Genomic DNA, 57,671 nt, shown 5'->3' on the forward strand with positions numbered 1-57,671 from the left:
CCCGTCAGGCTCTGGACCCATGGACGAGCAAGAACACGGCCCCCTCGCCGGCTTCACCGTCGGCGTCACCGCGGCCCGCCGAGCCGACGAGCTGATCGCGCTGCTGCGCCGGCGCGGCGCGGCCGTCGTCCACGGCCCCGCCCTGCGGATCGTCCCGCTCGCCGACGACACCGAACTCCTCGCCGCCACCAAGGAACTCATCGGCCACGCCCCGGACGTCGTCGTCGCCACCACGGCGATCGGCTTCCGGGGCTGGATCGAGGCCGCGGAGGGCTGGGGGTACGGGGAGGAGCTCCTCGCCGTCCTGCGGGAGGTCGAGCTCCTGGCCCGCGGGCCGAAGGTCAAGGGAGCCGTACGGGCCGCCGGACTCACCGAGTCCTGGTCGCCCTCCTCGGAGTCCATGGCCGAGGTCCTCGACCGGCTCCTCACGGAGGGCGTGGCGGGCCGCCGGATCGCGCTCCAGCTGCACGGGGAGCCGCTGCCGGGCTTCGTGGAGGCGCTCACCGCCGGCGGGGCCGAGGTCGTGGGCGTCCCCGTCTACCGCTGGATGCCGCCCGAGGACATCGGGCCCCTCGACCGGCTCCTCGACGCCACCCTCGCGGGCGGGCTCGACGCGGTGACCTTCACCAGCGCGCCGGCCGCCGCGTCGCTGTTCTCCCGGGCGGCGGAGCGGGGCGTACGGGACGAACTCGTCGCCGCGCTCCGGCACGACGTGCTCGCGGTGTGCGTCGGGCCCGTGACGGCGCTGCCGCTCCAGGCCGAGGGCATCGACACGTACCAGCCCGAGCGCTTCCGGCTCGGGCCGCTCGTCCAGCTCCTCTGCCGGGAGCTGCCCGGGCGCGCGCGGGTCCTGCCGGTCGCCGGCCACCGTGTCGAGGTCCGCGGGCACGCGGTCCTCGTCGACGGCGCCCTGCGGCCCGTCCCGCCCGCCGGGATGGCCCTCCTGGACCTCCTGGCCCGCCGGCCCGGCTGGGTCGTCTCCCGGGCCGACCTCCTCCGTGCCCTGCCGGGCGCGGGCCGCGACGAACACGCCGTGGAGACGGCGATGGCCCGCCTCCGCACGGCCCTCGGCACGCCGAAGCTGATCCAGACGGTGGTGAAGCGCGGCTACCGGCTGGCGCTCGACCCTTCGACGGAGGAGAAGTACGACGGGTAGCCCCCGCAGGCGCCCCGCGCCTGACACCGGGCCCCCCTGTGGCGTACGCTCGACGGCTGCCCAGTGCACGTGAGAAGGGGGCCTTAGGTGGCCGCGCAGGAAGCCGTGGACACGGTCAGAGACCGTGAGATCGGTGTCGAGCAGGAACATCTGGATCAGGTCTACCGCCGACTGGAGGAGAAGATCCACGAGGCGGAGTTCCTGATGAACGACGCCGCCCAGCGGGGTCAGGTCGGCACGCCCGGCGCCCTCGCCGAGCGGGACGCCCAGGTCTTCCGGGCCGGCATCCACCTCAACCGGCTCAACAACGAGTTCGAGGACTTCCTCTTCGGCCGGATCGACCTTCTGTACGGGAAGGACGGGAAGAAGGGCCCCGACGGCGCCTACACCTCCGTCGAGCCCGCCGAGGACGCCGTACGCCCCGACAACACCGCCGACATCGGCGAGACCCTGCACATCGGCCGGATCGGCGTCCTCGACTCCGACTACGCCCCGCTCGTCATCGACTGGCGGGCGCCCGCCGCCGCGCCCTTCTACCGGTCCACCCCCGTCGACCCCGGCCGCGTCGTGCGCCGTCGCGTCATCCGCTCCAAGGGCCGCCAGGTCCTCGGCGTCGAGGACGACCTGATGCGTCCCGAGCTGCGCGCCACCCTCGACGGCCGCGAGCTGCCCGTGATCGGCGACGGTGCCCTGATGGCCGCCCTCGGCCAGGCCCGCAGCCACACGATGCGGGACATCGTGTCCAGCATCCAGGCCGAGCAGGACCTCGTCATCCGCGCGCCCGCCGCCTCCGTGACGTACGTCGAGGGCGGGCCGGGCACCGGGAAGACGGCCGTCGCCCTGCACCGCGCCGCCTACCTGCTCTACCAGGACCGGCGGCGGTACGCGGGCGGCATCCTCATCGTCTCCCCGACCCCGCTCCTCGTCTCGTACACCGAGGGCGTCCTGCCCTCCCTCGGCGAGGAGGGGCAGGTGGCCATCCGGGCCGTCGGTTCGCTCGTCGACGGGGCCGAGGCCACCGCGTACGACGAGCCCGCCGTCGCCCGCGTCAAGGGCTCCTCCCGCATGGTGCACGTGCTGCGGAAGGCGGCCAGGGGCGCCCTGGAGAGCCCGGACGCCCCGCAGCTCCTGCGCGTCGTCGCCTTCGGGCGGCGGCTCGAACTCGAAGCCGACGAGCTCCGGCGCATCCGCCACAACGTCCTCGGCGGCACCGCCCCCGTGAACCTGCTCCGGCCCCGTGCCCGGCGGCTCCTCCTCGACGCGCTGTACGGCAAGTCCGGCGCCGCCGGCCGGCACAGCGACCCCGAGCTCGCCGCCGAGCTGCGTTCCTCCTTCGACGAGGACGTGTCGACGGAGGACTCGTTCCTCGGCTTCCTCGACGCCTGGTGGCCCGAGCTCACGCCCCGCCAGGTCCTCGACGCGATGGCCGACGAGCGGCGGCTCGGCCGCTGGGCCCGCCGGATCCTCAACCCGGGCGAGGTGCGGCGGCTGGCGCGTTCGCTGCGCCGCCGGGAGCTCTCCGTCCACGACGTCGCCCTCCTCGACGAGCTGAACACCCTGCTCGGCGCCCCGGCCCGGCCCCGCAAGAAGCGGGAGTACGACCCGCTGGACCAGCTCACGGGCCTGGAGGAGCTGATGCCCGTACGGGAGGAGACCCAGCGGGAGCGGGCCGAGCGGCTCGCCGCGGAGCGCACCGAGTACGCGCACGTGATCGTCGACGAGGCCCAGGACCTGACGCCCATGCAGTGGCGGATGGTCGGGCGGCGCGGCCGGCACGCCACCTGGACGGTCGTCGGCGACCCGGCGCAGTCCTCCTGGTCGGACCCGGACGAGGCCGCGGAGTCCCGGGACGAGGCCCTCGGCTCCCGGCCGCGGCGCCGCTTCGAGCTCACCGTGAACTACCGGAACCCGGCGGAGATCGCCGAGCTCGCCGCCAAGGTCCTCGCGCTCGCCATGCCGGGCATGGAGTCGCCGCGCGCGGTCCGCTCCACGGGCGTCGAGCCCCGCTTCGTATCGGTGCCGGAGAAGGGTGATCTGGCCGAAACCGTACGTTTGGAAGCGGAGCGGCTCCTCACAGAGGTGGAAGGAACCGTCGGTGTCGTCGTCGCCATGAACCGGCGGCAGGAGGCCGCGCGCTGGCTCGCCGGGCTGGGCGACCGGGTGGTCGCCCTGGGTTCCCTGGAGGCGAAGGGGCTCGAGTACGACGCGACGGTGGTCGTCTCGCCCGCCGAGATCGCGGACGAGTCCCCGGCCGGCCTGCGGGTGTTGTACGTGGCCCTCACCCGGTCCACGCAGGCGCTCACGGTGCTCGCGGGCGACCGGGACATGCCGGACGGGGCGGGGGTCCCGGACCTGCTGCGGGACTGACCGGAACAGGCCGCCGCGGCACCGGCCGTTCAGGGCCGCGGCGCCGATTTCAGGTCAACCTGTGGCGCTGGAATCGCCGGGCAGAGTGGTTTGTTAGCCTTGTCGTGGCACCGGCTCGATCCAAGCCCCCGGGCCCAACCTTCGTCCCTCAGAGGGACCACTTGCCGCGAGGCGAGCATGGCGGGTCGGTGCCACTTAGATGTATGTACAAAGTTGAGGCTCCTGTCACCTCCGGGTGACGGGAGCCTCTTCTGTTTCACTACGACTTCTCGTATGGTGGAAACTACTTTCCGAAAACAAAATGACCGTATTACCTGCTACCGGCAGGTAGGTGCGACCATCGGAGGGCGCCGCCAGGCAACCAGCCGGGGCGGCGTAGCAACGAAGCTCAGGGAAAGCAGAGGAACTCGGCCATGGCAACGGCGCCCAGCGTCTCGTACTCGATGACGGTCCGGCTGGAGGTTCCCGCGAGCGGAACCGCGGTCTCCCAGCTCACCACGGCGGTGGAGTCCCACGGCGGATCCGTCACCGGCCTCGACGTGACCGCCTCCGGCCACGAGAAGCTCCGCATCGACGTCACCATCGCGGCCACCTCGACCGCGCACGCCGACGAGATCGTCGAGCAGCTGCGCACCATCGAGGGCGTCGTGCTCGGCAAGGTCTCCGACCGTACGTTCCTGATGCACCTCGGCGGCAAGATCGAGATGGCGTCGAAGCACCCCATCCGCAACCGTGACGACCTCTCGATGATCTACACCCCGGGCGTCGCCCGCGTGTGCATGGCGATCGCCGAGAACCCCGAGGACGCCCGCCGCCTCACCATCAAGCGCAACACCGTCGCGGTCGTCACCGACGGCTCCGCCGTCCTCGGCCTCGGCAACATCGGCCCGATGGCCGCGATGCCGGTCATGGAGGGCAAGGCGGCCCTGTTCAAGCGCTTCGCCGACATCGACGCCTGGCCGATCTGCCTCGACACCCAGGACACCGACGAGATCGTCGCGATCGTCAAGGCGATCGCCCCCGGCTTCGCGGGCATCAACCTGGAGGACATCTCCGCGCCCCGCTGCTTCGAGATCGAGGCCCGGCTGCGCGAGGCCCTCGACATCCCCGTCTTCCACGACGACCAGCACGGCACCGCCATCGTCGTCCTCGCCGCCCTCACCAACGCGCTGCGCGTGGTCGGCAAGGGCATCGGCGACGTACGGGTCGTCATGTCCGGTGCCGGCGCCGCCGGTACGGCCATCCTCAAGCTGCTGATCGCGGCGGGCGTGAAGCACGCCGTCGTCGCCGACATCCACGGCGTCGTGCACGCGGGCCGCGAGGACCTCGTGGACGCCGCGCCCGGCACTCCGCTGCGCTGGATCGCCGACAACACCAACCCCGAGGGCGTCACCGGCACCCTCAAGCAGGCCGTCGTCGGCGCGGACGTGTTCATCGGCGTCTCGGCCCCGAACCTGCTGGGCGCGGAGGACGTCGCCGCCATGGCCGAGGGCGCCATCGTCTTCGCGCTCGCGAACCCCGACCCGGAGGTCGACCCGGCCGCCGCGCGGCAGACCGCCGCCGTCGTCGCCACCGGCCGTTCGGACTTCCCGAACCAGATCAACAACGTGCTCGTCTTCCCGGGCGTCTTCCGCGGTCTGCTGGACGCCCAGTCCCGTACCGTCAACACGGAGATGATGCTGGCGGCGGCCACCGCCCTCGCCGACGTGGTCACCGAGGACGAGCTCAACCCGAACTACATCATCCCGTCGGTCTTCAACGACAAGGTCGCCGGCGCGGTCGCCGGAGCCGTCCGGAACGCGGCGAAGGCCGCGGGCTCGGGCACGGCGCCCGGCGGGCGCTGACGGCGCGTCGCGATTCGCGGAGCCGTAAACCCGCCTTTAGGGTGGCGTTTCGGCTCCGCGCGGTTCGCGCGGTGTCGACAGAACGTCACCACCACGGGGCTCGGGCGCTTTTCGTGTGACCCGCGGGGGTGCCGGATTGGCGTTCCCGCCGCTGGTGGGGGCAGGATGCGTGTTTGGGCGCGAGGGTCTGTCGTTTGACCCGGGTCCGGGGACTGTCCGAGGGCCCTGGCAGCATCGGCTTCGCTGTACCCAATCGCGCGGCTTCCGCCGCGTGGCACGCCTCACAGGCAAGAAGAACACGGGAGTAACAACATGAACCGCAGTGAGCTGGTGGCCGCCCTGGCCGACCGCGCCGAGGTGACCCGCAAGGACGCCGACGCCGTGCTGGCCGCTCTCGCCGAGACCGTCGGTGAGGTCGTCGCCAAGGGTGACGAGAAGGTCACCATCCCCGGCTTCCTGACCTTCGAGCGCACCCACCGTGCCGCTCGCACCGCTCGTAACCCGCAGACCGGCGACCCGATCGACATCCCGGCCGGCTACAGCGTGAAGGTCTCCGCGGGCTCGAAGCTCAAGGAAGCCGCCAAGGGCAAGTAAGGCTGCCTAGAGGCGCCGGAAGGGCGGCCACCCTGTCAGGGGGTGGCCGCCCTTCCGTTCGCCCGGCAGAACGCGCTGTACGCGCGCGTGGGGCCCGTCGCATCCCGTGCGACGGGCCCCACGCGCGCGTACGGACGGGCTCAGACCAGCGCGCTGCCCGGCAGCTCGACCTTCGCGCCGAGCTCCACGAGCTTCTCCATGAAGTTCTCGTAGCCGCGGTTGATCAGGTCGATGCCGTGGACCCGGCTCGTGCCCTGGGCCGCGAGCGCCGCGATCAGGTACGAGAAGCCACCGCGCAGGTCGGGGATGACCAGGTCGGCGCCCTGCAGCCTGGTCGGGCCCGACACGACCGCCGAGTGCAGGAAGTTCCGCTGGCCGAAGCGGCAGTCGGAGCCGCCGAGGCACTCGCGGTACAGCTGGATGTGGGCGCCCATCTGGTTCAGCGCGGAGGTGAAGCCGAGCCGGGACTCGTACACCGTCTCGTGGACGATGGAGAGGCCGGAGGCCTGCGTCAGGGCCACGACCAGCGGCTGCTGCCAGTCCGTCTGGAAGCCGGGGTGCACGTCCGTCTCCAGGTGGATCGCGTTGAGCGAGCCGCCCGGGTGCCAGAAGCGGATGCCCTCGTCGTCGATCTCGAAGGCGCCGCCGACCTTCCGGTACGTGTTGAGGAAGGTCATCATCGAGCGCTGCTGGGCGCCGCGCACGTAGATGTTGCCCTCGGTCGCGAGCGCCGCCGACGCCCAGGAGGCCGCCTCCAGGCGGTCCGGGAGCGCCCGGTGGGTGTAGCCGTCGAGGCGGTCGACACCGGTGATCCGGATGGTCCGGTCGGTGTCCATGGAGATGATCGCGCCCATTTTCTGCAGGACGCAGATCAGGTCCTCGATCTCGGGCTCCACGGCCGCGTTCGACAGCTCGGTGACGCCCTCGGCGAGGACGGCCGTGAGCAGCACCTGCTCGGTCGAGCCGACCGAGGGGTACGGCAGGCGGATCTTGCAACCGCGAAGGCGCTGCGGGGCCTCCAGGTACTGTCCGTCGGCGCGCTTCTCGATGGTCGCGCCGAACTGGCGGAGCACGTCGAAGTGGAAGTCGATGGGCCGGCCGCCGATGTCGCAGCCGCCCAGGCCCGGGATGAAGGCGTGGCCGAGGCGGTGCAGCAGCGGGCCGCAGAAGAGGATCGGGATGCGCGACGAACCGGCGTGGGCATCGATGTCAGCGACGTTCGCGGACTCGACGTGCGTCGGGTCGAGGACGAGCTCGCCGGGCTCCTCGCCGGGGCGGACCGTCACTCCGTGCAGCTGGAGCAGCCCGCGGACGACGCGGACGTCACGGATGTCGGGAACGTTGCGCAGGCGGCTGGGGCCGCTGCCGAGCAGGGCGGCGACCATCGCCTTGGGCACGAGGTTCTTCGCGCCGCGGACGCGGATCTCGCCCTCCAGCGGGGTTCCGCCGTGGACAAGCAGGACATCGTCTGTGCCGGTCATGAATCTCGCGTTCCGAAAGTGGGGTCCGACGGGTGGCCAGAGAAAAGGGTAAGGGGCCATGAGACCTCGTTCGGGTGCCTCATGGGGCCTGTCAGATGTAATGAATTCGGCACAACACCCTCTGTTTCCATGATCTTGCGGAGCGTCACCGTCCGCTTGTCCCCGAGGGGCGGTCCGCCGCCGCGGTCCCGTCCGTCCTGAACTGCGGTGGTCCCCGCCTTCCCGCCATCCCGTCCGACAACCCCCCGCGAACGCCGAAGATGCGGGATCATGTGTCGCATGACCGAGGTGTCCTCGCTCACAGGACGGCTGCTCGTGGCCACCCCCGCGCTGGCGGACCCGAATTTCGACCGCGCGGTGGTCCTGCTGCTCGACCACGACGACGAGGGCTCGCTCGGCGTCGTCCTCAACCGGCCGACCCCCGTCACCGTCCTCGACATCCTCGCCCCCTGGGCCGCCCTCGCGGGCGAGCCCGGCGTCGTCTTCCAGGGCGGCCCCGTCTCCCTCGACGCGGCCCTCGGCGTCGCCGTCATCCCCGGCGACGAGGGTCCCCTCGGCTGGCGGCGGGTGTACGGCGCGATCGGCCTGGTCGACCTGGAGACCCCGCCCGAGCTGCTCGGACCGGCGCTCGGCTCGCTGCGGATCTTCGCCGGATACGCGGGCTGGGGCCCCGGCCAGCTGGAGTCCGAGCTCGGCGACGGAGCCTGGTACGTGGTCGAGTCGGAGCCCGGCGACGTCTCCTCGCCGCGCCCCGAGACGCTCTGGCGGCAGGTGCTGCGGCGGCAGCGCGGCGAGCTCGCGATGATCGCGACGTACCCGGACGACCCGTCCCTCAACTGAGGGCCACGGCTTTCAGTACCCTTGGCGGTTATGAGCACTCTCGAGCCCGAGCGCGGGGCAGGTACGGGAACCCTCGTCGAGCCGACGCCGCAGGTGTCCCACGGTGACGGCGACCACGAGCGCTACGCCCATTACGTCCAGAAGGACAAGATCATGGCGAGCGCCCTCGACGGCACGCCCGTCGTGGCGCTGTGCGGAAAGGTCTGGGTGCCGGGGCGCGACCCCAAGAAGTACCCGGTCTGTCCGATGTGCAAGGAGATCTACGACTCCATGGGCGCCGGCGGTGGCGACAAGGACAAGGGCGGCAAGGACAAGTAGTCGTGCTGTCCTGACGTCGGGGCAAGCCCTTCGCGGCCCCCGTCGCGCGTACTTCGGTACGTGCGACGGGGGCCGCTTCGCGTTGCACGGGCTGCTTTCGCCGGTCACGAAGTGGTCGAGGTGGTCGAGACCTCTTGTCTGCCCGCCCGGGGCGCGCCTAACCTCACGCGTGTTGTGCAGAGCGAAACGCTCATTGCGCATGTTGCAACGCACGCATTCGGAGGGGACCCGTCATGAAGTTGCCCGCCATCCCCCGAGTTCTCGGCTTCGCTCGAGCAGGGGGGACCCCCGTCACCGCCACCGCCGCCGCGCTCCTCCTCGCCGGCCTCACCGCCACCGCCTGCGCTCCCCAGACGTCCGGCGGTACGGCCACGGCCGACGAGAAGAGCGGAACCCTGCGCGTCTGGCTCTTCCAGGAGGTGAGCAACAAGCCCAAGGAGCAGGTCGTCCGGCAGGCCGTCGCCGCCTTCGAGAAGAGCCACGCGGGCGCCAAGGTCGAGGTCGAGTACATCCCCGTCGAGACCCGCGCCCAGCGCGTCAAGGCCGCCTTCAACGACCCCGCGTCGGCGCCCGACCTCATCGAGTACGGCAACACCGACACCGCGGGATACGTCAAGGACGGCGGACTCGCCGACATCAGCGCCGAGTTCGCCGCCTGGAACGAGGCCAAGGACACCGACCCCACCGCCAGACAGTCCGTCACCGTCGGCGGCAGGATCTACGGCGCCCCCCTCTTCGTCGGCGTCCGCGCCCTCTACTACCGCACCGACGTGTTCCGGGAGCTCGGCCTCGCCGCCCCCAAGACCCAGGCCGAACTCGTCTCCACCGCCCGGAAGATCCGCAAGGCCAGGCCCGAGCTGTACGGCATCGCCGTCGGCGGGGCCTACACCTACGGCGCCATGCCCTTCGTCTGGGCCGCGGGCGGCGAACTCGCCACCGCCCGGGGCGACTCGTACGAGGCCGCCGTCGACAGCGAGGCCGCCCGCAAGGGCATCAGCACGTACGCCTCGCTCTTCGGCGACGACAACTGCCCGACCGCCAAGTGCGCCCAGATGGGCGGCAACGCCACCGTCACCGCCTTCGCCTCCGGCAAGGCCGGCATGGCCATCGGCGGCGACTTCAGCCACGCCGCCGTCGAAGCCGGCACCGTCAAGGGCAAGTACGCCGTCGTGCCACTGCCCGGCACCACCCCCGGCTCCATCGCCCCCGCCTTCGCCGGCGGCAACAACATCGGCGTCCTGAGGAGCACCTCCCACCGCACCCTCGCCGTCGACCTCCTCAAGTCCCTCACCGGCAAGGACACCCAGGGCAAGCTGTTCGACGCGATGGGCTTCCTGCCCACCTACACCGACGTCCGCACCGCCGCCGCCCGGCGGCAGCCCTTCGTGAAGCCCTTCATCGACACCCTCGGCGCCGGCACCAGGTTCGTCCCCGCGTCCCCCGGCTGGGGGCAGATCGACGCCTCCCTCGTACTGCCCACGATGTTCCAGGAGGTCGTCAGCGGCCGTAAGGACGTCGCCACCGCCTCCGGCGACGCCGCGAAGAAGATGGACGCGGCCTTCGCGACGGCGGGCTGAGCCGCATGACGATCCAGCTCACCCCGGCCACCGAGCCGGTGAAGACCCACGCGCCGCCCGCCCGCACCCCCCGGCGCACCAGCCCCTGGACCCCCTGGCTCTACCTCGCGCCCGCCCTCGCCGTCATCGGCGGACTCCTCGTCTACCCCGTCTACCAGCTCGGCCTGATCTCCTTCCTGGAGTACACCCAGGCCCAGGTCAGCGGCGGCGAACCCACCTCCTTCCAGGGCTTCGGCAACTACACGGCCCTCTTCGCCGACCCCCAGTTCCGGCAGGTCCTCCTCACCACCGTCGTCTTCGCCGCCGTCTGCGTCGTCACCACCCTCGCCGTCGGCTGCTCCCTCGCCGTCCTCCTCACGCGCGTGCGTGCCCTGCCCCGGCTCATGCTGATGATGGCCGCGCTCGGGGCCTGGGCGACCCCCGCCGTCACCGGCTCCACCGTCTGGGTCTTCCTCTTCGACCCCGACTTCGGCCCCGTCAACAGGCTGCTCGGGCTCGGCGACTTCTCCTGGACGTACGGGCGGTACAGCGCCTTCGCCCTCGTCCTCCTCGAAGTGGTCTGGTGCTCGTTCCCCTTCGTGATGGTGACGGTGTACGCCGGCATCAAGGCCATCCCGTCCGAGGTCCTGGAGGCCGCCGCCCTCGACGGCGCCTCGCAGTGGCGGATCTGGCGCTCGGTCATGGCCCCGGTGCTCCGGCCGATCCTGGTCGTCGTCACGATCCAGTCGATCATCTGGGACTTCAAGCTCTTCACCCAGATCTACGTGATGACGAACGGCGGCGGCATCGCCGGCCAGAACCTCGTCCTCAACGTGTACGCCTACCAGAAGGCCTTCGCCTCGTCCCAGTACAGCCTGGGCTCGGCGATCGGCGTCGTCATGCTGCTGCTCCTGCTGGCCGTGACGCTGGTCTACCTGCGCCTGCTGCGACGCCAGGGAGAAGAACTGTGACGTCCCCACGGATACGGCGTCCCGGGCGCCTCGCGGCGGAGGCCGTCACCCTCCTCGTCGCGGCCGCCGTCGCCTTCCCGCTGTACTGGATGGTCCTCTCGGCCCTCAAGCCGGCGGGCGAGATCCAGTCCACGCACCCCCGCCCGTGGACGCTCTCCCCGTCCCTCGACTCCTTCCGGCGCGTCTTCGAGCAGCAGGAGTTCGCCCGGTACTTCGTCAACTCGCTCATCGTCGCGGGCACGGTCGTCCTCGCCTCGGCCCTCATCGCGTTCCTCGCGGCGACGGCCGTCACCAGATTCCGCTTCCGGTTCCGGACGACCCTCCTCGTCCTGTTCCTCGTCGCCCAGATGGTGCCGGTCGAGGCGCTGACCATCCCGCTGTTCTTCCTCATGCGGGACCTCGGCCAGCTCAACACCCTCGGCTCGCTGATCCTGCCGCACCTCGCCTTCTCCCTGCCGTTCGCGATCTGGATGCTGCGCGGCTTCGTGAAGGCCGTCCCCGAGGCACTGGAGGAACAGGCCCGGATCGACGGCGCGAGCCGCACCCGCTTCCTCTGGCAGATCCTCTTCCCGCTGGTCTTCCCCGGGCTCGTGGCGACGAGCGTCTTCTCGTTCATCTCGACCTGGAACGACTTCCTCTTCGCGAAGTCCTTCCTCATCAGCGACACCTCGCAGTCGACCCTCCCCATGGCGCTGCTCGTCTTCTTCAAGCCCGACGAGAACGACTGGGGAGGAATCATGGCCGGGTCGACCGTGATGACGATCCCGGTGCTCGTCTTCTTCGTACTCGTACAGCGCCGCCTGGTCTCGGGCCTCGGCGGCGCGGTGAAGGACTGACGCGATGACTCACCCCATGGACCTGATCCCGGCGCCGCTGTCGGTCGAGCACCGGGCTCCCGGGGCCGTGTCCCTCGACGAGCGGACCACGCTCGACGCCGGACCCGGCACCGGGTCCACCGCGCGCTGGCTGCGGTCCGCGCTCGGCGCCGCCACCGGCCTCGCGCTCCCCGACGGCACCGGCCCGTCCGCGATCCGGCTGCGGATCAGGGAGGACGCCGACCACCCCGAGGGCTACCGCCTGACCGTCGGCGGCCCGGACGCCGCCGTCGTCATCGAGGGCGGAGGCCCCGCCGGGGTCTTCTGGGGCGCCCAGACCGTCCGTCAGCTCCTCGGCCCGGAGGCGTACCGCAAGGCGCCCGTACGGAGCGACAGGGCCCGCGAGCTCCCGTACGTGACGATCGAGGACTCACCCCGCTTCGGCTGGCGCGGCCTCCTGCTCGACGTCTCCCGGCACTTCATGCCCAAGGACGACGTCCTGCGGTACCTCGACCTGCTCGCCGCCCACAAGCTGAACGTCTTCCACTTCCACCTCACCGACGACCAGGGCTGGCGCATCGAGATCGAGCGCCACCCCCGGCTCACCGAGGTCGGCGCCTGGCGTGCCCGCACCAAATGGGGACACCGGGCCTCGCCGCTCTGGAACGAGACCCCCCACGGCGGCTACTACACCCAGGACGACATCCGCGAGATCGTCGCCTACGCCGCCGAGCGGCACATCACCGTCGTCCCCGAGATCGACCTCCCCGGCCACGCGCAGGCCGCCATCGCCGCCCACCCCGAGCTCGGCAACACCGACGTCGTCGACACCGCCGCCCTCACCGTCTGGGACACCTGGGGCGTCAACCCCAACGTCCTCGCCCCGACCGAGGCCGTCCTCCGCTTCTACGAGGGCGTCTTCGAGGAGGTCCTCGACCTCTTCCCGTCCACCTTCGTCCACGTCGGCGGCGACGAGTGCCCCAAGGACCAGTGGAAGGCCTCCCCGGCGGCCCAGGCCCGCATCAAGGAACTCGGACTCGCCGACGAGGACGAGCTCCAGTCCTGGTTCATCCGCCACTTCGACCGCTGGCTCACCGCACGCGGCCGCCGCCTCATCGGCTGGGACGAGATCCTGGAGGGCGGCCTCGCCGAAGGGGCGGCCGTCTCCTCCTGGCGGGGCTACGCGGGCGGGATCGCCGCCGCGGAGGCCGGCCACGACGTCGTCATGTGCCCCGAACAGCACGTCTACCTGGACCACCGTCAGGCACCCGGCGACGCCGAACCCATGCCCATCGGATACGTCCGCACCCTGGCCGACGTCTACCGCTTCGAGCCCGTCCCGCCGGGCCTCACGCCCGAGGCCGCGGCCCACATCCTGGGAACCCAGGCCAACGTCTGGACCGAGGTCATGGAGAACCGCTCCCGCGTCGACTACCAGGTCTTCCCGCGCCTCGCCGCCTTCGCCGAGGTCGCCTGGTCCACGCTCCCCGCGCCGGAGGCGCGCGACCACGCCGGCTTCGAGCGCCGCATGCGCACCCACTACCGGCGCCTGGACGCCCTCGGCGTCGACTACCGCCCGCCCGCCGGACCCCACCCCTGGCAGCAGCGCCCCGGGGTGGCCGGCCGACCCCTGGAGGGCACGCCCCCGAACGTGTGAGAGACGCGACGTCACCCGGTCACCCAAGAGAGGCGAAACGGAAGTTACCGTCGCACCCGGGGCGTCCCGGACGGAACAGTCCTTCGCGGACCCTCGCGCCGGACTCCTCGGAAGATGTGCCAGAGTTGCCACGTCCGGCCTGTGAGCACGTACGGTACGCCCACACGCAGGCGCGTCGTACCGCCCGCTCGCAGGCGCGACGGCCGGGCACAGTCGGGGACCACCGGGACACCGGGAAGGGGCAGCGGGTTGACCACGCACGCACCACAGACGGCATCACGGGCGGCGCAGTCCGTGACGCTGCCCGCCTCGCTCGACGAGGCCGTGGCAGCGCTCACGGCCATGCCGGCCGCCGTTCCCGTGGCCGGTGGCACCGACCTCATGGCCGCCGTCAACAAAGGCCAGCTCCGCCCCGCCGGACTCGTCGGCCTGAGCCGCATCAACGAGATCCGCGGCTGGCAGTACCAGGACGGCCACGCCCTCCTCGGCGCGGGCCTCACCCACGCCCGGATGGGCCGCCCCGACTTCGCCGCCCTCATCCCGGCCCTCGCCGCCGCCTCCCGCGCGGCCGGGCCGCCCCAGATCCGCAACGCCGGCACCCTCGGCGGCAACATCGTCACCGCCGCCCCCACCGGCGACTCGCTGCCCGTCCTCGCCGCCCTGGAGGCCGACCTCGTCGTCCTCGGCCCGCTCGGCAGCCGCGAGATCCCCGTCTCCCACCTCCTCGCGGGCCGCGACCTGCTCGCCCCCGGCGAGCTCGTCGGCTTCGTCCGCGTCCCGCTGCTCCACGCCCCCCAGGTCTTCCTCAAGGCCACCGGCCGCACCGGCCCGGCCCGCGCCACCGCCTCCGTCGCCGTCGTCCTCGACCCGGCCCGGCGCGGCGTGCGCTGCGCGGTCGGCGCCGTCGCCCCCATGCCGCTGCGGCCCCTGGAGGCCGAGCGCTGGATCGCCTCGCTGGTGGACTGGGACAACGACCGGGGGCTCGCCCCGGAGGCGCTCGCGGCGTTCGGCGAGTACGTCGCCGCCGCCTGCATCCCGGATCCGCCGGGCGACGAACAGTTGCCCCCGGCCGTACTGCACCTGCGGCGCACGGTCGCCGCACTCGCCCGACGGGCACTGGGGAGGGCACTGGCATGAGCGACGAGCACACGGGTCAGACGGGCGGCTGGGAGCCGCTCCCGCAGAGCGAGGGCTACGACGGCGACGCGACCGCCTTCGTCCAGCTGCCGCCCGACTTCATGCTGGACGGCGTCCCCCTGGAGGCGCCCGGCCACGGCTACGTACCGCCGATGATCACCCCGCTCCAGCCGCTCGCCCCGGCCGCGGCGACGGACCCGTCCGCGACGGGCTCCTGGACGGTGCACGTCCCGACGGAGGCGCAGCAGCCGCAGTACTTCGAGGGCGTCGAGCACGACCCCTCGTACCAGGGCGTCGAGCACTTCCAGCCGCCGGCGTACGTCGAGCACGCCGTCGAGCACCTCGACTACGCCGAGCAGGACCCGCACGCGACGGCCGAGTGGCGCTTCGAGGAGGCGGTGGCTCCGGCCGCCGACCCGTCGGCGACGGGGCAGTGGCAGATCCCGGCCGAGGCCGTGGCGGTGGCCGTGGCCGAGTCGGAAGAGGCCGTCCCGGCGCCCGCCTCGTACACCGAGGCCCCGGCGACCCTGCCGGGCGGCGCGCCGGCGCCGTGGGCGCTGCCGGGGGAGCTGCCGGGGGAGCCGGTCGGGGAGGAGGCCTCGGAGGCCTCGGAGGCCTCGGAGGCCTCGCAGGGGGAGCCGGAGGTCGTACCGGAGGAGGCTCCCGAGCTGGTGGCGGAGGAGGCTCCCGAGGCACTCGCCCCGGTGCTGCCGCCCGTCGACCCGTCCACGACCACGACCGAGGCAACGTCCTCGTCGTCGTCCACGTCCTCGTCCACGTCCTCGTCGTCGTCCACGTCGTCGTCCACGTCCACGTCCACGTCCACGGACAGCGACGAGCACCCCCACACCTCGTACACCCTGCGGGTCAACGGGACCGACCGGCCCGTCACCGGCTCCTGGATCGGCGAGTCGCTGCTCTACGTCCTGCGGGAGCGCCTCGGCCTCGCGGGGGCCAAGGACGGCTGCTCGCAGGGCGAGTGCGGCGCGTGCAACGTGCAGGTCGACGGTCGTCTCGTCGCCTCCTGCCTGGTTCCCGCGGCGACCGCCGCCGGAAGCGAGGTGCGGACGGTCGAGGGCCTCGCGGTCGACGGCGAGCCCTCGGACGTGCAGCGGGCGATGGCCAGGTGCGGCACCGTCCAGTGCGGCTTCTGCATCCCCGGCATGTGCATGACCGTGCACGACCTCCTGGAGGGCAACCACGCCCCCACGGAGCTGGAGACCCGCCAGGCGCTCGCCGGCAACCTCTGCCGCTGCTCCGGCTACCGGGGCGTCCTCGACGCCGTCAGGGACGTCGTCGCCGAGCGCGAGGCGGCCGCCGCGGCCGCCGAGCCCGAGGCCGCCGACGAGGCCCGTGTCCCGCACCAGATTCCCCACCCGCACGACGGAGGCATGGCGTGAGCAGCGACGCGACCACCGCCGCTCCCACGGCTCTGGACACCCCCGGGGGCCTCGGCCAGGAGCCGGCCGCGCACGGCCTCGGCACCTCGCTCCCCCAGGCCGAGGCGCGCGCGAAGACCGAGGGCACCTTCCCGTACGCCTCCGACCTGTGGGCCGAGGGGCTGCTCTGGGCCGCGATCCTCCGCTCGCCGCATCCGCACGCCCGGATCGTGTCGATCGACACGACGGCGGCGGAGGCCATGCCGGGCGTACGGGCCGTGGTGACGGCCGCCGACGTGCCGGGCGCGGCGACGTACGGGCGCAGGGTCGCCGACCGGCCCGTCTTCGCCTCGGAACTGGTCCGGCACCACGGCGAGGCCCTCGCGGCGATCGCGGCGGACCACCCGGACACGGCACGCCTCGCGACCGCGGCGATCGCCGTCGAGTACGAGGTGCTCGAACCGGTGACGGACCCGGAGAAGGCGTTCGAGGCGGAGGCGCTGCACCCCGACGGGAACCTGATCAGGCACATCCCGCTGCGCTTCGGCGACGCCGAGGCGACGGGTGAGGTCGTCGTCGAGGGCCTGTACCGGATCGGCCGCCAGGACCCGGCGCCGATCGGCGCGGAGGCGGGTCTCGCGGTTCCGCGCCCCGACGGCGGCGTGGAGCTCTACACGGCGTCCACGGACCCGCACACCGACCGGGACCTGGCCGCCGCCTGCTTCGGGCTGCCGCCCGAGCAGGTCAAGCTGGTCGTGACGGGCGTGCCGGGCGCGACGGGCGACCGCGAGGACCCGGGCTTCCAGATCCCGCTGGGCCTGCTCGCCCTGCGGACCGGCTGCCCGGTCAAGCTCACCGCTACGCGCGAGGAGTCCTTCCTCGGCCATGCCCACCGCCACCCGACCCTGCTGCGCTACCGCCACCACGCGGACGCGGAGGGGCGGTTGGTGAAGGTGGAGGCGCAGATCCTGCTCGACGCGGGTGCGTACGCGGACTCGTCGTCGGAGTCGCTCGCGGCGGCGGTGGCCTTCGCGTGCGGCCCGTACGTCGTCCCGCACGCCTTCGTGGAAGGCTGGGCCGTCCGCACCAACAACCCCCCCTCCGGCCATGTGCGGGGCGAGGGCGCGATGCAGGTGTGCGCGGCGTACGAGGCGCAGATGGACAAGCTGGCGGCGAAGCTGGGCGTGGACCCGGCGGAGCTGCGCATGCGGAACGTCATGGCGACGGGCGACATCCTGCCGACGGGCCAGACGGTGACGTGCCCGGCGCCGGTGGCCGAACTCCTGGCCGCGGTCCGCGACTTCCCCCTCCCGCAGCTCCCCAAGGACACCCCGGAGGGCGACTGGCTGCTGCCCGGCGGCCCGGAGGGCGCGGGTGAACCCGGCGCGGTGCGGCGGGGGGTGGGCTACGCGCTGGGCATGGTGCACATGCTGGGCGCGGAGGGCACCGACGAGGTCTCGACGGCGACCGTCCGGGTCATGGACGGGGTGGCGACGGTCATCTGCTCGGCGGTGGACACGGGTTCGGGCTTCTCGACGCTCGCCCGCCAGATCGTCCAGGAGACCCTGGGCATCGACGAGGTACACATGGCCCCGGTCGACACGGACCAGCCGCCGGCCGGCCCGGCGGCGCACGGCCGGCACACCTGGGTGTCGGGCGGGGCGGTGGAACGCGCGGCGAAGATGGTCCGCACGCAGCTGCTCCAGCCGCTGGCCCACAAGTTCGGCATGTCGACGGAGCTGCTCCAGATCACGGACGGCAAGATCACCTCGTACGACGGTGTCCTGTCGACGACGGTCACGGAGGCGATGGACGGCAAGGAACTCTGGGCCACGGCCCAGTGCCGCCCCCACCCCACCGAGCCGCTGGACGAGTCGGGGCAGGGGGACGCGTTCGTGGGCCTCGCGTTCTGCGCGATCCGCGCGGTGGTGGACGTGGACATCGAACTCGGCTCGGTACGGGTGGTGGAGATGGCCGTCGCGCAGGACGTGGGCCGCATCCTGAACCCCGCGCAGCTCGCGGCGCGCATCGAGGCGGGCATCACGCAGGGCGTCGGCGCGGCCCTCACGGAGAACCTCCGCACGGCCCGCGGTCTGGTCCGGCACCCCGACTTCACGGGGTACGCACTCCCGACATCCCTGGATGCCCCGGACATTCGCATCGTGAAACTCGTCGAGGAACGCGATGTGGTGGCCCCCTTCGGCGCGAAGGCGGCGAGCGCGATCCCGGTCGTCACCTCACCGGCCGCAGTGGCCTCAGCGGTACGCGCGGCGACGGGCCGCCCGATCAACCGCCTCCCGATCCGCCCACAGGCGGCGGTCGCCGTGCCCAATTCGTAACCATGTGATGTCCGTTGCTTGTGCAACCGGGAGGTGCGGACTGTCGTCGTTCCTGACTACAGTGAACTTCTAGACTTGTGCCGTTGACGGCATGGTGGGTTCACGGGGGAGGAGCGGGCATGCGAGCCGAGATGGAGGGCATGACGTCCGGGATGCGGACGCAGGCCGTGAAGTACAGCGCCGACTCCATGCAGAAGTTCAAGCAGGGTGTGGACGACCTCATCACCCAGCTCAAGGGTTCTGACGCCGGTGCCGGAAAGCTGAAGAGCGACCCGGTCAGCCGCACTCAGTTCGGCGGGGGCGGTGGTGCTTGGGCGGAGGCTCAGGGCGCCTACGCGGCCTATGACGAGGTCCTCGGCAAGCTGGTGCAGCTCTCCGGCCTGCTCAACGACTGCCTGGAAGGCCTTGGTATCGCAGTCGTCGCCTCCAAGAACGGCTTCGAGGAGATGGACGACGACATCAAGCGCAAGATGATCGCGATCCACCAGCGCACGCAGGACGCCAAGGACAAGGCTGACAAGGACGCGGGCCGCGGCGCACCGGGGAGCGAAGGCAGTCGGGGTGCCGAGGGCGACGACTCCCTCAAGTAGGCGTGCGCGGACGGAATTTCGGGGACACGGGGAAGAGGCGAGACATGAGGCCTGCAGAGGGCGGCGGTGGCGGCGGAACCAACTTCGCCGGCATGACGCACGAGCAGATGCTGGTGTGGCTGGACGAGGCGAGCAGCTACTACGTGGGTGAAGCGGCGCGGCGGTTGAAGACCGCCTCGGATCAGCTGGCCACGATCGCCAGTGACCTGCGCGCCAGCATGAGGGACATGGACTGGGAAGGCGAGGCGGAGAAGGCCTTCGTCGAGTGGGCCACCAACGTGGCCAACTCGACCACGCATCTCTCGGACTACGCCGAGCGCGGGTCCGTCTGCATGGAGGACAACTCCTCCGCCATCGCTTCGGCGCAGAGTGCCATGCCCCGCTACACCTCCCAGGCGGACGCCAAGGAGAACCTGGACGCGGCGCTGAAGTACCACAACGACCCCGACTCGCAGACCATCGCCCGCAACGCGCGGGCCTCGATGGCGACCAGCGACGACGCCGCGGCCATCAAGGCCAAGGAAGAGGCGAACCGGCAGGCGGCGGCGGACGAGATGTACCGCCTCTCGTCCGCCTACGAGTGGTCGAGCTTCCGGATGAACAGCGAGGTCCCGCCGACGTTCCCGCCGCCGCCGGGTTCGTTCGTGCCGAAGGCGCCCGACGGCCGGGACAGCAGCTCCTACCTCGGCTCCACGCAGGAGACCGGCAATCGCTCCACGGGTACGGAAACGACCACGGGGACGCGGACCACGCACACCACCCAGCCCGACACCCGGACCACGCCCGACACGCCCACGGTCCCGCCGACGGGCGACCCGACGGGGCCGACGCACGTCATCAGGCCCGAGGTCCGGCCCGACGCGCCCGTGGACCTCGGCATCGACAGCGTGGAGACCCTGCCGAAGCCGGACACCACCGGCCCGACCACGCACACCCCGGGTGGTCCGCCGCCGCTGACCAGGCCGGACGGCGGTACGCCTCCGTTCGTGACGACCACCGGCATGCCTCCGCTCACCACGAAGGGCGGTCCGGGCCCCCTCGGCCCCACCTCGCCCATCACCGGCGGCACCGGCAACCCGCGCAACCCGGCGACCGGCGGTCTCCGTAACACGCCCGGCATGCCCCGCGAGGGCATCAGCGGCGGCCGTCAGGTCCCCAGCACCACGGGCCGGCCGCAGACCGGCATCCCGCGCAGCACCGTCATCGGCAACGAGCCCACCGGCCAGAACCGGACCGGCATGGGCCGCGGCATGGGCGGCGCCCACGGCATGGGCGGCTCCATGGGCGGCGGCGCCGGTCAGAGCGGCATCAGCGGCGGGCGGCGTCTCGCCGGCGAGAGCGGCGGAGTCGTCGGCGGCAAGGCGCAGCGCGCCGGCGCCGCCGGTGGCGGAAAGCCCTTCACGGCCGGCGGCTCGGGCCTCGTGCGCGGAAACGCCGCGAAGCCCGGCGAGCGCGAGGAGCAGAACGGAGAGCGTCCCGACTACCTCGTCGAGGACGAGGAGACCTGGCAGCAGGGCCGCCGCGTGGCGCCGCCCGTCATCGACTGATCAGCGCGAGGAAGCAGATGCGTACCAGCAGTATTCGTCGGAGCCGTGCCCGAGTCACCGCCTCGGCCGCCTTGGGGATGCTGCTGGTGGGCATCGCATCCGTTCCCGCCCACGCGGAGAACTTCCGGTCCCAGCAGTGGTACTTGGATGCCATGGGCGCCGAGGAGATCTGGCAGCTGAGCACCGGTAAGGGCGTCACCGTCGCGGTGATCGACTCCGGTGTGGAGAAGAGCAACCCGGACCTGCGCGGTCAGGTGCTGGAAGGCAAGGACTTCGCAGCCGACGAGTCTGGTGACCAGTTCACCGATTACACCGGGCACGGAACCGGCATGGCGGGTCTGATCGCGGGAACCGGCAACCGGGACGGAGGGAACGGAGCCTTCGGCCTGGCGCCGGGTGCCAAGATCCTTCCGGTGCGGGTCTCCGGGCTCGACGCGGGCGAGGGCAGCATGGCGGACGGCGACAAGAACTTCAACCGCGTCATTCCACCGGCGATCAAGTACGCCGCCGACGCCGGTGCCAAGGTCATCAACATCTCCCTGGGAGTGGGAACGGGCTCCGAGTCGCTCACCGACGCGGTGAAGTACGCCCTGGACAAGGGGGCGCTCGTCTTCGCGTCCGTCGGAAACAGCGGCGACAAGGGCAACAGGCCGGAATACCCGGGTGCCACGCCCGGAGTCGTCGGAGTCGGAGCCGTCGACCAGAAGCTGACGCACATCCCGACGTCTCAGCACGGCGATCAGGTCGACATCGTCGCTCCCGGCAAGGACACCGTGCACGCCTGTGGCGGCGGTACCGGCATGTGCAAGTCCACCGGTACCAGTGACGCCACCGCCCTCGCCTCCGCCGCCGCCGCGCTTCTCTGGTCGAAGCACCCCGACTGGACCAACAACCAGGTCCTGAAGGTCATGCTCAACACGGTCGCCAAGCCCAAGGGAGGTGAGAAGCGCAGTGACTTCATCGGCTACGGCGCGATCCGCCCCCTTCGTACGCTGAAGACGCCCGGCGACCCCGGCCCGGCCGACGTCCGGCCGATCGACGACCTGACCGAGGCGCCGACCGCGACTCCCACGCCCACCGACCTGCCGTCGGCCGACCCGGCCCCCGTGGAGTCCTCCGCCGCTCCCGCCCCGGCCCCCGTCGCCTCGGAGGACGCCGGCGGCAACACCGGCCTCTGGATCGGCCTCGGGATCGGTGCCGCCGTGCTGATCGCGGGAGCCGTCGCCGTACCCGTACTCCGGTCCCGGCGGGGCTGAGTCCCGCCCCTGCCGTCGGCCGTCCGTAACTCACTCATGGGGAAGTAGATGTCGTTCGACGAGGAGTGGAGCCAAGTCCGCAGCGAGACCGCGGCGATGAGGCTCAACAGCGTGCCCGCCGAAGGCGGCGGTGGTGGCGGTGGTGGCGGTGCCAGTGACTACAAGGTGACCTCCGCCGACCTCAAGGCCATCGGCAACGAGGCCCAGGAGCTCTTCCACTGGTTCGAGCGCGACGCCTTCCACGCGGGCGCCCAGACCGACACCGCCGCCAAGGGCCTCGACGGCGACGGGTTCCTGACCGGTTCGGCGATGTGGACGATGTGGGACACCTGGCGCGGCCAGGCCGAGGCGCTCCTCAGCGCCTGCGCGCACATCCACAACCACCTCGAGGACACGGTCATCAGCCACACCAACCATGAAGAAGTGCTCGTCACGAACTTCTCCATGTCCGAGATCGACAAGCACTTCAAATAAGCCGGAGCCGGTGACGGCGACGACGACCGCGCACGGCTGACGAGGGAAAAAGATGCTGAAGTTCGACCAGGTCCTCCACGCCCATCTCAGTGGCCTCAAAGAGGCTGCCACCGTCTGGTCGGAGACGGTGTCCAAGCTGGAGAAGACCAAGGAGAAGGCGGACGGCCTCCAGGGCAAGGCCGACAAGGCCGACTGGAAGGGCGAGAACGCCGGCGTGACGCAGGCGTTCGTCCGGAAGACCGCCAAGGAGTTCGGTGACGCCCTCACCGAGGCGAGCAGCATCCGCAACATCCTGCGGGACGCGGAGAGCGAGTTCCAGGCCGCCAAGACCGAGCTGGAGAAGCTCGTGGCGGAGGCCCCCGGCAAGGGCATCCGCATCGACCCCGACGGAGTCGTCAGCTATCTGATCCACCCCGACCGCCGCGCCAAGGACTACGACGGCCCCAAGCCCGAGCAGGCCGACTTCGAGGCGATGCGTTCGGCGATCAAGGCCGCGATCGACCGGGCCAACAACGCCGACGACGTCGCCTCCCGCGCCCTGCGCGGACTCGTCGGCAGCGACAAGATGAACTTCTCCGGCACGAACTACGACTCCCTCAAGGCCGCCTCGAAGGCGCAGGACGCCGAGGACGCGCACGCCGCCTACGAGCTGTACAAGAAGGGCGACGACGCCACCCCCGAGGAGATCGACAAGCTCAACGCCCTCTTCAAGGCCAACCAGAAGGACCCGTACTTCGCCGAGAAGTTCGCCCTGGAGGTCGGGCCGAAGGGCAGCATGGAGTACTGGGCCGACATGGGCGACCCGAGCGACGGCTCGCGGCTCGGCGTCGACCACCGCGACAAGCTCAAGGAGCTCCAGACGAACTGGAGTCTGACGCTCGCCACCGCGACCCATTCCACGAGCCCCGAGATGGAGCAGTGGAAGGCCGACGTCATCAAGGCCGGCAGCGAGCCGATCCAGACGCGCGGTACCAGCCCGTACGGCTTCCAGGTCATGAGCAACCTGATGCGCGTCGGCGAATACGACGACAAGTTCCTCAAGGACTACGGCAACGGGCTCGTCATCACCGAGCGCAAGATGACCCACGACGGCGCGCTGCCCGCCGACCGGGCCTGGCACCAGATCACCGGCGGGCCGAGCCACCTGAACTGGATGGGCGGCGACCTCGGCAACGACCCCATGATCGGTTTCATGGAGGGGCTCGGGCACAACCCGAAGGCGTCGACGGACTTCTTCAACGGCGACATCGACCTCACGCCCGAGAACACCAAGGACGACAAGAAGATCGACCCGTTCGACTACTTCACCAAGGACCGCGAGTGGCCCGAGGAGTTGAACGACAAGGGTGACCGGACCAAGGAGCCCGGTTACAACGCGCTCGGTCACGCCCTGGAGTCCGCGACCACCGGCCACCCGTACGACGCCGACCCCGAGGGCCTCAAGGACGTACGGACCAAGGAGAACGCCGAGGTCATGCAGAAGGTCGTCGAGCGGTACGGCGACGACCCGAAGTACATGCACAAGCAGCCGGGCATCGACGACAGCCTCGGCAAGATGGGCGCCGCCTACATCGACGAGCTGAACCGCTCCCTGGAGACGGACAGCGACACCACGATGGAGGAGAAGAAGAACTCGCCGTTCGGCTTCAACGGCGCCGACGGCAAGTCCCGTTTCGGCTCCGAGTTCGACACCGGCCTCCTCTGGAACCGCGGCGACGCCGTCAACTTCATGGGCATCGTGTCGCAGAGCGAGACCGGCCACTCCACGCTCTCGGCGGCCGAGTCCCTGTACACGACGAGCGTCCTCGACCAGGTCGGCCCCAAGCCCGGCTCCACCTTCGACGACCGGGACCTCACCGACGCGCGGACCACACTGCGGGTCGGGTCGGAGGCGCAGGGCATCCTGGACGAGTCCCGGATGGCGCAGATCGACAAGGACTACGAGAAGGACTCCGAGGAGCACAAGAAGGCCGTCGGCAGGACGACCGAATGGGTCAAGTTCGGCGTCGGCGCGGCGGCGGCGGGCGGCATCGCGGTCCTGACGGGCGGCGCCGGTGGCGTACTGGTACCGCTGGCCGCCGAGACGGTGGGCGGCGCGGTCACGACCGTCATCGGCATGGAAGCCGACGACATGGCGGAGAAGTACGAGAAGGACGAGCTGCTGAAGAAGAAGTCGGACGACCTGTCGGACGAGGCGCTGGCCATGGGCAAGGAGAACGCGCTCCGCCCCGGCATCGCCTACGCCAACGCCCCCGGCTGGAGCGAGAGGGACCGGAACTACCTCGACGAGGAGCTGGTCAAGTACGTCCGGGACTCGCGCATGCACGCCCGCGACAACTCGCTGCCCGACCCGTACGAGAAGGACTGACATGCGGTCTGCGATGGCACGACTGGGTGCGGCCGCCGCCGCGGCCGCCCTCCTCGCGGGCTGCTCCGGCGGCGGGGGATCCACGGAGGAACCGAAGGGCCTGACGGCGGCCGAGGCCTGCGGAGGCTTCGCCAAGGACGCGGCGACGACTGCGGCGCTCAAGGGCGTCCTGGGCGGCGACCGTTTCGAGGACAACCTGTCGAAGCCGGAGAAGGCGCTCGACCGGCTGCGGGAGGACGCGGCCGCGCCGTGGACCGACTCGTACCGGCCGCTGCCGGTGACGTACTGCGGCCTCCAGTCCGCCGAGGAGGCGTCGAGGACCCTCAAGATCGAGGTGAAGGCGGTGGGGAAGGGCCCGTACCTGGGGCCGGAACTCGCCAAGTCCGTGACCTCGTACTCCACAGGAGTCGAGGCCTTCTCCTCGTCCACCCTCGGCAAGCTCTACTTCTCGTGCCGCCTCGAGGCGCCCGCCCACCCGATCGTCGTCGAGACGGCCGTCTGGGGGCCCGCGGGCGTCGAGGAGACAGACCTGGAGCAGCGCACCCGCCTGATCACCCTCGCCAACGCGGCGGCCCGGGACGTCTCGGCGAAGCTGGGCTGCCAGGGGGAGGACGGGCTGGCGACCGGGGTGCCTGCGCGCGCTGCGGCGGCGTCCTGAGAGAGTCGTTCCATGCGCACCACCACAGTCCACAGGATCGTCCTTCCGGTCGCCGCGCTCGCGATGGCGGCGACCGGCTGCACGACGACGGGAACCGACGATGCCGCCGCGAAGGGGCAGGCCGCCACGGAGGTCTGCGGTGGATTCGCCGAGGAGCCTCGTGCGGCCTCGGCCCTCGACGCCATCGCGGGCAAGGGCGTCCGGCTGACGAGCGACCGGTCCGAGCCGGACAGGGTCGTCAGCGAGCTGCGTGAGGCGGCGCGGACGCCGCAGAGCGGCAAGCAGCGCATGGCGGGCATCCCGTTCTGCACGCTGGAGGCGGCGGAGGACGGGAAGAACGTCCTGACCGTCACCGTGCGCGAGGCTCTCGCCGTTCCGGGCGGCGACGCCTCGAAGGACCTGGTGACGGCCTACTCCACCGGGCGCCTCGCGACCTCGTCCGACCTCTTCGCCTCGATCTACTTCACCTGCCGGCTGCCGGCACCGGCCCACGAGATCGTCCTCGACGCCGAGCTGGAGCGGGCGGACGAGAACGAGGCCGACCATGCCGGCATCAGGGACGAGCAGATCATCCTTGCCAATGCGGCGGCTCGGCATGTGGCGGATGAGCTGGGGTGCACGGGGACGGGGCTGGCGGCGGGGGTGCCGGCGAAGGCGCGGCCCTGAGGCGACCTACACCCCGAACACCGGCATCGCCGCGATCCGGCCGCCCCGGGCGATGAAGACGCGGTTGGCGTCGCTCGCCAGCTGATAGGAGCCTGTGCGCAGCATCGTCGCGGTGAAGAGGCGTTCGCCCGAAACCTTGTGGAGGACCTGCACCGAATCGTTGTCGGGGGCGTGGACCCAGACCGTCGTGCCCTCCACGGCCGGAGGGTTGACGCTGCCGGGGCCGTAGCCGTCCAGCACCTCGGACCATTTCTGATCCGGGAGGTCGATCTCCGGAATGGTGCCGAGGCGGGAAACGGTGTACGTGTCGACCGCCACGACGAGATCGCCATCAGCGGTGGGCGTGCCGTAGCCGTGGTACGAGGACGTGCGGAGGGTTTCCTTCTCCCACAGGAAGTCGCGGGGGTCGAGTCGGCGGGCCGTGAGAGTGCGACCGCCGAGGTAGACGGTGTTGTTCTCTCCGATCGCCGGGGCCTGGCCGTCGGTGCCCTGCTTCGTGATCTCCCAGTCCTTCTCACCGTTCTCGGTGTGGAGCGCGGTGACACGGCCGTCCCTGCCGTGGACCACGAGCCGTTTCCTGCCCACGGCCGCCTTCGCCGGGCCGTTGTGAGAGCGCGGTGAGGTCATCGGGCGGGACCACGTCGTGGCCAGGGTCCAGGCGTTGACGGCGCGGAGTTCGTTGGCCTTCGTCACCAGGTAGACATGGGTGTCGTCGGCGGCGAGGAGATCGTCGACGTCGCTGCCCGTCTGCCAGACGGGAGCCCCGGTGGCGGCGACGAAAGCCTTCAGAGCGCCTTCCTTGTCGACGCCCACGACCATCCGGTCGGCGACCGAGACGAAGCCGGCGTCGGCGTCGATCTCCTCGGCTCGCCAGCGTTCCTTGCCGTTCGTGACGGAGAGGGCGAGCAGGCCGCCCATCCTCGCCTGGACGATCACCACGTCCCGTACGGGAAGGGGGAGTTCGCCCTCCGGTGCCGTCACGTCGAGAGGCCCCCACAGCGGCTTCGGGACGTCGCCCGGCTTGAGGTCGATGGCCGAGATGAACGCGGCCTCCGGGGTCGCCACGGCGGCCGGCACATCGGCGGTCGGTGACTTCGCTTCGCCCCGGCTCAGCCACCACGCCCCTGCGCCGCCGCCCGTCCCCAGGACCGCCACGGTCACGGCCGCGCCGGTGAGGAAGCGGCGCCGGGTCGGTGACGAGGAGGGTACGGCGGTGTCCTCGGGTGCCGCCAGGCGCTTGGTGGCCGCCTCGCGCCGCTTGATGTCCTCGGCCAGTGGCCCCTTGCGCCACGCCCGGTCGGCGCCCTTCGGTGGGGCGAAGGCCTCTGCGACCTGCGGGGGCGCCGGGCGGAACGCCGGGTCCTTCGCCAGGCACGGGCCGATCAGCGTCTGGAGCTCCGGCGGTACCAGGCTCAGGTCCGGTGTGCCGTGCACGACCTCGTACTGGACCGCCGCCACGTGCGCGCCGTCGAAGGCACGCCGGCCGCTCGCCGCGTACGCGAGGACCGCGCCCAGCGAGAACACGTCCGAGGCCGGGCCGACGCGCTGCCCGAGGACCTGTTCCGGCGCTCCGTAGCCCGGGGTGACCGGGACCTGCCCCGTCGTCGTGAGCGTGAGGCCGTGCTCGGGGCGCGCGATGCCGAAGTCGATGATCCGGGGGCCCGTCGAGGTGAGCACGATGTTCGCGGGCTTGAGGTCGCGGTGGACCAGACCCGCCACGTGGATGTCGTGCAGGGTCCGGGCGAGCTGGGCGGCGAGGGCCCGAACCGTCGGCACGTCCATCGGGCCGTACGTGCGGACGGCCTCGTCGAGCGTCGGGCCGGCGAGGTACTCGGCGGCGATCCACGGCCGCCCGCCCTCGGTCTGCGCGGCGAGGACCCGTGCCACGCCCTTGCCGGTGACGGCCCGCGCCATGTCGGCCTCGCGGACGAACCGCTGCGCGAGGTGCTGGTCGTGGGCGAGTTCGGGGCGCAGGACCTTGACTGCGGCGGGCGCTCCGGCGTCGTCCCGGCCCACGTACACCTTGCCCATGCCGCCCTCGCCGAGGACGCCGAGGAGCCGGTACGGGCCGAGCCGGAGCGGGTCGCCGGTGGCGAGGGGCTGTGTGGTCACGGGGTGCTCTCCGGGGCATGGGTGGAGGGGAGGGGGCGGGGCGGTGGGCCGGCCGGCGGCCGGGGACGGGGCGACCTGCCAGGTGGTCGTCCGTCAGGCATAGGGGATGGCCATGACGGACGTCGCTCCCGCCCCGATGATCCTGGTCCGTTCCTTGTCGACGACGTAGCGGCTGGCGTCGGTCGGGAACACCCACTCCGAGCGTTTCGACAACATCGCGACCGCGCTCAGCCCGCCGCGGACGGGGGCGTACACGTACTTGTCGCCGGGCACGGGGGAGGCGACGTAGTCGGGGGTCAGGGCGCGGCCCGAGGGGAACTCCGTCCAGAACGCCGTGCCCTGCTTGCCCAGGACGGCCACGAGCCCGGGAGACTCCCTCCGCTCCTGCGCGTAGATGATGTCGTTCCGCCCGACGGCCGGCAGACCGAAGTAGGTGGAACCGGAGCCGTACTCCCAGGCGGTCCCGCCGTCGGTGAGGCGCAGGGCGCGAAGGCGGTCGCCGCCGATGTACACGTGCCGCTCGTCGATTGCGAGCTGGCCCGGCTTGTAGAACTGGGAGTCCTTCAGGGCGATGCTGCGCTGCCAGAGCCGGCGGCCGTCGCGCAGGTCCCGCGCCTGGACGACGAAGGACTCCAGGTCGCCACTGTTCTTGCCGAGGATCAGCCGGTCGCCGACGACCTGGGAGAGCCAGGGGCGGACGCCGTCCCACTCGTACGCCTGGCGCCATGCCTCCTTGCCGGTGCGGAGGTTGACGGCGATCAGGTGCCAGCCCGTCTCGTTCGCGTCCGGGTCGCTCTCCTTCTTGCCCCGTCGCGAGGCCGCGAAGAGCATGCCGCCGGAGGCGGTGAGGAGTTCGGTGCCCGAGTTCGATCCGTCGAATCCCTTGACGACGATCTGCGGGGTCGTCTCCTTGCCGGTGCGGGGGTCGAGCGTGCGGATCTGCAGGGCACCCGGCCCCTCGTAGGGGCCGTCGGACGCGTAGAAGGACGTGCCGTCGGTGGTGATCTGCCGGGGATCCATGACCGCGTTGTCGGACCAGAGTACGCGGCCGTCCTTCGTGTCCAGTGCCCGGAACGAGACGGTCTCCGCGAAGCCGACGACATCGCCGGCGAGCAATTGCGTGGTCGCCTCCTCGCGGTCGAGTGACGAGCCCTTCCACAGGGCCACCGGCGACCCGTCGGCGGCCGTCGCGGCGGGGATCGCGGTGGGGCCCGCGGAGGCCGGGGTGCCGCCGTCGGACTCCGGGGTGTTCCGCGACCCCAGCCACGCCCACACCCCCGCGCCCGCTCCCGCTACGCCGAGCAGGGCGCCTCCGCCCGCCGAGAGCAGACGGCGGCGGGAGAGGGGGGTGTTCGGAACGGTCTCGGCAACGGCGGTGCCCGCCGGAGCCGGGAGGCGGTGTGGGGTGTGGAGCCAGACGTCCGTCGCCCTGCGGGCGATGTCGGCCAGGAGCAGTGGCGGGAGGTGGTCCGCGAACTCGCCGTGGCCGTCGTGGAGGTGGTCCATCAGGGTGCGTGTCGTGGGGCGGGACGACGGGTCCTTCGCCAGGCAGGCCGTCAGGAGGGGGAGGAGGGGGTCCGGTACGCCCGTCAGGTCGGGTTCGGCGTAGCGCACGCGGTAGAGGAGGTCGGCGGGGGAGCCCGTGCCGAAGGGGCCGTGGCCCGTGGCGGCGAAGACGAGGACGCCGGCCAGGGCGAACACGTCGCCCGCCGCGGTGTGTTCCTCGCCGCTCGCCTGTTCCGGCGACATGAACGCGGGAGTGCCGGCCGCCGCTCCCGTACGGGTGAGGTGGTCGTCGCCGGCCGCTCGGGCGATGCCGAAGTCGATGATCTTCGGGCCGTACGCGGTCACCAGGACGTTCGAGGGCTTCAGGTCGCGGTGGACGACGTCCGAGGAGTGCAGCTGGGCGAGGGCGCCGGCGAGCGCCGCGCCGAGGGCGCGGACCGTCGGTTCGGGGAGCGGGCCGCCGAGCGCGACGGCGTCGTCGAGCGGCGGGCCGAGGACGTACTCGGTGGCCAGCCACGGCGTCTCGGCCAGCGGGTCCGCGTCGACGACCGCCGCGCCGTGCCGCGCGCCGATGATCCGCGCCGCGTCCGTCTCCAGGCGGAAGCGGCTGCGGAAGGCCGGGTCCGTCGCGAGCCGGGCGTGCACCGTCTTCAGGGCGACCGTGCGGCCGCCGGGGGTCCGTGCCAGGTACACCGTGCCCATGCCGCCGGAGCCGAGGCGGGCGAGGAGGCGGTACGTGGCGACGGTGGCCGGGTCGTCGTGGGTCAGGGGCGACAGCATGAGGTCAGGTCCGGGGGGTGGTGTCGGTGGGGAGTTCGGCCGCCAGGAGTTCCGAGGACTGGCGGGCCAGCGCGGCCACCACCCTCCCCGGCAGCCAGCCGGGGGCGAGGAGCGCACCGGCCGAGTTCAGCACCGTCCGGTGCGGGGTCGGCGGTGCCAGGGCCGCCATCAGAGCGGCGGCGGTCGGGCGGTCCGCGGGGTCGCGGGCCAGGCAGGAGGAGATGACCGGCCGCAGGGCGGACGGGAGTTCGTCACGTTCGGGCACGGTGTGGCCCGTGGCGGCGTACGCGAGGACCGCGCCGAGGGCGTAGATGTCACCCGGCGGGCGCGGGCGGCCGCCGGAGGCCTGTTCGGGCGCGAGGGCGCCGGGGTCGAGGCCCGGCAGGCCGGTGCGCGGTTCGCAGTCGGCCGCGGCCGCCCGTACCGCGCCGAAGCAGCTCAGCCGGGGCCCGTCGGCGGTGAGAAGGACCGCGGCGGGGGAGACCCCGGCGTGTGTGAGGCCCTGTCCGTGCGCGGCGGCGAGTGCCTCGGCGAGGGCGGTGCCCACGGCCCGTACGGTCGTCTCGGGCAGCGGCCGGCCCTGGACGGCGAGCGCCACGGGGAGGGGGAGCAGGGGGAGGTAGGGCGTGGTGTACCAGGGGTGTTCGCCCGGGGGCGCCAGGTCCGTCACCGGGGCGATCCACGGGCCGAGGAGGCGGCGGGCCGCGTCGGCCTCCGTCGCGAAGCGGGCCGGGTCGGCGCCGGGCAGCGGGGCGCTCAGGAGGACCGTGCGCTCGCCGTCCTGCGTACGGGCGACGAAGCGGCGGGCCGGGACGGCCGGGCCCGGCGGGTCGAGGCGGGTGATCAGCCGGTACGGGCCGATCCGGCGCGCGGATTCCTCCCGCGTGCGCGACTGCTCCACGTGTACGTCCCCCCGTTGTTCCGGCGCCCCGTGACGACGGGGGCGGGAGGAGCCTATCGAGGCGGGGGCGCGGGGCCGGTCCCCGGGCGGTCCAGGAGCCGGTTCCGGGGGCGGTGTCGGCGCCGGTTCCGGGGGCGGTTCCGAGGGTGTTCCCCGGTCGGGAACGTCCCGGCTGTCCGAGTTGCGAAGGTGAAGCGCGCGCGTGGACGCCGTGACGATCTCGAACTTGCGGCATTTCCCGGCGGTGAGTGCTCGAACGGGCGCCCGAGGGCTACCATCGCGGTGCTTCCCCGGCTGTGGAACTTGCTGAGGCGAAGCCGGAACGATCACCATGGACGGTCGCCGTCACGGCCACGGCCACGGCCACGGCCACGGCCACGGCCACGGCCACGGCCACGGACACGGCCACGGACACGGACACGGCCACGGACACGGTCGCCGTCACGGCCACGGCCACGGCCACCGTCACGGCCACGGACACGGCCACCGTCACGGCCACCGTCACGGCCGCGGACACGGTCACGGGAGCAGCGGGGGAGAGCATGTCGTTCGAAACGGAGTGGGCGTCCGTACGGGCCACGTCGGCCGCCGACGTGAGCATGAGGCTCAATCAGGTCGCCCCGGAGCCCGGTGGTGGCGGTGGTGGCAGTGCCGACCTGAGCGTCGACCAGGACAAGCTCGGCGCCATCGGCAGCGCCGCGTACGCCCTGCACGGCCGGCTGGCCAAGGACGGCAACCACGCCCGTACGAGCACGACGGAGGCGGGGACGGGCCTGTCCAGCCACGGCTTCCTCACCGGGGCCGCGCTGACGACCGTCCAGGAGACGTGGAGCTCGCAGCTGAACACGCTGCTCGACGCCTGCGCGAACATCTCCAATCACCTCGACTACAGCGCGGCCTCGCACGCCAAGGAAGAGGCGGACATCGCGGCGGCCCTCTCGGCCTCCAAGATCAACGAGTACCTCAAGTAGGCGGGGGACCTGCTGTGCTGACTTTCGACAACGTGTACCAGGCGCCGCTCGACAGGATGAAGGCCGCGGCCGACGACTGGGCCGCGATGAAGGGCAAGCTCGACACGCTCGCCCAGGACGCGCAGTCGACGATGGCCGCGAAGGCCAGGGACGACTACTGGCGCGGCGTGAACGCCGAGGTCACCAAGCCCTTCGTGGACAGGACGGCGAAGGAGTTCGGAGACGCAGCCAAGGCGGCCGAGGGCATCCACAAGGTCCTGGAGGACGGCTACAACGCCTTCAAGAAGGCGAAGGACGACCTCAAGAAGATCGTCGAGACGGAGGCCCCCGCGAAGGGCTTCCGGGTGAGGTCGGACGGCACGGTCGAGGCCGTCGAGCCGCTGTCGCAGACCAAGGACCAGGGGATGCGCCACGACCCCGACTTCCAGGAGATGGTCCGCAAGGAGCGTGCCGACATCGAGGCGATGCAGCGGCGCGTCGACGCGATCGTCGAGACCTGCGACGACGCCGACGTGTCCTGCTCCAACGCGCTCAAGGCCGACATCACCGGCGACCAGCACAACTTCAGCGCCCCGAAGTACACCAGCCTCGACGCCGAGGAGGCGCAGCGCGCCGTCGACCTGGCCAAGAGGGGCCGGGACATCAGCCACGAGGAGCTGATGCGCCTCAACGAGCTGCTCAAGGACAACAGCGGCTCCAAGGAGTTCTCCCGGGCCTTCTACGACGGGCTCGGCCCGAAGGGGGCCCTGGAGTTCTTCGGGCAGCTGTCGACCGACACGTACGACTACTCGGAGGTCGACAAGCAGCGCCTCGCCGACGTCCAGGAGCTCCAGAAGAACCTGGGCTTCAACCTGGCGACGGCCACGCAGGGCGGCGACGCCTGGACCGACAAGTGGTCCACGGACATGCGCAAGCTCGGCACGGAGCGCATCGCGCTCGCCAAGTACGACAACAACCCCGCGTACGGCTACCAGTTGCTCGGCGGCATCCTGCGCTACGGCAACTACGACAAGAACTTCCTGGTCCCGATCGCGGAGCACGTCACCCAGCTCCACGCGAAGGACCCGTACATGTTCGGCGACAGCAAGCCGCTGGGCGGCGGCTGGCTCAAGAACCAGTACAACCCCTCGGGCGTCAACGGCTCCGGCTTCGACCCGATGAACTCGATGCTGGAGGCGCTCGGGCACAGCCCGGACGCGGCGAAGGAGTACTTCTCCAAGGAGCCCACGTCCTACAACGTGGACGGCAGCGTCGGCGGGACCGTGGACCTGGACCCGAAGAAGGACGGGGCCCAGAAGGGCTATCTCGACTACTTCCAGAACAAGGACTACGAGTTCTTCCCGGACGTCGAGGGCCACAACCCGGACGACTGGAAGAAGACCGCCGCGTACATGCCGGACGCCCTCGGCCACGCCCTGGAGGCGGCGACCACGGGCCACGGCTGGGACGACCCCAACCCCCAGCTGCACCGCGACGAGAAGTCCGCCGAGATCATGAAGCAGGTCATCGACTCGTACGGGACGAACACCGAGCTCCGCGAACAGCACAAGTCGCTGATGGACAGCCTGGGGCGGATGGGCGCGGCGTACATCGACGACCTGAACTACTCGACGTACAACTTCGGTGATTCCGGCGACGCCCTCGGCCGGGACAAGCTCTTCGGCGTGAGCAGCGACGGAAGCCCGCGCACGGACTTCGGCGAGGGCGCGAGCCTCCGGTTCATGAACGCCGTCGCGGGCGACGAGGACGGGTACAAGACGCTCTCCGCCGCACAGCAGGTCTTCGAGGCCGGCGGTCTGAAGGCGCTGGAGGGGGACAAGGACTCCCAGCTCACCTTCCTCCACAACTCGACCAAGCTGCACGGCATCCTCGACGAGTCGCGGATCGACGCCATCTCCCTGGAGTTCAAGGACCAGGAGGAGGCCAAGAACCTGGAGATGGAGAAGCAGGCCGAGTGGCGGAAGTCCGCCGTCAGCGGCGGCGTCGCCGCGGTGGTCGGCGTCGGCTCCGCCGTGGTGCTCGGGCCCGCCGCGGGACTCGTCGCGGCGACCGCCGTCCCGATCATCATGGAGAGCGTCGGTTCCGCGATCAGCACGGACTACGCCTCGGACACCCTGCAGTACCTCAAGGACAACGAGTACAAGAACGACGACGACGCGGACTCCGCCGTCGTGGACGCCCGCCAGGCGGGCCGCCGCGCCGTGGTCGTTCCGGCCCTCAACGTCGCCGAGACGCAGGGGCTGACGCAGACCGAGCGGCAGGAACTGATCCGCGAGATCGAGTACTCGTACAACACGGGCGCGAAGAGCGTCGACGACCTGACCGCGAACAAGTGAGGCGGCGGACAGTGAGCAAGACGCGGAAGCTGTCGGGGATCGGCGCCGGCGCCCTGGCGGCGGTCCTGGTCCTGAGCGGGTGCTCCGCCGGCGGGGACGGCGAGGAACACTCGGGGGGCGTGTCCCCGGTCGCCCTGAGGAACTGCGGGCAGGTGTTCGGGGAGCGGAACGTCGAGGCGCTCCGTTCCGACTTCGGGGAGGGTTTTCAGCCGCGCGACCGCTCGCTCACCGAGATGAAGCAACGGATGCTCGCCGAGGCGCAGGTCTGGAATCCCGACACGGACAAGCTCGCGCGGACGACCTACCGGCCCTGCCAGATCGAGGGCCGGGCCGACGGGAGGGCGGCCTGGGTCATCGCCACGGTCGGCTGGTCGACGTACGACGAGACCTTCGTGACCGAGGGGAAGCACGCGCGCGACTTCCGCGAGGTGGCGAAGGGGGTCTATATCGACCTCACCGACGGGGTCGACGACCACCCCCTCATCATGCCGTGCACGGTCCCCGGCACCCGGCCCGGACAGGGCGAGGAGCTGCCGCTCCAGGTCTCCGTGACCGATACGGAGCGCACGACCCGGTCCGTGTCCACGGATCAGCTGCTGAAGGCGCTCGCGGAGAGCACCCGGAAGCTGCTCGGGTGCGCCGAGAAGGTCACCCTGCCGGAGAAGCTGCGGCCCTGAGGTCGCGGGAGCGGTGGGAGGCGATCAGGCTCCGGCCGTCTCGGTGGAGGGGAGCGGTGAGAGGTCCGCTCAGTCCTCGGCCGTCTCGACGGCCGGGGACAGCTGGGACAGGAGCAGGACCGTCGCGCGGGTGATCAGGGCCGCGAGGAGGATCGTCGCGAGGCCCTCGACGTGGAGGTAGGCGATCTTCGGGCCCAGCCAGGAGAGCAGCCACCAGATCAGCGCGTCCTGGACGAAGCCGGCGAGGCCGAAGACCAGGAGGGCCGTGAGGGGGACGCGGCCCGAGGGGCCTATGAAGATCACCTGGGTGAGGACCGTCATGACGACGGCCGCCATCAGGACGGAGAGCGCGATGTCGACGGTCTCCGTGCCGCGCAGGGTGATGCCGGGCAGCAGGGCGCAGGCGAGGCCCACGCCGATGAGGGTGCCGAGTCTGCGTCCGCCTTGAACGTTCATGGGCGGACTGTCGCACACCCCGCGAGGTGTTGTGAAGATCCCGTAAGGAAGATCGCTTGGAGACCGTGGCGGGATTCGAACCCACGTAACTCGCTTTGCAGGCGAGCCCCTCAACCACTCGGGCACACGGTCGTGTTGTGCACGAGTACGACCGTAGGGCGGGGGTCGGGAGGGGCTCAAGGGTTTCCGGGGGCATGCCATGCGACTGCCACACGGCCGCAACACTGCGTTCGTGGTCGTACGTCCATGGGCCGAGGAAGGCCAGGACTTCTGACAGGAGCCAACCCGGCGATCACCTCTTACTCTGGGGGAATGAGCGCCCTCGAACCCCGCGACGCCGACGTCGCCCCCACCCCCGGACCCCCTGCCGCACCCGGCGACACCAAGGGGTCCGTCCTCGACCCGGACCACCGGGCGCTCAGCATCGGCATCGTCTCCGTCGTCCTGCTCATCGCCTTCGAGGCGACCGCCGTCGGCACCGCCATGCCCGTCGCCGCCCGCGAGCTCGACGGCATCCCCCTCTACGCCTTCGCCTTCTCCGCGTACTTCACCACCAGCCTCTTCGGCATGGTCCTCGCCGGCCAGTGGTCCGACCGGAGCGGCCCGCTCGCCCCCCTCACCACCGGCATCAGCGCCTTCGCCGCCGGACTGCTGCTCTCCGGGACCGCCGGCGCCATGTGGCAGTTCATCCTCGGCCGCGCCGTGCAGGGCCTCGGCGGGGGCCTCGTCATCGTGGCCCTGTACGTGATCGTCAGCCGCGCCTACTCCGAACACCTCAGGCCCGCGATCATGGCCGCCTTCGCCGCCTCCTGGGTCGTCCCCTCCGTCGTCGGACCGCTCGCCTCCGGGACGATCACCGAGCACCTCGGCTGGCGCTGGGTCTTCGTCGGCATCCCCGTCCTCGTCGTCTTCCCGCTGGCCCTCGCCCTCCCCGCGATACGCCGCACCGCCTCCGGGCCCGCCGACCCGGCCGCGCCCCTCGCGCCCTGGGACCGGCGCCGGATCCTGCTGGCCCTGTCCATCTCGGCGGGCGCCGCGCTCCTCCAGTACGCCGGGCAGGAACTGCGCTGGCTCTCCCTCCTGCCCGCCGCCACCGGCCTCGCGCTCCTCGTCCCCGCCGTCCGCGGTCTGCTGCCGCGCGGCACCTACCGGGCCGCCCGCGGGCTGCCCTCCGTCATCCTGCTCCGTGGCATCGCCGCCGGGTCCTTCATCGCCGCCGAGTCCTTCATCCCGCTGATGCTGGTCTCCCAGCGCGGCCTCAGCCCCACCCTGGCCGGCTTCTCCCTCGCCCTCGGCGGCCTCACCTGGGCCCTCGGCTCCTGGATCCAGGCCCGGCCGTGGACGGAGCCGTACCGCGAGCGGCTCACCGTCCTCGGCATGGTCCTCGTCGCCCTCGCGATCGCCGCCGCGCCCAGCGTGCTGATCGCGGCCGTGCCCGTCTGGGTCGTCGCGGTGGCCTGGGCCTTCGGCTGCCTCGGCATGGGCGCCGTGATCTCCTCGACGAGCGTCCTCCTGATGAAGCTCTCCGCCCCGGAGGAGGTCGGCGCGAACTCGGCCGCCCTCCAGATCTCCGACGGCCTCTCGAACGTCCTGCTGCTCGCCGCGGGCGGCGCGGCCTTCGGCGCCCTCGGCGGCGGCGCGGTGGGCCACGCGATGGACGCCGGCACCACCACCGGCTCCCACCCGGCCGCCTTCGCGGCGGTCTTCCTGCCGATGGCGGGAGTGGCGGCGGTGGGGGCGTGGGTGGCGACCCGGCTGGACGGGAGTCCGGTGGGGGGTGGGGCCTGACGGTGGACGCAGGGCCTGGCCTTGTTGGTACCACTCTGGCCCCAAGGAGTGGTACCGTTCTGGTATGGCCATGAACCTGCGTCTTCGCGACGACCAGACCGAGGCACTGAAGCTGCGGGCCGAGCAGGAGGGCACGAGCATGCACGCCATACTGCTCCAGGCCGTGGACGACTACCTCGCTCGTACCGCCCAGCAGGCGATCGTGCGGAAGACCGCCATGGAGCAGGCGGCCAAGTGGCGTGAGCTCATGGAGCGGCTCAAGTGAGCTGCGTCTATCTCTCGGCCGAGGACGTTCTGCTCGTTGCCGAGCACGCGGTGGACGACCAGAAGGTCGTCGTACGCGACGCGGGGCTGCTGGAATCAGCGGTGCACCGGCCGTCCGCCGCCATGTTCGGCGAGGAGGCCTACCCGGACCTCCTCGACAAGGCCGCCGCGCTGCTCCAGTCCCTCGCGATCAACCATCCCTTCATCGACGGGAACAAGCGCACGGCCTGGCTGTCCTGCGTCACCTTCCTGGCCATGAACGGGGTCCAGCTGCGCCCCGACATCGACGCGGCGGAACGCCTGGTCATCGCCGTCGCGACCGGCGAGACCGACGAGGTGAAGGCGATCGCGCAAGGGCTGCGCGAGCTGATCGACCACCACGCGAGCTGAGTCACAACCGCCTCGTCCCCACCCCGTTTCGTACGAGGTTCCGACCGGGCCACCGGTAAGGTGGCCCGGTTGTCATATCTGGACGAACGTCGAACCGGAGATCGTGACTACCACCGCCACCTCCTCCCATCACCTTTCTCCCGCCTTCCCAGGACGGGCCCCCTGGGGTACCGCCAACAAGCTGCGAGCCTGGCAGCAGGGCGCGATGGAGAAGTACATCCAGGAGCAGCCCCGTGACTTCCTCGCAGTCGCCACGCCCGGCGCCGGCAAGACCACCTTCGCCCTGACCCTCGCCTCATGGCTGCTGCACCACCACGTCGTGCAGCAGATCACCGTGGTCGCCCCCACCGAGCACCTCAAGAAGCAGTGGGCGGCCGCGGCGGCGCGGATAGGGATCAAGCTGGACCCCGACTACAGCGCAGGACCGCTCAGCAAGGAGTACGACGGGATCGCGATCACGTACGCCGGCGTCGGCGTGCGGCCCATGCTCCACCGCAACCGTTCCGAACAGCGCAAGACCCTCGTCATCCTCGACGAGATCCACCACGCAGGAGACTCCAAGTCCTGGGGCGAGGCCTGCCTGGAGGCCTTCGAGCCCGCCACCCGGCGCCTCGCCCTCACCGGTACGCCCTTCCGCTCCGACACCAACCCGATCCCCTTCGTCACGTACGAGGAGGGGAACGACGGGATCCGGCGGTCCTCCGCCGACTACACCTACGGCTACGGGAACGCCCTCGGCGACGGCGTCGTGCGCCCGGTCATCTTCCTCTCCTACAGCGGCAACATGCGCTGGCGCACCAAGGCCGGCGACGAGATCGCCGCCCGCCTCGGCGAGCCGATGACCAAGGACGCGATCTCGCAGGCCTGGCGCACCGCCCTGGACGCCAAGGGCGACTGGATGCCGAACGTCCTGCGCGCCGCCGACCAGCGGCTCACCGAGGTCCGCAAGTCCATCCCGGACGCCGGCGGCCTCGTCATCGCCTCCGACCAGGACTCGGCCCGCTCGTACGCCAAGCTGATCCGCGAGATCACCGGCACCAAGGCCACCGTCGTCCTCTCCGACGACACCGGCGCCTCGAACCGCATCGACGAGTTCAGCGAGGACAACTCACGCTGGATGGTCGCGGTCCGCATGGTGTCCGAGGGCGTCGACGTCCCCCGGCTCTCCGTCGGCGTGTACGCGACGACCATCTCGACCCCGCTCTTCTTCGCCCAGGCCGTCGGCCGCTTCGTGCGATCCCGCAGGCGCGGCGAGACCGCGTCCGTGTTCCTTCCGACGATCCCCAGCCTCCTCGGTTTCGCCAACGAGATGGAGGTCGAGCGCGACCACGTCCTCGACCGGCCGAAGAAGGCGGGCGAGGACGAGGACCCGTACGCCGAGTCCGAGAAGGAGATGGCCGAGGCCGAGCGCCAGCAGGACGAGGACACCGGCGAGCAGGACATGCTGCCCTTCGAGGCGCTGGAGTCCGACGCCGTCTTCGACCGCGTGCTGTACAACAGCGCCGAGTTCGGCATGCAGGCCCACCCCGGCAGCGAGGAGGAGCAGGACTACCTCGGCATCCCCGGCCTCCTCGAACCCGACCAGGTCCAGCTGCTCCTCCAGAAGCGCCAGGCCCGGCAGATCGCGCACAGCCGCAAGAAGCCGGACACCGAGGCGGACCTCCTGGAGCTTCCGGCGGAACGCCGCCCCGTCGTTTCCCACAAGGAGCTCCTCGAGCTGAGGAAACAGCTCAACACGATGGTCGGTGCGTACGTCCACCAGAGCGGCAAGCCGCACGGCGTGATCCACACCGAGCTGCGGCGCGTCTGCGGCGGCCCGCCCAGCGCCGAGGCGACGGCCGGACAGATCCGGGAACGGATCAAGAAGGTCCAGGAGTGGGCCACGCGCATGCGGTGAGTTCCTACGAGACATGACATCGAGGCCCGTACGCCAGGGGTGCGTACGGGCCTCGGGCGTCCCGCGGGGACGGGAGCGCGCCCGGAGACCGGCCCCCACGGTCGGCCTCCGGCCGCCTCCACGCTACGGGCACGACATAGCCGATCTTGTCCGCCAAAGTCCCACGTCCGACCGACGAAGGTCCCGAACCGTCTTGATCCGCCCGCCTGCGCCCGGATTCTGGACGAGGTCTTCCGCTGAGCGGAGCGCGCCGCTACTGTCCCGGCTCACAAGCAATCGCCCCGTGGCAGCGCCGCCGCGGAGCGCAGCCGGTGTACCCCTTCCTGCCGGCGGCCTCTGACGTGCGTCGCCGCGGGACCGGCGCCGCAACTCCGTGAGAGATCCGCCGCCACTCACCTCGAAGGAGAGGGCGTCGTGACCGCGGAGACCTCCCAGACGCTCGACCGGGGACTCAGAGTCCTCAAACTGCTCGCCGACACCGACCACGGCCTGACGGTCACCGAGTTGTCCAACAAACTCGGCGTCAACCGGACCGTGGTCTACCGGCTCCTCGCCACGCTGGAGCAGCACGCCCTCGTCCGCCGCGACCTCGGCGGGCGGGCCCGCGTGGGGCTCGGCGTGCTGCGGCTCGGCCGGCAGGTCCACCCGCTGGTGCGGGAGGCCGCGCTGCCCGCGCTGCGCTCGCTCGCGGAGGACATAGGGGCGACGGCCCACCTGACGCTCGTCGACGGGGCCGAGGCACTCGCCGTCGCCGTCGTCGAACCGACCTGGACCGACTACCACGTCGCCTACCGGGCCGGCTTCCGTCACCCGCTCGACCGGGGCGCTGCCGGTCGAGCGATCCTCGCCGCCCGGCAGGGCGGCCTCACCGAACCCGGCTTCACGCTCACCCACGGCGAACTGGAGGCCGGCGCGAGCGGCGCGGCCGCGCCCCTGGTCGGCGTCACGGGCGTCGAGGGCAGCGTCGGCGTCGTCATGCTGGCGGACGCGGTGCCGGAGCGGGTGGGGCCGAGGGTGGTGGACGCGGCGAGGGAGGTCGCCGACGCGCTGCGCTAGAGCGCGCGGCAACGACACGGGCCCGCACCGGCGCGGGCCCACACTGACGCGCGCCCGCGCCGCATGGTCCGGCGCCCGCGTGCGCCAGCGCCCACGCCCGTGCGGGGTGCCTCCGCCCACGCCCGCGCGTGGCGGCACCCCCGCCCACGCGCGCGCCCGGCTGGGCGGTGCCCCCGCCCGCCCGCCGTGTGGGCACACGGGACGGCGCCCTCTAGCGGCGCCTCCGCGTTCCGTGCCCCGGCCCGCACCACCAGTGCGCTGTCCACGGGGTGCGGGTTCAGGCGCGGAAGCCTCTGGCGCCGGCAGGGCGCGGGTCCGTTGTGCCCACCCGTTCCGCCCCTTGCGGAACGCCTGCCCACAGCGGGGGCGGCGGGTGGGCACCGTCCTTTGCGGAACGCATGCCCACAACGGGGGCGGCGGGTGGGCACCGCCCCTTGCGGAACGCATGCCCACAACGAGGGCGGCGGGTGGGCACCGTCCCTTGCGGAACGCATGCCCACAACGGGGGCGGCGGGTGGGCACCGTCCCTCGCGGAACGCATGCCCACAACGGGGTGGGCACCGCCCCGGCGGAACGTGGGCCCACAACGGGGGCGCGGCTATGGCGTCAAGAGGGTGCCCAGAGGGGTTGGCGCGTGGTGGACCGACCTGCCCGTGCGGGTCGTCGTCAGGAGGCCCGCCGCCCGGAGGGCCTGCGCATGGGCCGAGGCCGTCGCGTTGCTGACGCCCAGGCAGCGGGCCAGTTCCGTCGTCGTGCGGGGTTCCGTGAGGGACCTGAGGAGTTCGGCCCGGGTCCTGCCCAGGACCCCGGCCAGGGTGTCCTCGCCGGACATGCCCGGCGGAGCCGGCGGCAGCCCCCCGCCCGCCGGGTACGTCAGGACCACCGGCTCGTCCGGGACGTCCTGGACCAGCGGCCCGCCCCGCCAGTGGAAGGTGGGCAGGAGGATCAGGCCCCGACCGGCGAGGTGTACGTCACGAGGAGGGCCCGGCCACTCCCAGGTGTCCTCCCGCAGCCCCGGCGACAGGACCCTCAGCGCCGCCCCGAGCCCCCGCTCCGCCACCACCAGCGCATGCCGGGTGAACTCCGCCCGGTGCAGGTCCTGGACCAGCGGCCACACCGGCGCCAGGACCGTCTCGTACGCCGCCCGCTGCGCCCGTTCCAGGACCCGCCACGCCTCCGGGTTCCCCCCGTGCAGGCCCCGGATCCACGGAGGCACGGCGCCCTGCCCCGCGTACACCCGCTCCAGCTCCGACCGTACGAACTCCGGCCGGGCCGAACGGATCAGTTCGAGGCCCTCCTCCCGCGTCTCGCCGAGGACGTCGAGGAAGTACGGCGCCGCCCCGCCCGGCACCAGGTCCGCGAGCGGCTCGGCCGCACCCGGCAGGGCGCGCAGCAGCCTGCCCCGCCACCGTCCGAAGAGGAGCTCCTCGTGCGGGGCGCCCAGCATCATCAGCGCGGCGTGCAGCTCGGGCACGGGCGACGGCCGGGGCGAGAACCGCACCCGGGTGAAGTCCTCCGTCGTGAAGTGGATGCGCAGCAAACTCTCGTCCTTCCCCCGTGCGCCAGCCTTTCGGGTACAGGCTGAACGTTCGCGGTCCTCCCCGCCCCGCCCCAGGATGCCGTGCATGACTCCACACGACGCACCCAGCCGCCGTACCGTCACCAAGGGCGCCCTCCTCGGTGCCGCCGCCGTCCTGTTCGGCTCCGGCGCCGCCCGCGCCGCATCCGAGGAGACGGCCGCGCTCCGGCTGCCCGCGCCGACCGGCCCCCACCCCGTCGGGCTGCGCACCTTCGTCCTGACGGACACCTCCCGCAACGACCCCTGGGAGCCCGCCGCCGGGGTGCGGGAGGTGAAGATCAGCGTCCTGTACCCGGCCCGTACCGTCCGCGGCTTCCCGCGCGCCCCGCAGCTCACCCCCGACGAGGCAGGACTGTTCGCCGTCCTCGCCTCCCGCGTGCACCCCGGGCTTCCCGAGGCCGGTGTCGACTGGGGCGCCGTCCTCACCCACGGGCACGTGGACGCGCCCCCGCTCCCCGGGCGCCGCCCCGTGCTGCTCTACACCCCCGGCGGCGGCGACTCCCGCACCCTCGGGACCACCCTCGCCGAGGACCTCGCGAGCCACGGCCGGGTCGTGGTCCTCGTCGACCACCCGGGCGACGCGAGCCAGGTCGAGCTGCCGAGCGGGATGCGGGTGACCGTCCTCCGCGGGGATCCGGACCCGGATCTCTTCCGCACCATGATCGACACGCGGGTCGCCGACCTCCGTTTCGTCCTCGACCGGCTCGGGGAGCTGCCCCTCGCCCCCGTCATGGACCTGCGCCGGATCGGTGTGTACGGGCACTCGGCGGGCGGCACCGCCGCCGTACACGCCCTGGCCGGCGACGACCGGATCACCGCCGGCGTCAACCTGGAGGGCTACCTCGACCTGGACCCGGAGCTCGTGGCGCGCCTCGACCGGCCGCTGCTCATGTTCCGCACGGACGGATTCGAGTTCTCCGACCGTCTCGTGCGCTCCTGGGTGGGGGTGCAGGCCCGCCGTGTCGTGCTGCCCGACGCCAACCACTGGATCTTCAGCGACTACGCCCACCTCGTCCCGCAGCTCCAGGCCGCCGGGCTCGTCACCGCCGGGGCGCGGGCCCGGCTCGTGGGGGCCGGGGACACGCGGGCGGCGACCGCCGTCGTACGGCGTGGAGTGCGGTCCTTCTTCGACCGCCGTCTCCCGGCAGCCGGTCACCGGTGACCGCGCTCCGGTAGGCCCGTCCGGGCGCGCGCCCCAGTAGGCCTGTCCCGGCGCGCGTCCCAGTAGCCTGGGGGCGTGCTCTCCAGCCTCTCCCGTCCCCGTGCCCTCGCCCTCTGCGCCCTGCCCGTCGCCGCGCTCTTCGCCGTCGTCGGGCTCGCGCCGCTGCCGTACGCGATCGCGCAGCCCGGCACGACCGCCGACGTGCTCGGCAAGGACCAGGGCCAGGAGGTCATCACCATCACCGGCGCCCCGGTCCGGCCGACCGAGGGCGAGCTGCGGATGACGACGATCCTCGCGACCGGGCCGTCCACGGACGTGGACCTCGCGGACGTCACCGACGCCTGGTTCCGGACCGACCGGGCCGTCCTGCCGCACGACTCCGTCTACCCCTCGGGGCAGTCGGACGAGGAGATCGAGAAGCACAACCTCGGGCAGATGAAGGAGTCGCAGGACGCCGCCACCCTCGCCGCCCTCGGGTACCTCAAGAAGGACCCGAAGCAGGTGAAGGTGACCCTGCACCTCGCCGACATCGGCGGGCCGAGCGCCGGGCTGCTCTTCTCCCTCGGCATCGTCGACAAGCTCGACGGCGACGGGCACGGCGGGGACCTCACCGGCGGCCGGACCGTCGCCGGTACGGGCACGATCGACCCGGACGGCACGGTCGGGGCGGTCGGCGGGGTCTCCCTGAAGACCCAGGCCGCCGCCCGGGACGGGGCGACCGTCTTCCTCGTACCGAAGGACGAGTGCTCGGACGCCCTGGCCGAGCGGCCGAAGAACCTGCGGCTCGTGCCCGTGACCGCGCTCAGCGACGCGGTGGAGTCCCTGCGGGCCCTGGAACAGGGGCAGGAGTCGAAGGTTCCGTCCTGCTGACGTCCTCGTCCTTCGTGGGCGCGGGAGAGGCGTTCATGCCGCGCCAGGCCGGGAAGACCATCGGCGAGAGCGTCGCGAGGAAGTAGGCCGTCCCGATCCCGAGCAGCGTCGCCGTGAGACCGACCCGCTCGACCAGGAGACCCGCCGCCAGACCGCCCAGCGGGGTCGTGAGCAGCACGCCCGCCGTGCTCGCGCCCGCGACCCGGCTGCGCAGCACGTCGGGCACCTGCTCGTAGATGATCGTGGTCAGGATCGGGTTGAGGACGCCGGCGCCGAAGCCGGCCGCCACGACCGTCACGAGGAGCGGCGCTGTGGTGTCGGTGAGGGCGGCGACGATGTACGGCGGGGAGCCGCAGAGCAGGAAGCCCACCGTGAACACGGCCCGGCGCGGGAAGCGCTCGCCGACCGCCCCGTAGAGCAGGGCGCCGGCCAGGGCGCAGCCGGCGAAGACCGAGACGAGCAGGCCCTGCGCGGCGGGACCGCCGAGGTGCTCCTTGGCGTGGACCGGCAGGAGCACCGAACTCCAGCTCTGGTTGAGGCCGTTGGTCACCATCACCATGACGGTGATGGCGAGCAGCAGCCGGGCGCGGAAGAGGAAGGCGTACCCCTCGCGCAGGTCGGCGCGGTAGCGGGCGGCGGAGAGGCGGGGCCCGTCGCGCTGCGGTTCCGCCGCCGGCACCCCGCGCAGGGTTGCCATGACGAGGAGCGCGGAGACGGCGAAGGTGGCCGCGTCGAGGTACAGCACCGTGCCGGGGCCCATGAACGCCACGAGCAGTCCGGCGATCGCGGCGCCCGTCATCCGGGCCCCGCGCGCCACCGCGTCGTACAGGCTGGCGGCCCGGGTCAGCGAGGTCCCGGCCCGCCCGGCCAGGTCGGGTACGAGCACGTGCCGGGCCATCTCGCCGGGCGCGTGGAACAGGCCCGTGACCGCCATCAGCGCGCACAGCATCCAGAACCGGAGGGCACCCGTCTGGTGCAGGAGCGGGATCGCGGCGAGCGCGAGCCCGCAGACCAGGTCGGAGGCGATGCTGACCCGGCGGCGCCCGAGGCGGTCGATGACCGGGCCGCCGGCGATCGCGGCGAGCACGACGGGAACGGCCGCGCAGAAGGCGACGATTCCGGCCTTGCCGGGGCTTCCCGTGGTCTCCAGCGCGAACCACGGGACGCCGATGAGCGTGAGCGAATTGCCGGTGACGGATATGGCGTTGGCGGCCAGGACGCCGGCCAGTGGTGTGCGGCTGTGCTGTGCCGTCCCCATGTGCGGTCCCCCTGAGGTCCCCGATCCCCCCCCGGCACGGTCATGCGGCCAGAGTGGCCGGGCGGTGCGCGGGCGTGGCCATGCGCAGGCCCAACTCGACGAGCGTCCAGCCGAGTCGGGCGCGGAGGGCGGGGACGCGCGGGGTGGCGTACGGCCGGACGGCGGCGGCCTCGCGCCGGAGCTCCGCGGCGGTCAGCGCGTGCAGCTGGAGGTGGATGTCGGCATGCATGATGCGGGGTTCCTTCCGTGGTGCGGGCGATGACGGTGCGGGCGCGCGGGCGTGCGGGCGTGCGTGTCGTGCGGTGGGGCTCGGGTCAGTCCCCGCGCTGCGGGAAGGCGTGCAGGTGCATCCGTACGGAGGCGGCGCCCGGCGCGTCGGGGTCGGCGGTCTCGCTGTACTCGTTGATCAGCGCGTGGATCCGCGTGTTGAGCTCGCGCAGCCGGTCGGGCGGGAGGCTCAGCCTGAAGTCGCTGAAGTCCGAGGCGCCGTACCAGGCCTCGTCCCAGGTGTGGCGGGTGGCGACCCAGGTCGACAGCTCCTGGGTGTGGATGGTCGCGATCTCGTGCAGGACGACGTCGAGGGCGCCCTGGACCTCGGGGTCGGGGTTCTTGTGGAGCGTCTCGTCGAAGGACGTCCCCCGGTGGGCGGCCTTCCACCAGCGCTCCCGGCCCTTGCCGCGCGTCGGGTCGTCCACGATGAAGCCGTGCGAGGCGAGCTGGCGCAGGTGGTAGCTGGTGGCGCCGCTGGACTCGCCGAGCCGCTCGGCGAGCTGGGAGGCGGTGGCGGGTCCGTAGCGGCGCAGGGCGCGCAGCAGCTGGATGCGCAGGGGGTGGGCGATGGCCCGGAGGGAGCGGGGGTCGAGCGTGCGGTTCAGGGGCTCCTCGGCCTGCACGTCGGCCTGCGCGTCGTGCTGCGACTCGTGCTGCGAGTCGTGCTGCGAGTCGGCCTGGGGGCCGGGCTCCGGGGACTGGTCTTCGGGCTCGGGCATGGCTCAACCCTAGAGTTGCAAAGGAGTACTTGCAAGGCTTTCTTTGCAAGTACTCCTTTGCAGAGCTCTCTTTGCGCTCTGCGTTCTGCGCTCTGCGCTCTGCGTTCTGCGTTCTGTGGTGTCTCGCTACTCCTGCGCCGCCTGCTCCACCAGCGGGATGATCCGCAGCGGCACCGGGTTCTCCATCACGATCGCCGTGGACGCCCGCACGATCCCCTCGAAGGCCACCACCTTGTCGATCACCCGCTGGAGGTCCGCGTTCGAGCGGGCGACGAGACGGCAGAGCATGTCGCCGTGGCCCGTCGTCGTGTGCAGTTCCAGGACCTCCGGCACCGTCGCCAGATGGCCCCGCACGTCCGCGCCCTGCCCCTGCTTGATCTCCAGCGTCGCGAAGGCCGTCACCGGGTAGCCGAGCGCCGCCGGGTCCACCTGCGGGCCGAACCCGCGGATCACCCCGCTCGCCTGGAGCCGGTCGAGCCGGGCCTGCACCGTGCCGCGCGCCACCCCCAGGCGCCGGGAGGCCTCCAGGACCCCGATGCGCGGCTCGCGCGCGAGGAGCGCGATCAGCCGGCCGTCCAAATGATCGATCGCCACAGCGGCCTCCCCGTGGTCAGGATGTACAAGTCGCACGGCCATACTCGTCGGTCGCTGGGCACATTGACCAGTGGATCAGCGAACTATTGCGCACCTTGCGGAGCAGCGGGACCCTGCTCCCATGACTGAGACCATCGATCACACCCCCTCCACCGCGCGCAAGGCCGATCCCTTCCCGGTCAAGGGAATGGACGCGGTCGTCTTCGCCGTCGGCAACGCCAAGCAGGCCGCGCACTACTACTCCACGGCCTTCGGCATGAAGCTGGTCGCCTACTCCGGACCGGAGAACGGCAGCCGCGAGACCGCCAGTTACGTCCTCACCAACGGCTCCGCCCGTTTCGTGTTCACCTCCGTCATCAAGGTCGCGACCGACTGGGGCCGCTTCCTCGCCGAGCACGTCGCCGAGCACGGCGACGGCGTCGTCGACCTGGCGATCGAGGTGCCGGACGCGCGCGCCGCGTACGCCTACGCCGTCGAGCACGGCGCCACCGGCATCACCGAGCCGTACGAGCTGAAGGACGAGAACGGCACCGTCGTCCTCGCCGCCATCGCCACGTACGGCAAGACCCGCCACACCCTCGTCGAGCGCTCCGGCTACGACGGCCCGTACCTGCCGGGCTTCGTCTCCGCGAACCCGATCGTCGAGCCGCCGGCCAAGCGCACCTTCCAGGCCATCGACCACTGCGTCGGCAACGTCGAGCTCGGCAAGATGAACGACTGGGTCGGCTTCTACAACAAGGTCATGGGCTTCACGAACATGAAGGAGTTCGTGGGCGACGACATCGCCACCGAGTACTCCGCCCTCATGTCGAAGGTCGTCGCGGACGGCACCCTCAAGGTGAAGTTCCCGATCAACGAGCCCGCGATCGCGAAGAAGAAGTCGCAGATCGACGAGTACCTGGAGTTCTACGGCGGCGCGGGCGTGCAGCACATCGCGCTGGCCACGAACGACATCGTGGCGACCGTGCGGTCGATGCGGGCGGCGGGCGTGCAGTTCCTGGACACCCCGGACTCGTACTACGACACGCTCGGCGAGTGGGCGGGCGAGACGCGGGTTCCCGTCGAGACCCTGCGCGAGCTGAAGATCCTCGTCGACCGCGACGAGGACGGCTACCTGCTGCAGATCTTCACCAAGCCGGTCCAGGACCGTCCGACCGTCTTCTTCGAGATGATCGAGCGGCACGGGTCGATGGGCTTCGGCAAGGGCAACTTCAAGGCGCTGTTCGAGGCGATCGAGCGCGAGCAGGAAAAGCGCGGCAACCTGTAGCCGCGGCCCCGCCGCCCCCGTTGTGGGCATGCGTTCCGCCCGGGGCGGAACGGGTGGGCACAACGGACGGCGCCCTTGCCGGCGCCAGAGGCTTCTGCGCCCTGACCCGCACCACAGGTGCGCCGTCGCCGCTGGTGCGGGTCCAGGCGCGGAACGCGGAGGCGCCGCTGAAGGGCGCCGTCCCGTGTGCCCACCCTCCCCCAAGCTCTCGGCTCCGCTCGAGCAGGGGGGACCCCCATCGCCCTGCGGGACGATTGCCCACACGGGGGTGGGCGGGCGCACCGCCCAGCCGGGCGCACCGCCCAGCCGGGCGTAGGGCCCGCATGGGGCTGGGGTCCCGGCCCACGCGGGGGTTGGGCCGGGGCGCGGCCTACCTCCGGGGCGCCTTCGTGGGCCTCGCGAGAGCCTCCGCGCGCAGCTCCGCCGGGAGTTCGTCCGAGAGCTCGCCCAGCGCCGCCAGGGACGATTCCGCCCGCCGCGCGTGCAGCGGCGAGAACTCCGGGTTGATCCGCAGCGCCTCCTCCAGGTGCCGCCGGGCCGGGCCCCGCTGGTCCAGGGATCGTTCGATCTCGCCCCGGTGGTAGAGGAACAGCGCGCTGCGAAGCCCCTCCTCCGTGGCCCGTTTCGCGTACCCCAACGCCTCCTTCGTCGCGCCCGAGCGGTACAGCGCCCAGCCCAGCGCGTCCGCCGCCCGTACCGAACGGTGGCCCCGCGCCCACTCCGCACGCATCCGGACGGCCGCGGCCGCCGGGTCGCCGTGGTCCGCCTCCAGGAGCCCGAGCGGCACCTCCGCCCCCGCCCACGAGCCCGCCCGCAGCCGCTCGTACAGCGCCCGCGCTTCCGCGTCCCGGCCCAGCGACTCGTACAGTTCGCCCGCCTCCAGGAGGTACTCCGGCAGCGGCAGCCGGGCCAGGGCCGCCTGCCAGGCGGGCAGCGCCTCCTCGGTGCGGCCGAGGGCCGCGAGGGCCCGGGCCCGGCCGGCGAGCGAGGGCCCGTGGTCCCGTACGAGCCGCAGCGCCGCCCCGTACTGCCCGAGCGCCTCCTCCGGCTCGCCCCGCTCCCACGCCAGGTCCCCGAGCCGCGCGAGGGCCGCCGTCTTCTCCGCGTCCGTCTCCGCGAGGACCACCGCGTCGAGGGCCGCCGCGTCCGCGTCCTCCCGCCAGCCCCGGTCGCGGTAGGTCAGCGCGGCCCTGCCCCGTACCATCGCGCCCGCGTGGAGCCCTTCCAGGCTCTCCATAGCCTTCTGGGCCGCCTTGTACTCCCCGAGCCCGTTGTACGCGTCGATCAGGACCGGATAGGCGGGCCAGCGGCGCGGGTCGGCCTTCCGCACCCGCTCGCCCCACTCCTTCGCCGTCCTCCAGTCGCCCCGCGCCCCCGCGAGCGCCCCGACCCCCAGCTGGGCCTCCAGATTGCCGCTCGCGGCGGGCCGTTCGGCGAGCGAGCGCCGCAGCGCCCGCTCGGCCCGCGGATAGTCCCGCACGTCTCCGAGCCGGCCGCCCCGCTCCGTGTACGCCGCGCCCAGCTCCGCCCAGGACGCCTCGTCGTCGGGATGGTCCCGCAGCCACTTCTCCCGGTCGGCGATCAGCGCGGCCAGGTCCGGCAGCGAGGCCTGCGCGCCCGCGTGGGCCGCGATCACCGCCCGCTCCGCCGGCCCGGGCGGGGGAGGCGGGCCCTGCCCCGCGAACTCGGGGACGTACAGCAGCGCCGTCGCCGCGAGCACCGCGCCCACCCCGGCCGCCAGGACCGTCCTCGACACGTTCTCGGTCTTCATGGCGCTCACTGTGCGCCCGTGTCCGCCTGTACGAAGACCACACGAAGCGCCCGCTCCGGCGGGTTCACACCGATGGCGGCGGGTGCCAGGCTGGACGCATGGACGATCTTCAGCGGAACGACCTCGTGGCGCGGCTGCGCGCCGGGCTCCCCGACGACACGGTCCTCACCGACCCGGACGTCACCGCCTCCTACGCGCGCGACATGGCGAGTTTCTGCGCGGCCGGCACCCCCGCGGCCGTCGTGCTCCCGCGCACCGTCGAGGAGGTCCAGCACGTTCTGCGCACCGCGACCGAACTCCGCGTCCCCGTCGTCCCGCAGGGTGCCCGCACGGGCCTGTCAGGCGGCGCCAACGCCTCCGACGGCTGCATCGTGCTCTCCCTCGTCAAGATGGACCGCATCCTGGAGATCAACCCGGTCGACCGGATCGCCGTCGTCGAACCGGGCGTCGTCAACGCCGTGCTGTCCCGCGCAGTCGCCGAACACGGCCTGTACTACCCGCCGGACCCCTCCAGCTGGGAGACCTGCACCATCGGCGGGAACATCGGCACCGCCTCCGGAGGCCTGTGCTGCGTCAAGTACGGGGTCACCGCCGAGTATGTGCTCGGTCTCGATGTCGTCCTCGCCGACGGGCGGCTTCTGCGCACCGGCCGGCGCACCGCCAAGGGCGTCGCCGGATACGACCTGACCCGGCTCTTCGTCGGCTCCGAGGGCAGTCTCGGCATCGTCGTCGGGGCCGTCCTCGCGCTCAAGCCGCAGCCCCCGGCGCAGCTCGCGCTCGCCGCCGAGTTCCCCTCCGCGGCCGCCGCCTGCGAGGCCGTATGCGCGATCATGGAGCGCGGCCATACCCCTTCGCTGCTCGAACTCATGGACCGCACCACCGTCCAGGCGGTCAACAAGCTGGCGCGCATGGGTCTGCCCAACACCACCGAGGCGCTGCTCCTGTGCGCCTTCGACACCCCGGACCCGGCCGCCGACCTGGCCGCCGTCGGGGAGCTGTGCGCGGCGGCGGGTGCCACCGAGGTCGTCCCGGCCGCGGACGTCGCCGAGTCCGAACTCCTCCTCCAGGCGCGCCGGCTGTCCCTCACCGCCCTGGAGACGATCAAGTCCGCGACGATGATCGACGACGTGTGCGTGCCGCGGACCCGGCTCGCCGAGATGCTCGACGGCACGGCGGCGATCGCGGAGAAGTACCACCTGACCATCGGCGTATGCGCGCACGCCGGCGACGGCAACACCCATCCCGTCGTCTGCTTCGACCACACCGACGAGGACGAGTCGCGGCGGGCGCGGGAGTCCTTCGACGAGATCATGGCGCTCGGGCTCTCCCTCGGCGGCACGATCACCGGCGAGCACGGCGTGGGCGTCCTCAAGAAGGAGTGGCTGGCACGGGAGCTGGGACCGGTCGGTCTCGAACTCCAGCGGGGCATCAAGGCCACCTTCGACCCGCTGGGGCTGCTCAACCCCGGAAAGCTGTTCTGAACGAGCCGGGTTCACAGCTCGCCGTCCTGGGACTCGTCCGACGGCCACGGGTCGCGCAGCCACAGCTCGTCGGTGACCACGGTGGTCGCCAGGATCTCCGCGAGCCCCGCGTCGATGCCGAGCCGCTCGGACTCGGTGCCCGGCGGCACGGCGCGCAGGGTCCGCTCCAGCCACGCGGACACCTGCGCGGACGGGGCTTCGAGCAGCGCGTCGCCGTCGGGGGAGGAGAGCGCCATGAGGATGACGCTGCGGCCGTCGACCTTCGTGGGCCAGATGCGGACGTCCCCGTGGCCGCAGGCCCGGAAGACGCCCTCGACGAGCAGCTCGCGCGCGAAGGTCCAGTTGACCGGGTGGTCGGTGCCGACGTGGAAGGTCATGTGGACGGCGTACGGGTCGTCGGTCCGGTAGGCGAGCCGGGCGGGGACGGGGACGGAGCGCTCGGGGGAGAGCACCAGCTTCAGTTCCAGCTCGCGCTCGACGGTGGTGTTGTCGGTGTTCTGCATGGTCCTGCTCCTTCTCGCGGGCGGGCCCCGTGCGGGCCTTCACCTGGAGAGAGCGGGGTGGTTGCGGTTCATTACGCGACTTCGGGAAGTTTTTTCGGGAAGTTTTTTCGGTAGGTCTTCGGGCGGGACGGAAGGCGGGACGGAAGGCGGGGCGGAAGGCGGGGCGGAAGGCGGGGCGGAAGGCGGGACGGCGGCCGGGACGGCGGGCCGGAGAGTGGCCGGGATCCACCGGCCCGAACATCACCGGGAGTGATCGATTCCGGTATGTGTCCCCCCGAAGGCGGGCTTTCTCGCGGGCTCCTTGTCCCCTCGGGGACGTTCTTCGTTACTGTCCTCCTTGGGCGCGGCACGCCCGGCGCGCGGCCGTGCGGATCAAAGGCGTTGTGACTGAACGGAGTCGGGGCAGTGGCTACTCCTCCTGGAGGCGGCGGAGAGGTTCCGCAGGCGGGGTACTACCCGGACCCGTCCATTCCCGGATACATCCGGTACTGGAACGGGGGCGCGTGGGTGCCCGGCACGAGCCGGCCCGCCCCCGCGGACGGCGAGGTTCCGTCCGGTCCGCCCGCCTCGGCGATCCCGGCCGGCCCGATCCTCGCCTCCAGCCCGGCCCCCGCCCCGGCCCCGGTGGCCGCACCGGCGCGGTCCGCCGAGCCGGCACAGGCACAGTCCCCGGCACCGGCGCAGCCCGCCGCGCCCGTTCAGGCCGCCGCACCCGTCCAGGCCGCCGCGCCCGCTCAGGCCGCCCCGCACGTGCCCGCCCAGGCGCAGGCCCCCGCACCCGCCCCCGTACCCACGGTGGAGGAGACCGGGCCAATGTTCCTCGACGAGGAACCGCTCGCGCCCGAGCCCGCGTCGGCCTGGCAGGCGGACGCCTTCCGCCAGACCGGCTTCGGCGGCGACCTCGACCAGAAGGTCTCCTGGGGCGCCGCGCCCCGGACGCCCGACCCGCGCACCCCGGCCGAGTGGCCGGTCGCCGGCGGGAGCGAGCCGGAAGAGACGCGGGCCCCGGTCGCGGACCCCCGGGCCACCGGGGGAGCGGCACGCCTCGGCGGCATGCCCGTCACCCCGATCCCGACGCCCTCCCCGACACCCCGGCCCACGCCCCAGCCCAAGGCGCGGCCCCTGCAGTCCGGGGCCGCCGCGGCGCCGGCCCCGGCCCCCGCTCCCACCCCGGCCCCCGCGCCCGCCCCCGCTCCCACCCCGGCCCCCGCGCCCGTCCAGGCTTCCGCCCCCGCTCCCGTACAGTCCACGCCCTCCTGGGCCCAGCAGCCCCAGCCCCAGGCTCAGCCCCAGGAGCAGCAGCCCGTCGTCCCGTGGAAGCCGCCCGTCGAGGACGTGTTCCAGGCGGCCGCACGCGCTCAGGCCGCCGCGCGCCCCGCCGGGCTCGGCAGGCGCCTGCTCGCCCGGCTGATCGACAGCGTCGTCCTGGGCGCGCTGGTCGGCGCGGCCTCCGTGCCCTTCGTGACGGCGGCCGTCGACCACATCGAGGGCAAGATCGAGGCGGCCCGGCAGTCCGGCACCACCGTCCAGGTCTGGCTGCTCGACGCGACGACCTCCGTCCAGTTCGGCATCGCGCTCGCCTCGCTGTTCGTCATCGGCGTCCTGTACGAGGCGCTGCCCACCGCCAAGTGGGGCCGCACGCTGGGCAAGAAGCTGTGCGGGATCGAGGTGCGGGACATCGAGGCGCACGAGCCGCCGACCTTCGGCAAGGCGCTCCGCCGGTGGCTCGTCTACAGCGTCCTGGGGCTCCTGGCCGTCGGTGTCCTCAATGTCCTGTGGTGCCTCTTCGACCGCCCCTGGCGGCAGTGCTGGCACGACAAGGCGGCCCGTACGTTCGTCGCGCGCTGAGGGAGCGTCGGGGAGCGTCGGGGAGCGGCGGGGGAGTCCGCGGGGAGTCCCTGGGGAGTGCCGGGGGCGCGTCGTCCCCCGAACGGGCGGTGATTCCTTGCGGGGCCGTCACGGCCGGGATGCACTGCCCCCATGAGCACCGACCAGCCGCCGCCCGGCCAGCCGCCCGAGGACGACCCGTTCAGCAAGAGGCCCCCGGAGCCGCCGCCGGAAGGGCCGCCGCCGTCGGAGCCGCCCCCGGAAGGGCCGCCGCCGTCGGAGCCGCCCCCGGGAGGCCCGCCCCCGGGAGGCCCGCCCCCGGGTGGGCCTACGGGGAGCCCGTACGGATCCCCGTACGGCTCTCCGTACGACAACCTGCCCCCGCCCCCGCCCCCGTACGGCGGTTACGGCGGTGGTTACGGAGGGACCGATCCGCTCTCCGGGATGCCGCCGCTCGCGGAGACCGGACGGCGGGTCCTCGCGCGGCTCGTCGACTGGGTGATCATCGCGGTGCCGCTGGCGATCATCGGCATCCCGTTCGACATCTACGACCGGGCGACCCGGAACGGCGACGGCTTCGACAACACGGTCAACAGCCTCAACGGCGGCAGCCAACTGGTCTTCCAGCTCATCACGATCGTCGCCTACGTGGCGTACGACACCGTGCTGACGGCCAAGAACGGCCAGACGCTCGGCAAGAGGCTGATGAAGCTGCGGGTCGCGATGCTCAACGACGGCACGACGCCCCCCATGAGCCAGTCGCTGCTGCGGGCCGTCGTGCTCTGGCTGCCCGCGCTGATCTGCTGCGCCTGCCTGTGGCCGCTGCTGCTGCTGATCCTGATCATGGTCGACAAGCCGTACAAGCAGGGTCTGCACGACAAGGCGGCGAAGACAGTGGTGGTGAGCGTCCCCCAGTGAGGCGTCCCCCCAGTGAGGCGTCCCCCAGTGAGGCGTCCTCAGTGAGGCGTCCTCAGTGAGGCTTCCTCATGAGGCGTCCTCGGCAATACGGACGAAGCGTCACGAACCGATCCGGGTATCGGCCCCCGCGCCCACGCGCTGGGCGGGCACCCGGATCTCTTCGTTCGCCGGGGTATTGACGGGCCGCTCGCGCACCGGCATCGTCACCGCCACGAGGGCGCCGAGCAGCAGGCCGGCGGTGCAGATCACCGCGATGCCCAGGGTCGTCGTCGTACCGGAGAGCAACAGCAGGGCGACGGTCGCGAGGACGACGGTGGCCGAACCGTAGGTGAGCTGTGCGGCGTTCGGACGCTGCATGACGGGTACCGCCCCTCGAGACTTCGGTTCGACTCTACGACGGTGGATGCCCGGGCGGTGTGACAGGTAAGCGTGACCTTACCCACGGCGCTGTTGCACAGGGGGCGCACGGGGGCACGAAACCGTCAATCTTCCTTCACCGCGCGCCCGCTGGATGTTCGATTATCGGAAACTCAGTCCTGCATAGTGCAGTTGACCCGTGCAAGTCAAGATCTGTCTTTTCTCGCCCCACTCCGGTCGAATGTCGTCACTTGTGACGCGCGACCCCCGCCGGACGGACACCCCACCTTCGGTCCGAGGGCGAGGGCGCCGGGGAGGACAACATCAAGTGACCAACAGACGACGGGCGATCAGAGCGTCCGCAGTCGTCGTGGCGCTCGCGGCCACCGCCGCCACCGCCTCGACCTTCACCACCGCCTGGGCCGAGAACAACGGCAACGTAGCGCCGGCCGCGGGCATCCAGACCGTCGACAAGACGACGGTCGACCACGACCTGCCGGGTCCCTACAGCGAGCAGCAGGAGCAGCAGCGCAAGGCTGCCCTGGAGCAGGTGCTGAACGGCGAGGCCACGGTCCAGAACCGGGGTGGCTCCAAGGTCGTCAAGCTCGACAACAAGAAGTACGTCGAGCTCGGCCGCGAGAAGACCGACAAGATCTTCACGATCCTCGTCGAGTTCGGCGACCAGGTGGACAACACCACCCTGGTCGACCGTGACGACGACGACACGACCGAGCTGAAGCCGAAGTACGGCGGCGAGCCCGGCCCGCTGCACAACGCGATAGCCCAGCCGGACCGTGCGAACGACAACTCCACGGCCTGGCAGGCGGATTACAACCAGCAGCACTTCCAGGACCTCTACTTCGGCACCGGCAAGGACGCCGCCGGCAAGCCGAAGCAGTCCCTGAAGACCTTCTACGAGAAGACCTCGTCCGGCCGGTACTCGGTCGACGGCACCGTCTCCGACTGGGTCAAGGTCCCGTACAACGAGGCCCGCTACGGCTCGAACTGGTGCGGCGACCACAACTGCAACAACGTCTGGGACACCGTCCGGGACGGCCTCACCGCCTGGGTCGCCGACCAGAAGGCCAAGGGCAAGACCGACGCCCAGATCAAGGCCCAGCTGGCCGAGTACGACCAGTGGGACCGCTACGACTTCGACGGCGACGGCAACTTCAACGAGCCCGACGGCTACATCGACCACTTCCAGCTCGTGCACGCGGGCGAGGACGAGTCGGCCGGCGGCGGCGCCGAGGGCAAGAACGCCCTGTGGGCCCACCGCTGGTACGCCTACGGCACCGACGCGGGCAAGACCGGCCCGTCGAACAACAAGGCCGGCGGCGCCCCGATCGGTGACACCGGCATGTGGGTCGGCGACTACACGATGCAGCCGGAGAACGGCGGCCTCGGCGTCTTCGCCCACGAGTACGGCCACGACCTCGGTCTGCCGGACCACTACGACACCTCGGGCGGCGAGAACTCCACGGGGTTCTGGACCCTCATGTCGTCCGGTTCCTGGCTCGGCCAGGGCAAGGACTCCATCGGAGACCTGCCCGGCGACATGTCCGCCTGGGACAAGCTCCAGCTCGGCTGGCTGAACTACGCCAAGGTCAGCGACTGGCAGCGCTCCACCAAGACCACCCACAAGCTGGGCGTCTCGGAGTACAACACCAAGAACCCGCAGGCGCTCGTCGTCGAGCTGCCGAAGAAGCAGGTCACCACGGACATCGTGGCCCCCGCCGAGGGTGCCACCCAGTGGTGGAGCAACATGGGTGACGACCTCAAGAACACCCTCACCCGCTCCGTCGACCTGACGGGCAAGTCCTCGGCCTCCCTGGACCTCCAGGGCTGGTGGGACATCGAGAAGGACTACGACTTCCTCTACGCCGAGGTGTCCACGGACGGCGGTGCCAACTGGACCGCCCTCGACGGCACCGCCGACGGCAAGGCC

The 57,671-nt window shown here is 72.0% G+C and carries 48 protein-coding genes and 1 tRNA gene (1 of these 49 only partly in view); 35 read left to right on the plus strand and 14 right to left on the minus strand.

Annotated elements, in window-relative coordinates; all coding sequences use genetic code 11:
* The first annotated feature begins 19 nt into the window (after positions 1–19).
* The 4 genes from ACF07V_RS12175 (at position 20) to ACF07V_RS12190 (ending at position 5,961) form a co-directional block, all read left to right on the plus strand.
* A complete protein-coding gene (locus ACF07V_RS12175) occupies positions 20–1,156 on the plus strand; it encodes a uroporphyrinogen-III synthase (RefSeq protein WP_392153505.1) in 1,137 nt (378 codons plus the stop codon).
* Positions 1,157–1,243: 87 nt separating this feature from the next.
* Complete coding sequence (locus ACF07V_RS12180) at positions 1,244–3,523, plus strand: HelD family protein (RefSeq protein WP_392153507.1); 2,280 nt, start codon at positions 1,244–1,246, stop codon at positions 3,521–3,523.
* A 413-nt stretch (positions 3,524–3,936) separates the two neighbouring features.
* Positions 3,937–5,367, plus strand: coding sequence for an NAD-dependent malic enzyme (locus tag ACF07V_RS12185; RefSeq protein WP_392153509.1), 1,431 nt, complete (start codon positions 3,937–3,939; stop codon positions 5,365–5,367).
* Positions 5,368–5,679: 312 nt separating this feature from the next.
* The gene (locus ACF07V_RS12190) at positions 5,680–5,961 is read left to right on the plus strand and encodes an HU family DNA-binding protein (RefSeq protein WP_015033921.1); all 282 of its coding nucleotides are present in this window, start codon (positions 5,680–5,682) and stop codon (positions 5,959–5,961) included.
* 140 nt (positions 5,962–6,101) lie between these two features.
* On the opposite strand, the gene murA is transcribed toward ACF07V_RS12190, so the two are convergent.
* Positions 6,102–7,442 carry a UDP-N-acetylglucosamine 1-carboxyvinyltransferase gene (murA, locus tag ACF07V_RS12195; protein WP_351191071.1) on the minus strand — a complete coding sequence of 447 codons (1,341 nt, stop codon included), beginning with the start codon at positions 7,440–7,442 and terminating at the stop codon, positions 6,102–6,104.
* Positions 7,443–7,721: 279 nt separating this feature from the next.
* Between murA and ACF07V_RS12200 the strand changes: the two genes are divergently transcribed.
* The 16 genes from ACF07V_RS12200 (at position 7,722) to ACF07V_RS12275 (ending at position 26,013) form a co-directional block, all read left to right on the plus strand.
* Positions 7,722–8,282, plus strand: a complete 561-nt coding sequence (locus tag ACF07V_RS12200; RefSeq protein ID WP_392153511.1) for a YqgE/AlgH family protein — start codon at positions 7,722–7,724, stop codon at positions 8,280–8,282.
* Between the two features lie 30 nt (positions 8,283–8,312).
* Positions 8,313–8,600 (plus strand): DUF3039 domain-containing protein, encoded by a 288-nt coding sequence (locus ACF07V_RS12205; protein ID WP_015033918.1) that lies wholly within the window; start codon positions 8,313–8,315, stop codon positions 8,598–8,600.
* Between the two features lie 233 nt (positions 8,601–8,833).
* Entirely contained in the window at positions 8,834–10,177 is a 1,344-nt protein-coding gene (locus ACF07V_RS12210; protein WP_392153514.1) for an extracellular solute-binding protein, read from the plus strand.
* Between the two features lie 5 nt (positions 10,178–10,182).
* On the plus strand, positions 10,183–11,127 hold the full coding sequence (locus ACF07V_RS12215; protein ID WP_392153516.1) for a carbohydrate ABC transporter permease: 945 nt from the start codon (positions 10,183–10,185) through the stop codon (positions 11,125–11,127).
* On the plus strand, positions 11,124–11,963 hold the full coding sequence (locus ACF07V_RS12220; RefSeq protein ID WP_392153518.1) for a carbohydrate ABC transporter permease: 840 nt from the start codon (positions 11,124–11,126) through the stop codon (positions 11,961–11,963). Before ACF07V_RS12215 ends, ACF07V_RS12220 begins: the two co-directional genes overlap by 4 nt.
* 4 nt (positions 11,964–11,967) lie before the next feature.
* Positions 11,968–13,599 (plus strand): beta-N-acetylhexosaminidase, encoded by a 1,632-nt coding sequence (locus tag ACF07V_RS12225; protein WP_392153520.1) that lies wholly within the window; start codon positions 11,968–11,970, stop codon positions 13,597–13,599.
* A gap of 249 nt (positions 13,600–13,848) precedes the next feature.
* Positions 13,849–14,736: an FAD binding domain-containing protein gene (locus tag ACF07V_RS12230; protein ID WP_352028560.1), complete on the plus strand. Its 888-nt coding sequence runs from the start codon at positions 13,849–13,851 to the stop codon at positions 14,734–14,736.
* Positions 14,733–16,136: a (2Fe-2S)-binding protein gene (locus ACF07V_RS12235; RefSeq protein WP_392153522.1), complete on the plus strand. Its 1,404-nt coding sequence runs from the start codon at positions 14,733–14,735 to the stop codon at positions 16,134–16,136. The genes ACF07V_RS12230 and ACF07V_RS12235 overlap by 4 nt, the downstream gene beginning before the upstream one ends.
* Positions 16,133–18,454: a xanthine dehydrogenase family protein molybdopterin-binding subunit gene (locus ACF07V_RS12240; RefSeq protein WP_392153524.1), complete on the plus strand. Its 2,322-nt coding sequence runs from the start codon at positions 16,133–16,135 to the stop codon at positions 18,452–18,454. Before ACF07V_RS12235 ends, ACF07V_RS12240 begins: the two co-directional genes overlap by 4 nt.
* A gap of 119 nt (positions 18,455–18,573) precedes the next feature.
* The gene (locus tag ACF07V_RS12245; protein WP_392153526.1) at positions 18,574–19,044 is read left to right on the plus strand and encodes a hypothetical protein; all 471 of its coding nucleotides are present in this window, start codon (positions 18,574–18,576) and stop codon (positions 19,042–19,044) included.
* A 44-nt stretch (positions 19,045–19,088) separates the two neighbouring features.
* Entirely contained in the window at positions 19,089–20,591 is a 1,503-nt protein-coding gene (locus ACF07V_RS12250) for a WXG100 family type VII secretion target (protein WP_392153528.1), read from the plus strand.
* Positions 20,592–20,668: 77 nt separating this feature from the next.
* Entirely contained in the window at positions 20,669–21,847 is a 1,179-nt protein-coding gene (gene mycP, locus ACF07V_RS12255) for a type VII secretion-associated serine protease mycosin (protein ID WP_392154180.1), read from the plus strand.
* A 48-nt stretch (positions 21,848–21,895) separates the two neighbouring features.
* Entirely contained in the window at positions 21,896–22,321 is a 426-nt protein-coding gene (locus ACF07V_RS12260; RefSeq protein WP_392153530.1) for a hypothetical protein, read from the plus strand.
* Positions 22,322–22,373: 52 nt separating this feature from the next.
* Complete coding sequence (locus ACF07V_RS12265; protein ID WP_392153532.1) at positions 22,374–24,689, plus strand: hypothetical protein; 2,316 nt, start codon at positions 22,374–22,376, stop codon at positions 24,687–24,689.
* A 13-nt stretch (positions 24,690–24,702) separates the two neighbouring features.
* The gene (locus ACF07V_RS12270; protein ID WP_392153533.1) at positions 24,703–25,347 is read left to right on the plus strand and encodes a hypothetical protein; all 645 of its coding nucleotides are present in this window, start codon (positions 24,703–24,705) and stop codon (positions 25,345–25,347) included.
* 12 nt (positions 25,348–25,359) lie between these two features.
* Positions 25,360–26,013 (plus strand): hypothetical protein, encoded by a 654-nt coding sequence (locus tag ACF07V_RS12275; protein ID WP_392153535.1) that lies wholly within the window; start codon positions 25,360–25,362, stop codon positions 26,011–26,013.
* 6 nt (positions 26,014–26,019) lie between these two features.
* On the opposite strand, the gene ACF07V_RS12280 is transcribed toward ACF07V_RS12275, so the two are convergent.
* The 3 genes from ACF07V_RS12280 to ACF07V_RS12290 form a co-directional block, all read right to left on the minus strand.
* Positions 26,020–28,125: a protein kinase gene (locus tag ACF07V_RS12280; protein ID WP_392153537.1), complete on the minus strand. Its 2,106-nt coding sequence runs from the start codon at positions 28,123–28,125 to the stop codon at positions 26,020–26,022.
* 93 nt (positions 28,126–28,218) lie between these two features.
* Positions 28,219–30,411: a protein kinase gene (locus ACF07V_RS12285; RefSeq protein WP_392153539.1), complete on the minus strand. Its 2,193-nt coding sequence runs from the start codon at positions 30,409–30,411 to the stop codon at positions 28,219–28,221.
* A gap of 4 nt (positions 30,412–30,415) precedes the next feature.
* On the minus strand, positions 30,416–31,312 hold the full coding sequence (locus ACF07V_RS12290; protein WP_392153541.1) for a serine/threonine protein kinase: 897 nt from the start codon (positions 31,310–31,312) through the stop codon (positions 30,416–30,418).
* A 296-nt stretch (positions 31,313–31,608) separates the two neighbouring features.
* Between ACF07V_RS12290 and ACF07V_RS12295 the strand changes: the two genes are divergently transcribed.
* Genes ACF07V_RS12295 through ACF07V_RS12305 form a run of 3 tightly spaced genes read left to right on the plus strand, consistent with a single transcriptional unit; the run spans position 31,609 to position 35,296 of the window.
* Positions 31,609–32,283 (plus strand): hypothetical protein, encoded by a 675-nt coding sequence (locus ACF07V_RS12295; protein ID WP_392153543.1) that lies wholly within the window; start codon positions 31,609–31,611, stop codon positions 32,281–32,283.
* Positions 32,284–32,297: 14 nt separating this feature from the next.
* Positions 32,298–34,619, plus strand: coding sequence for a hypothetical protein (locus ACF07V_RS12300; RefSeq protein ID WP_392153545.1), 2,322 nt, complete (start codon positions 32,298–32,300; stop codon positions 34,617–34,619).
* A gap of 11 nt (positions 34,620–34,630) precedes the next feature.
* Positions 34,631–35,296 (plus strand): hypothetical protein, encoded by a 666-nt coding sequence (locus ACF07V_RS12305; protein WP_392153547.1) that lies wholly within the window; start codon positions 34,631–34,633, stop codon positions 35,294–35,296.
* Between the two features lie 69 nt (positions 35,297–35,365).
* Here the strand turns inward: ACF07V_RS12305 and ACF07V_RS12310 are convergent, their stop codons facing one another.
* Positions 35,366–35,752, minus strand: a complete 387-nt coding sequence (locus ACF07V_RS12310) for a hypothetical protein (protein WP_392153548.1) — start codon at positions 35,750–35,752, stop codon at positions 35,366–35,368.
* A gap of 57 nt (positions 35,753–35,809) precedes the next feature.
* A tRNA-Cys gene (locus tag ACF07V_RS12315) sits at positions 35,810–35,884 on the minus strand.
* Between the two features lie 180 nt (positions 35,885–36,064).
* Between ACF07V_RS12315 and ACF07V_RS12320 the strand changes: the two genes are divergently transcribed.
* From ACF07V_RS12320 to ACF07V_RS12340, 5 genes are all read left to right on the plus strand, one after another.
* Complete coding sequence (locus ACF07V_RS12320) at positions 36,065–37,540, plus strand: MFS transporter (protein ID WP_392153549.1); 1,476 nt, start codon at positions 36,065–36,067, stop codon at positions 37,538–37,540.
* Positions 37,541–37,604: 64 nt separating this feature from the next.
* On the plus strand, positions 37,605–37,805 hold the full coding sequence (locus ACF07V_RS12325; RefSeq protein ID WP_376584587.1) for a CopG family transcriptional regulator: 201 nt from the start codon (positions 37,605–37,607) through the stop codon (positions 37,803–37,805).
* Positions 37,802–38,194, plus strand: coding sequence for a type II toxin-antitoxin system death-on-curing family toxin (locus ACF07V_RS12330; protein WP_392153550.1), 393 nt, complete (start codon positions 37,802–37,804; stop codon positions 38,192–38,194). The genes ACF07V_RS12325 and ACF07V_RS12330 overlap by 4 nt, the downstream gene beginning before the upstream one ends.
* Positions 38,195–38,294: 100 nt before the next feature.
* Positions 38,295–40,091, plus strand: a complete 1,797-nt coding sequence (locus ACF07V_RS12335; protein ID WP_392154182.1) for a DEAD/DEAH box helicase — start codon at positions 38,295–38,297, stop codon at positions 40,089–40,091.
* A 414-nt stretch (positions 40,092–40,505) separates the two neighbouring features.
* Positions 40,506–41,147, plus strand: a complete 642-nt coding sequence (locus ACF07V_RS12340) for an IclR family transcriptional regulator (protein WP_041129456.1) — start codon at positions 40,506–40,508, stop codon at positions 41,145–41,147.
* A gap of 598 nt (positions 41,148–41,745) precedes the next feature.
* Here ACF07V_RS12340 and ACF07V_RS12345 read toward each other — a convergent pair.
* Positions 41,746–42,687, minus strand: coding sequence for an ArsR/SmtB family transcription factor (locus ACF07V_RS12345; protein ID WP_392153552.1), 942 nt, complete (start codon positions 42,685–42,687; stop codon positions 41,746–41,748).
* 85 nt (positions 42,688–42,772) lie between these two features.
* Between ACF07V_RS12345 and ACF07V_RS12350 the strand changes: the two genes are divergently transcribed.
* Together ACF07V_RS12350 and ACF07V_RS12355 are read left to right on the plus strand one after the other, a co-directional pair.
* A complete protein-coding gene (locus ACF07V_RS12350) occupies positions 42,773–43,888 on the plus strand; it encodes an alpha/beta hydrolase family protein (RefSeq protein ID WP_392153554.1) in 1,116 nt (371 codons plus the stop codon).
* A gap of 75 nt (positions 43,889–43,963) precedes the next feature.
* Entirely contained in the window at positions 43,964–44,758 is a 795-nt protein-coding gene (locus ACF07V_RS12355; protein ID WP_392153556.1) for a S16 family serine protease, read from the plus strand.
* On the opposite strand, the gene ACF07V_RS12360 is transcribed toward ACF07V_RS12355, so the two are convergent.
* From ACF07V_RS12360 to ACF07V_RS12375, 4 genes are all read right to left on the minus strand, one after another.
* The gene (locus ACF07V_RS12360; protein ID WP_392153557.1) at positions 44,691–46,016 is read right to left on the minus strand and encodes an MFS transporter; all 1,326 of its coding nucleotides are present in this window, start codon (positions 46,014–46,016) and stop codon (positions 44,691–44,693) included. The two genes, ACF07V_RS12355 and ACF07V_RS12360, sit on opposite strands and share 68 nt — an antisense overlap.
* A gap of 40 nt (positions 46,017–46,056) precedes the next feature.
* Complete coding sequence (locus tag ACF07V_RS12365; RefSeq protein WP_392153558.1) at positions 46,057–46,245, minus strand: hypothetical protein; 189 nt, start codon at positions 46,243–46,245, stop codon at positions 46,057–46,059.
* A gap of 85 nt (positions 46,246–46,330) precedes the next feature.
* Positions 46,331–47,005 (minus strand): ArsR/SmtB family transcription factor, encoded by a 675-nt coding sequence (locus ACF07V_RS12370; protein WP_392153560.1) that lies wholly within the window; start codon positions 47,003–47,005, stop codon positions 46,331–46,333.
* 126 nt (positions 47,006–47,131) lie between these two features.
* Positions 47,132–47,599, minus strand: a complete 468-nt coding sequence (locus ACF07V_RS12375) for an Lrp/AsnC family transcriptional regulator (RefSeq protein ID WP_123452764.1) — start codon at positions 47,597–47,599, stop codon at positions 47,132–47,134.
* 121 nt (positions 47,600–47,720) lie between these two features.
* Between ACF07V_RS12375 and hppD the strand changes: the two genes are divergently transcribed.
* A complete protein-coding gene (gene hppD / locus ACF07V_RS12380) occupies positions 47,721–48,866 on the plus strand; it encodes a 4-hydroxyphenylpyruvate dioxygenase (protein ID WP_392153561.1) in 1,146 nt (381 codons plus the stop codon).
* A 370-nt stretch (positions 48,867–49,236) separates the two neighbouring features.
* Here hppD and ACF07V_RS12385 read toward each other — a convergent pair whose 3' ends face one another.
* Entirely contained in the window at positions 49,237–50,637 is a 1,401-nt protein-coding gene (locus tag ACF07V_RS12385) for a hypothetical protein (protein WP_392153563.1), read from the minus strand.
* A 98-nt stretch (positions 50,638–50,735) separates the two neighbouring features.
* Between ACF07V_RS12385 and ACF07V_RS12390 the strand changes: the two genes are divergently transcribed.
* On the plus strand, positions 50,736–52,118 hold the full coding sequence (locus ACF07V_RS12390) for an FAD-binding oxidoreductase (protein ID WP_392153564.1): 1,383 nt from the start codon (positions 50,736–50,738) through the stop codon (positions 52,116–52,118).
* 11 nt (positions 52,119–52,129) lie between these two features.
* Here ACF07V_RS12390 and ACF07V_RS12395 read toward each other — a convergent pair whose 3' ends face one another.
* A complete protein-coding gene (locus tag ACF07V_RS12395) occupies positions 52,130–52,621 on the minus strand; it encodes an SsgA family sporulation/cell division regulator (RefSeq protein ID WP_392153565.1) in 492 nt (163 codons plus the stop codon).
* A 405-nt stretch (positions 52,622–53,026) separates the two neighbouring features.
* Between ACF07V_RS12395 and ACF07V_RS12400 the strand changes: the two genes are divergently transcribed.
* Both ACF07V_RS12400 and ACF07V_RS12405 read left to right on the plus strand, forming a co-directional pair.
* Positions 53,027–54,469, plus strand: a complete 1,443-nt coding sequence (locus ACF07V_RS12400; RefSeq protein WP_392153566.1) for an RDD family protein — start codon at positions 53,027–53,029, stop codon at positions 54,467–54,469.
* Between the two features lie 132 nt (positions 54,470–54,601).
* Complete coding sequence (locus tag ACF07V_RS12405; RefSeq protein WP_392153567.1) at positions 54,602–55,366, plus strand: RDD family protein; 765 nt, start codon at positions 54,602–54,604, stop codon at positions 55,364–55,366.
* Positions 55,367–55,465: 99 nt separating this feature from the next.
* Here the strand turns inward: ACF07V_RS12405 and ACF07V_RS12410 are convergent, their stop codons facing one another.
* Positions 55,466–55,723: a hypothetical protein gene (locus ACF07V_RS12410; protein ID WP_392153568.1), complete on the minus strand. Its 258-nt coding sequence runs from the start codon at positions 55,721–55,723 to the stop codon at positions 55,466–55,468.
* 328 nt (positions 55,724–56,051) lie between these two features.
* Here ACF07V_RS12410 and ACF07V_RS12415 point away from each other — a divergent pair, with 328 nt between their 5' ends.
* Positions 56,052–57,671, plus strand: partial view of an immune inhibitor A domain-containing protein gene (locus ACF07V_RS12415; RefSeq protein ID WP_392153570.1) — the 5' portion only. 792 nt of this gene lie beyond the right edge of the window; 1,620 of the gene's 2,412 nt are visible here — the first part of the coding sequence; its start codon is at positions 56,052–56,054; its stop codon lies off the right edge, out of view.

The sequence above is a fragment of the Streptomyces sp. NPDC015661 genome (genome assembly GCF_043077765.1).
In the GTDB taxonomy this organism is placed as follows: domain Bacteria; phylum Actinomycetota; class Actinomycetes; order Streptomycetales; family Streptomycetaceae; genus Streptomyces.

Excerpts from the sequence above, each read along its gene's own strand:
- ACF07V_RS12175 (WP_392153505.1), top strand. The coding sequence starts at position 20 with ATGGACGAGCAAGAACACGGCCCCCTCGCCGGCTTCACCGTCGGCGTC.
- ACF07V_RS12185 (WP_392153509.1), top strand. The coding sequence starts at position 3,937 with ATGGCAACGGCGCCCAGCGTCTCGTACTCGATGACGGTCCGGCTGGAG.
- ACF07V_RS12190 (WP_015033921.1), top strand. The coding sequence starts at position 5,680 with ATGAACCGCAGTGAGCTGGTGGCCGCCCTGGCCGACCGCGCCGAGGTG.
- murA (WP_351191071.1), bottom strand. The coding sequence starts at position 7,442 with ATGACCGGCACAGACGATGTCCTGCTTGTCCACGGCGGAACCCCGCTG.
- ACF07V_RS12200 (WP_392153511.1), top strand. The coding sequence starts at position 7,722 with ATGACCGAGGTGTCCTCGCTCACAGGACGGCTGCTCGTGGCCACCCCC.
- ACF07V_RS12205 (WP_015033918.1), top strand. The coding sequence starts at position 8,313 with ATGAGCACTCTCGAGCCCGAGCGCGGGGCAGGTACGGGAACCCTCGTC.
- ACF07V_RS12210 (WP_392153514.1), top strand. The coding sequence starts at position 8,834 with ATGAAGTTGCCCGCCATCCCCCGAGTTCTCGGCTTCGCTCGAGCAGGG.
- ACF07V_RS12215 (WP_392153516.1), top strand. The coding sequence starts at position 10,183 with ATGACGATCCAGCTCACCCCGGCCACCGAGCCGGTGAAGACCCACGCG.
- ACF07V_RS12225 (WP_392153520.1), top strand. The coding sequence starts at position 11,968 with ATGACTCACCCCATGGACCTGATCCCGGCGCCGCTGTCGGTCGAGCAC.
- ACF07V_RS12235 (WP_392153522.1), top strand. The coding sequence starts at position 14,733 with ATGAGCGACGAGCACACGGGTCAGACGGGCGGCTGGGAGCCGCTCCCG.
- ACF07V_RS12245 (WP_392153526.1), top strand. The coding sequence starts at position 18,574 with ATGCGAGCCGAGATGGAGGGCATGACGTCCGGGATGCGGACGCAGGCC.
- ACF07V_RS12250 (WP_392153528.1), top strand. The coding sequence starts at position 19,089 with ATGAGGCCTGCAGAGGGCGGCGGTGGCGGCGGAACCAACTTCGCCGGC.
- mycP (WP_392154180.1), top strand. The coding sequence starts at position 20,669 with ATGCTGCTGGTGGGCATCGCATCCGTTCCCGCCCACGCGGAGAACTTC.
- ACF07V_RS12260 (WP_392153530.1), top strand. The coding sequence starts at position 21,896 with ATGTCGTTCGACGAGGAGTGGAGCCAAGTCCGCAGCGAGACCGCGGCG.
- ACF07V_RS12265 (WP_392153532.1), top strand. The coding sequence starts at position 22,374 with ATGCTGAAGTTCGACCAGGTCCTCCACGCCCATCTCAGTGGCCTCAAA.
- ACF07V_RS12270 (WP_392153533.1), top strand. The coding sequence starts at position 24,703 with ATGGCACGACTGGGTGCGGCCGCCGCCGCGGCCGCCCTCCTCGCGGGC.
- ACF07V_RS12275 (WP_392153535.1), top strand. The coding sequence starts at position 25,360 with ATGCGCACCACCACAGTCCACAGGATCGTCCTTCCGGTCGCCGCGCTC.
- ACF07V_RS12285 (WP_392153539.1), bottom strand. The coding sequence starts at position 30,411 with ATGCTGTCGCCCCTGACCCACGACGACCCGGCCACCGTCGCCACGTAC.
- ACF07V_RS12310 (WP_392153548.1), bottom strand. The coding sequence starts at position 35,752 with ATGAACGTTCAAGGCGGACGCAGACTCGGCACCCTCATCGGCGTGGGC.
- ACF07V_RS12320 (WP_392153549.1), top strand. The coding sequence starts at position 36,065 with ATGAGCGCCCTCGAACCCCGCGACGCCGACGTCGCCCCCACCCCCGGA.
- ACF07V_RS12325 (WP_376584587.1), top strand. The coding sequence starts at position 37,605 with ATGGCCATGAACCTGCGTCTTCGCGACGACCAGACCGAGGCACTGAAG.
- ACF07V_RS12350 (WP_392153554.1), top strand. The coding sequence starts at position 42,773 with ATGACTCCACACGACGCACCCAGCCGCCGTACCGTCACCAAGGGCGCC.
- ACF07V_RS12360 (WP_392153557.1), bottom strand. The coding sequence starts at position 46,016 with ATGGGGACGGCACAGCACAGCCGCACACCACTGGCCGGCGTCCTGGCC.
- ACF07V_RS12365 (WP_392153558.1), bottom strand. The coding sequence starts at position 46,245 with ATGCATGCCGACATCCACCTCCAGCTGCACGCGCTGACCGCCGCGGAG.
- ACF07V_RS12370 (WP_392153560.1), bottom strand. The coding sequence starts at position 47,005 with ATGCCCGAGCCCGAAGACCAGTCCCCGGAGCCCGGCCCCCAGGCCGAC.
- hppD (WP_392153561.1), top strand. The coding sequence starts at position 47,721 with ATGACTGAGACCATCGATCACACCCCCTCCACCGCGCGCAAGGCCGAT.
- ACF07V_RS12385 (WP_392153563.1), bottom strand. The coding sequence starts at position 50,637 with ATGAAGACCGAGAACGTGTCGAGGACGGTCCTGGCGGCCGGGGTGGGC.
- ACF07V_RS12390 (WP_392153564.1), top strand. The coding sequence starts at position 50,736 with ATGGACGATCTTCAGCGGAACGACCTCGTGGCGCGGCTGCGCGCCGGG.
- ACF07V_RS12395 (WP_392153565.1), bottom strand. The coding sequence starts at position 52,621 with ATGCAGAACACCGACAACACCACCGTCGAGCGCGAGCTGGAACTGAAG.
- ACF07V_RS12405 (WP_392153567.1), top strand. The coding sequence starts at position 54,602 with ATGAGCACCGACCAGCCGCCGCCCGGCCAGCCGCCCGAGGACGACCCG.
- ACF07V_RS12410 (WP_392153568.1), bottom strand. The coding sequence starts at position 55,723 with ATGCAGCGTCCGAACGCCGCACAGCTCACCTACGGTTCGGCCACCGTC.